The 56,469-nt window shown below is 73.2% G+C and carries 53 protein-coding genes and 3 pseudogenes (2 of these 56 only partly in view); 31 read left to right on the top strand and 25 right to left on the bottom strand.

The window, feature by feature from the left end:
• The 5 genes from AB0H75_RS06475 to AB0H75_RS06455 all read left to right on the top strand — a co-directional run.
• Nucleotides 1-1,675 carry the 3' portion of an urease subunit alpha gene (locus AB0H75_RS06475; protein ID WP_367791371.1) on the top strand. Its footprint begins 38 nt before the window's first position, so only the last 1,675 of its 1,713 coding nucleotides appear in the window; its start codon lies off the left edge, out of view; its stop codon occupies nucleotides 1,673-1,675.
• Entirely contained in the window at nucleotides 1,675-2,421 is a 747-nt protein-coding gene (locus AB0H75_RS06470; protein WP_367791367.1) for an urease accessory protein UreF, read from the top strand. Before AB0H75_RS06475 ends, AB0H75_RS06470 begins: the two co-directional genes overlap by 1 nt.
• A 37-nt stretch (nucleotides 2,422-2,458) precedes the next feature.
• Nucleotides 2,459-3,133: an urease accessory protein UreG gene (ureG, locus tag AB0H75_RS06465; RefSeq protein WP_367791364.1), complete on the top strand. Its 675-nt coding sequence runs from the start codon at nucleotides 2,459-2,461 to the stop codon at nucleotides 3,131-3,133.
• Between the two features lie 92 nt (nucleotides 3,134-3,225).
• Nucleotides 3,226-3,999, top strand: coding sequence for an urease accessory protein UreD (locus AB0H75_RS06460; RefSeq protein WP_367791361.1), 774 nt, complete (start codon nucleotides 3,226-3,228; stop codon nucleotides 3,997-3,999).
• Between the two features lie 4 nt (nucleotides 4,000-4,003).
• Complete coding sequence (locus AB0H75_RS06455) at nucleotides 4,004-4,459, top strand: hypothetical protein (RefSeq protein WP_367791358.1); 456 nt, start codon at nucleotides 4,004-4,006, stop codon at nucleotides 4,457-4,459.
• Nucleotides 4,460-4,523: 64 nt separating this feature from the next.
• Here the strand turns inward: AB0H75_RS06455 and era are convergent, their stop codons facing one another.
• The 10 genes and pseudogenes from era to AB0H75_RS06405 all read right to left on the bottom strand — a co-directional run bounded on the left by era (nucleotide 4,524) and on the right by AB0H75_RS06405 (nucleotide 11,605).
• Nucleotides 4,524-5,432 (bottom strand): GTPase Era, encoded by a 909-nt coding sequence (gene era / locus AB0H75_RS06450; RefSeq protein ID WP_367791355.1) that lies wholly within the window; start codon nucleotides 5,430-5,432, stop codon nucleotides 4,524-4,526.
• A gap of 14 nt (nucleotides 5,433-5,446) precedes the next feature.
• Nucleotides 5,447-5,926 carry an NUDIX domain-containing protein gene (locus AB0H75_RS06445; protein WP_367791353.1) on the bottom strand — a complete coding sequence of 160 codons (480 nt, stop codon included), beginning with the start codon at nucleotides 5,924-5,926 and terminating at the stop codon, nucleotides 5,447-5,449.
• Between the two features lies 1 nt (nucleotide 5,927).
• Nucleotides 5,928-6,245 carry a cytidine deaminase gene (locus AB0H75_RS06440; protein ID WP_367791350.1) on the bottom strand — a complete coding sequence of 106 codons (318 nt, stop codon included), beginning with the start codon at nucleotides 6,243-6,245 and terminating at the stop codon, nucleotides 5,928-5,930.
• Between the two features lie 75 nt (nucleotides 6,246-6,320).
• On the bottom strand, nucleotides 6,321-6,938 hold the full coding sequence (locus AB0H75_RS06435) for a hypothetical protein (RefSeq protein ID WP_367791347.1): 618 nt from the start codon (nucleotides 6,936-6,938) through the stop codon (nucleotides 6,321-6,323).
• Nucleotides 6,939-7,246: 308 nt separating this feature from the next.
• The gene (locus tag AB0H75_RS06430; RefSeq protein ID WP_367791344.1) at nucleotides 7,247-8,551 is read right to left on the bottom strand and encodes a hemolysin family protein; all 1,305 of its coding nucleotides are present in this window, start codon (nucleotides 8,549-8,551) and stop codon (nucleotides 7,247-7,249) included.
• On the bottom strand, nucleotides 8,548-9,024 hold the full coding sequence (gene ybeY / locus AB0H75_RS06425; protein ID WP_367791341.1) for an rRNA maturation RNase YbeY: 477 nt from the start codon (nucleotides 9,022-9,024) through the stop codon (nucleotides 8,548-8,550). Before ybeY ends, AB0H75_RS06430 begins: the two co-directional genes overlap by 4 nt.
• Nucleotides 9,021-9,353 (bottom strand): annotated as a pseudogene (locus AB0H75_RS06420) (PhoH family protein); the annotation flags it as partial. The gene ybeY and the pseudogene AB0H75_RS06420, both read right to left, overlap by 4 nt.
• A gap of 261 nt (nucleotides 9,354-9,614) precedes the next feature.
• Nucleotides 9,615-9,863: pseudogene (locus AB0H75_RS06415) on the bottom strand (LAGLIDADG family homing endonuclease); the annotation flags it as partial.
• A 567-nt stretch (nucleotides 9,864-10,430) separates the two neighbouring features.
• Nucleotides 10,431-11,135, bottom strand: a pseudogene (locus AB0H75_RS06410) (PhoH family protein); the annotation flags it as partial.
• Between the two features lie 125 nt (nucleotides 11,136-11,260).
• Nucleotides 11,261-11,605 carry a histidine triad nucleotide-binding protein gene (locus AB0H75_RS06405; RefSeq protein WP_367791338.1) on the bottom strand — a complete coding sequence of 115 codons (345 nt, stop codon included), beginning with the start codon at nucleotides 11,603-11,605 and terminating at the stop codon, nucleotides 11,261-11,263.
• Nucleotides 11,606-11,883: 278 nt separating this feature from the next.
• Between AB0H75_RS06405 and AB0H75_RS06400 the strand changes: the two genes are divergently transcribed.
• Nucleotides 11,884-12,396, top strand: a complete 513-nt coding sequence (locus AB0H75_RS06400) for a SigE family RNA polymerase sigma factor (protein ID WP_367792366.1) — start codon at nucleotides 11,884-11,886, stop codon at nucleotides 12,394-12,396.
• On the top strand, nucleotides 12,393-13,049 hold the full coding sequence (locus AB0H75_RS06395; protein ID WP_367791335.1) for a hypothetical protein: 657 nt from the start codon (nucleotides 12,393-12,395) through the stop codon (nucleotides 13,047-13,049). Before AB0H75_RS06400 ends, AB0H75_RS06395 begins: the two co-directional genes overlap by 4 nt.
• Before the next feature lie 7 nt (nucleotides 13,050-13,056).
• On the opposite strand, the gene AB0H75_RS06390 is transcribed toward AB0H75_RS06395, so the two are convergent.
• From AB0H75_RS06390 to hrcA, 3 genes are read right to left on the bottom strand one after another with little or no spacing between them, the layout of a single operon-like run.
• A complete protein-coding gene (locus tag AB0H75_RS06390) occupies nucleotides 13,057-13,785 on the bottom strand; it encodes a 16S rRNA (uracil(1498)-N(3))-methyltransferase (RefSeq protein WP_367791332.1) in 729 nt (242 codons plus the stop codon).
• Nucleotide 13,786: 1 nt separating this feature from the next.
• Nucleotides 13,787-14,929 (bottom strand): molecular chaperone DnaJ, encoded by a 1,143-nt coding sequence (dnaJ, locus tag AB0H75_RS06385; protein ID WP_367791329.1) that lies wholly within the window; start codon nucleotides 14,927-14,929, stop codon nucleotides 13,787-13,789.
• A gap of 11 nt (nucleotides 14,930-14,940) precedes the next feature.
• On the bottom strand, nucleotides 14,941-15,954 hold the full coding sequence (hrcA, locus tag AB0H75_RS06380; RefSeq protein WP_367791326.1) for a heat-inducible transcriptional repressor HrcA: 1,014 nt from the start codon (nucleotides 15,952-15,954) through the stop codon (nucleotides 14,941-14,943).
• Between the two features lie 386 nt (nucleotides 15,955-16,340).
• Between hrcA and AB0H75_RS06375 the strand changes: the two genes are divergently transcribed.
• The 3 genes from AB0H75_RS06375 to AB0H75_RS06365 are packed head-to-tail and all read left to right on the top strand — an operon-like array spanning nucleotide 16,341 to nucleotide 18,478.
• Nucleotides 16,341-16,841: a hypothetical protein gene (locus AB0H75_RS06375; protein WP_367791323.1), complete on the top strand. Its 501-nt coding sequence runs from the start codon at nucleotides 16,341-16,343 to the stop codon at nucleotides 16,839-16,841.
• A gap of 18 nt (nucleotides 16,842-16,859) precedes the next feature.
• Nucleotides 16,860-17,669, top strand: coding sequence for a DUF3097 domain-containing protein (locus AB0H75_RS06370; RefSeq protein ID WP_367791320.1), 810 nt, complete (start codon nucleotides 16,860-16,862; stop codon nucleotides 17,667-17,669).
• Nucleotides 17,666-18,478 carry a DUF4870 domain-containing protein gene (locus AB0H75_RS06365; protein WP_367791317.1) on the top strand — a complete coding sequence of 271 codons (813 nt, stop codon included), beginning with the start codon at nucleotides 17,666-17,668 and terminating at the stop codon, nucleotides 18,476-18,478. Before AB0H75_RS06370 ends, AB0H75_RS06365 begins: the two co-directional genes overlap by 4 nt.
• A gap of 22 nt (nucleotides 18,479-18,500) precedes the next feature.
• Here AB0H75_RS06365 and hemW read toward each other — a convergent pair whose 3' ends face one another.
• Nucleotides 18,501-19,721: a radical SAM family heme chaperone HemW gene (hemW, locus tag AB0H75_RS06360; protein ID WP_367791314.1), complete on the bottom strand. Its 1,221-nt coding sequence runs from the start codon at nucleotides 19,719-19,721 to the stop codon at nucleotides 18,501-18,503.
• Between the two features lie 141 nt (nucleotides 19,722-19,862).
• Here hemW and AB0H75_RS06355 point away from each other — a divergent pair, with 141 nt between their 5' ends.
• Complete coding sequence (locus AB0H75_RS06355; RefSeq protein WP_367791311.1) at nucleotides 19,863-21,122, top strand: glycoside hydrolase family 18 protein; 1,260 nt, start codon at nucleotides 19,863-19,865, stop codon at nucleotides 21,120-21,122.
• Nucleotides 21,123-21,212: 90 nt separating this feature from the next.
• Here the strand turns inward: AB0H75_RS06355 and AB0H75_RS06350 are convergent, their stop codons facing one another.
• Together AB0H75_RS06350 and AB0H75_RS06345 are read right to left on the bottom strand one after the other, a co-directional pair.
• Nucleotides 21,213-21,851 carry an MOSC domain-containing protein gene (locus AB0H75_RS06350; RefSeq protein WP_367791308.1) on the bottom strand — a complete coding sequence of 213 codons (639 nt, stop codon included), beginning with the start codon at nucleotides 21,849-21,851 and terminating at the stop codon, nucleotides 21,213-21,215.
• A 55-nt stretch (nucleotides 21,852-21,906) separates the two neighbouring features.
• Nucleotides 21,907-22,251: a hypothetical protein gene (locus AB0H75_RS06345; RefSeq protein ID WP_367791305.1), complete on the bottom strand. Its 345-nt coding sequence runs from the start codon at nucleotides 22,249-22,251 to the stop codon at nucleotides 21,907-21,909.
• Nucleotides 22,252-22,355: 104 nt separating this feature from the next.
• Between AB0H75_RS06345 and AB0H75_RS06340 the strand changes: the two genes are divergently transcribed.
• Complete coding sequence (locus AB0H75_RS06340; RefSeq protein WP_367792363.1) at nucleotides 22,356-22,970, top strand: ATP-binding cassette domain-containing protein; 615 nt, start codon at nucleotides 22,356-22,358, stop codon at nucleotides 22,968-22,970.
• On the top strand, nucleotides 22,967-24,622 hold the full coding sequence (locus tag AB0H75_RS06335; RefSeq protein WP_367791302.1) for a DUF6297 family protein: 1,656 nt from the start codon (nucleotides 22,967-22,969) through the stop codon (nucleotides 24,620-24,622). The genes AB0H75_RS06340 and AB0H75_RS06335 overlap by 4 nt, the downstream gene beginning before the upstream one ends.
• Here the strand turns inward: AB0H75_RS06335 and AB0H75_RS06330 are convergent.
• Entirely contained in the window at nucleotides 24,610-25,101 is a 492-nt protein-coding gene (locus tag AB0H75_RS06330; RefSeq protein WP_367791299.1) for a GNAT family N-acetyltransferase, read from the bottom strand. The genes AB0H75_RS06335 and AB0H75_RS06330 overlap by 13 nt on opposite strands.
• A gap of 59 nt (nucleotides 25,102-25,160) precedes the next feature.
• Between AB0H75_RS06330 and AB0H75_RS06325 the strand changes: the two genes are divergently transcribed.
• Complete coding sequence (locus AB0H75_RS06325) at nucleotides 25,161-25,472, top strand: hypothetical protein (protein WP_367791296.1); 312 nt, start codon at nucleotides 25,161-25,163, stop codon at nucleotides 25,470-25,472.
• A gap of 6 nt (nucleotides 25,473-25,478) precedes the next feature.
• Here the strand turns inward: AB0H75_RS06325 and lepA are convergent, their stop codons facing one another.
• Nucleotides 25,479-27,308, bottom strand: a complete 1,830-nt coding sequence (gene lepA / locus AB0H75_RS06320) for a translation elongation factor 4 (RefSeq protein WP_367791293.1) — start codon at nucleotides 27,306-27,308, stop codon at nucleotides 25,479-25,481.
• A gap of 56 nt (nucleotides 27,309-27,364) precedes the next feature.
• Between lepA and AB0H75_RS06315 the strand changes: the two genes are divergently transcribed.
• From AB0H75_RS06315 to AB0H75_RS06275, 9 genes are all read left to right on the top strand, one after another.
• Nucleotides 27,365-28,363 (top strand): hypothetical protein, encoded by a 999-nt coding sequence (locus tag AB0H75_RS06315; protein WP_367791290.1) that lies wholly within the window; start codon nucleotides 27,365-27,367, stop codon nucleotides 28,361-28,363.
• A gap of 134 nt (nucleotides 28,364-28,497) precedes the next feature.
• Nucleotides 28,498-28,767: a 30S ribosomal protein S20 gene (gene rpsT / locus AB0H75_RS06310; protein WP_367791287.1), complete on the top strand. Its 270-nt coding sequence runs from the start codon at nucleotides 28,498-28,500 to the stop codon at nucleotides 28,765-28,767.
• 181 nt (nucleotides 28,768-28,948) lie between these two features.
• On the top strand, nucleotides 28,949-32,167 hold the full coding sequence (locus AB0H75_RS06305) for an FtsX-like permease family protein (protein ID WP_367791284.1): 3,219 nt from the start codon (nucleotides 28,949-28,951) through the stop codon (nucleotides 32,165-32,167).
• Nucleotides 32,164-34,749 carry an FtsX-like permease family protein gene (locus AB0H75_RS06300; protein ID WP_367791281.1) on the top strand — a complete coding sequence of 862 codons (2,586 nt, stop codon included), beginning with the start codon at nucleotides 32,164-32,166 and terminating at the stop codon, nucleotides 34,747-34,749. The genes AB0H75_RS06305 and AB0H75_RS06300 overlap by 4 nt, the downstream gene beginning before the upstream one ends.
• A gap of 34 nt (nucleotides 34,750-34,783) precedes the next feature.
• Entirely contained in the window at nucleotides 34,784-35,716 is a 933-nt protein-coding gene (locus tag AB0H75_RS06295; protein WP_367791278.1) for an ABC transporter ATP-binding protein, read from the top strand.
• A gap of 101 nt (nucleotides 35,717-35,817) precedes the next feature.
• Complete coding sequence (locus AB0H75_RS06290; RefSeq protein WP_367791275.1) at nucleotides 35,818-36,519, top strand: ABC transporter ATP-binding protein; 702 nt, start codon at nucleotides 35,818-35,820, stop codon at nucleotides 36,517-36,519.
• 91 nt (nucleotides 36,520-36,610) lie between these two features.
• The gene (locus AB0H75_RS06285) at nucleotides 36,611-37,036 is read left to right on the top strand and encodes a pentapeptide repeat-containing protein (RefSeq protein ID WP_367791272.1); all 426 of its coding nucleotides are present in this window, start codon (nucleotides 36,611-36,613) and stop codon (nucleotides 37,034-37,036) included.
• Nucleotides 37,037-37,095: 59 nt separating this feature from the next.
• On the top strand, nucleotides 37,096-37,596 hold the full coding sequence (locus AB0H75_RS06280) for a SigE family RNA polymerase sigma factor (RefSeq protein WP_367791269.1): 501 nt from the start codon (nucleotides 37,096-37,098) through the stop codon (nucleotides 37,594-37,596).
• Nucleotides 37,593-38,384 carry a hypothetical protein gene (locus AB0H75_RS06275; protein ID WP_367791266.1) on the top strand — a complete coding sequence of 264 codons (792 nt, stop codon included), beginning with the start codon at nucleotides 37,593-37,595 and terminating at the stop codon, nucleotides 38,382-38,384. Before AB0H75_RS06280 ends, AB0H75_RS06275 begins: the two co-directional genes overlap by 4 nt.
• A gap of 62 nt (nucleotides 38,385-38,446) precedes the next feature.
• On the opposite strand, the gene holA is transcribed toward AB0H75_RS06275, so the two are convergent.
• The 7 genes from holA to AB0H75_RS06240 all read right to left on the bottom strand — a co-directional run bounded on the left by holA (nucleotide 38,447) and on the right by AB0H75_RS06240 (nucleotide 48,610).
• Entirely contained in the window at nucleotides 38,447-39,418 is a 972-nt protein-coding gene (gene holA, locus AB0H75_RS06270; protein ID WP_367791263.1) for a DNA polymerase III subunit delta, read from the bottom strand.
• Nucleotides 39,419-39,751: 333 nt separating this feature from the next.
• Nucleotides 39,752-42,544: a ComEC/Rec2 family competence protein gene (locus tag AB0H75_RS06265; RefSeq protein ID WP_367791260.1), complete on the bottom strand. Its 2,793-nt coding sequence runs from the start codon at nucleotides 42,542-42,544 to the stop codon at nucleotides 39,752-39,754.
• A gap of 1 nt (nucleotide 42,545) precedes the next feature.
• Nucleotides 42,546-43,562, bottom strand: coding sequence for a ComEA family DNA-binding protein (locus AB0H75_RS06260; protein ID WP_367791257.1), 1,017 nt, complete (start codon nucleotides 43,560-43,562; stop codon nucleotides 42,546-42,548).
• A 101-nt stretch (nucleotides 43,563-43,663) separates the two neighbouring features.
• A complete protein-coding gene (locus tag AB0H75_RS06255; RefSeq protein WP_367791253.1) occupies nucleotides 43,664-44,575 on the bottom strand; it encodes a DegV family protein in 912 nt (303 codons plus the stop codon).
• 29 nt (nucleotides 44,576-44,604) lie between these two features.
• The gene (gene hutI, locus AB0H75_RS06250) at nucleotides 44,605-45,813 is read right to left on the bottom strand and encodes an imidazolonepropionase (RefSeq protein WP_367791250.1); all 1,209 of its coding nucleotides are present in this window, start codon (nucleotides 45,811-45,813) and stop codon (nucleotides 44,605-44,607) included.
• A gap of 580 nt (nucleotides 45,814-46,393) precedes the next feature.
• Nucleotides 46,394-47,833 carry a GTPase HflX gene (hflX, locus tag AB0H75_RS06245; protein WP_367791247.1) on the bottom strand — a complete coding sequence of 480 codons (1,440 nt, stop codon included), beginning with the start codon at nucleotides 47,831-47,833 and terminating at the stop codon, nucleotides 46,394-46,396.
• 84 nt (nucleotides 47,834-47,917) lie between these two features.
• On the bottom strand, nucleotides 47,918-48,610 hold the full coding sequence (locus AB0H75_RS06240; RefSeq protein ID WP_367791245.1) for a DUF4097 family beta strand repeat-containing protein: 693 nt from the start codon (nucleotides 48,608-48,610) through the stop codon (nucleotides 47,918-47,920).
• Between the two features lie 166 nt (nucleotides 48,611-48,776).
• Here AB0H75_RS06240 and aceB point away from each other — a divergent pair, with 166 nt between their 5' ends.
• The 8 genes from aceB to AB0H75_RS06200 all read left to right on the top strand — a co-directional run.
• Nucleotides 48,777-50,354, top strand: a complete 1,578-nt coding sequence (gene aceB / locus AB0H75_RS06235) for a malate synthase A (RefSeq protein ID WP_367791242.1) — start codon at nucleotides 48,777-48,779, stop codon at nucleotides 50,352-50,354.
• 9 nt (nucleotides 50,355-50,363) lie between these two features.
• Nucleotides 50,364-51,800 (top strand): FAD-linked oxidase C-terminal domain-containing protein, encoded by a 1,437-nt coding sequence (locus AB0H75_RS06230; protein ID WP_367791239.1) that lies wholly within the window; start codon nucleotides 50,364-50,366, stop codon nucleotides 51,798-51,800.
• 8 nt (nucleotides 51,801-51,808) lie between these two features.
• A complete protein-coding gene (locus AB0H75_RS06225) occupies nucleotides 51,809-52,981 on the top strand; it encodes an FAD-binding oxidoreductase (protein ID WP_367791236.1) in 1,173 nt (390 codons plus the stop codon).
• Between the two features lies 1 nt (nucleotide 52,982).
• Nucleotides 52,983-54,185, top strand: a complete 1,203-nt coding sequence (locus AB0H75_RS06220; RefSeq protein WP_367791233.1) for a (Fe-S)-binding protein — start codon at nucleotides 52,983-52,985, stop codon at nucleotides 54,183-54,185.
• Complete coding sequence (locus AB0H75_RS06215; RefSeq protein WP_367791230.1) at nucleotides 54,182-54,940, top strand: IclR family transcriptional regulator; 759 nt, start codon at nucleotides 54,182-54,184, stop codon at nucleotides 54,938-54,940. The genes AB0H75_RS06220 and AB0H75_RS06215 overlap by 4 nt, the downstream gene beginning before the upstream one ends.
• 11 nt (nucleotides 54,941-54,951) lie before the next feature.
• Nucleotides 54,952-55,695, top strand: a complete 744-nt coding sequence (locus AB0H75_RS06210) for an IclR family transcriptional regulator (protein ID WP_367791227.1) — start codon at nucleotides 54,952-54,954, stop codon at nucleotides 55,693-55,695.
• A gap of 3 nt (nucleotides 55,696-55,698) precedes the next feature.
• Nucleotides 55,699-55,911, top strand: coding sequence for a DUF2277 domain-containing protein (locus AB0H75_RS06205; RefSeq protein ID WP_367791224.1), 213 nt, complete (start codon nucleotides 55,699-55,701; stop codon nucleotides 55,909-55,911).
• Between the two features lie 61 nt (nucleotides 55,912-55,972).
• Nucleotides 55,973-56,469, top strand: the beginning of a protein-coding gene (locus AB0H75_RS06200) for a hypothetical protein (RefSeq protein WP_367791221.1). Its footprint extends 1,417 nt past the window's final position; 497 of the gene's 1,914 nt are visible here — the first part of the coding sequence; its start codon is at nucleotides 55,973-55,975; its stop codon lies beyond the right edge, outside the window.

Raw genomic sequence — 56,469 nt, 5'->3', positions numbered from 1 at the left:
CGGCCCCACGACCGGCGACCGGGTCCGGCTGGCCGACACCGACCTGTTCATCGAGGTCACCGACGACCTGTCGATCGGCCCGGACGGAGCCGGCGACGAGGCGGTGTTCGGCGGCGGCAAGGTCATCCGCGAGTCCATGGGGCAGGCCCGCGCCACCCGCGCCGAGGGCGCCATGGACCTGGTCGTCACCGGCGCGGTCATCCTCGACCACTGGGGCGTGGTCAAGGCCGACGTCGGCATCCGCGACGGCCGGATCCACGGCATCGGCAAGGCCGGCAACCCCGACACCATGAACGGCGTGGACCTGGTCATCGGCCCGTCCACCGAGATCCTGGCCGGCAACGGCAAGATCCTCACCGCCGGGGCCGTCGACTCGCACGTCCACCTGATCTGCCCGCAGCTCCTCGACGAGGCCATCGGGTCCGGTGTCACCACGGTCGTCGGGGGCGGCACCGGGCCCGTCGAGGGCACCAAGGCCACCACCGTGACCGGAACCTGGTATCTCGGCCGCATGCTGGAGTCGCTCGACGCCTACCCGCTGAACTTCGCGCTGCTCGGCAAGGGCAACACGGTCAGCTCCGAGGGCCTGCTGGAGCAGCTCCGCGCCGGGGCCTCGGGCTTCAAGCTGCACGAGGACTGGGGGTCCACGCCGGCCGCCATCGACGCCTGCCTGGGCGTGGCCGACGCCTGCGGCGTGCAGGTGACGATCCACACCGACACGCTGAACGAGGCCGGGTTCGTCGAGTCGACGCTCAAGGCCGTCGGCGGGCGGATGATCCACGCGTACCACACCGAGGGGGCGGGCGGCGGCCACGCGCCGGACATCATCCGCGTCGCCGCCCACCCCAACGTGCTGCCCTCCTCCACCAACCCCACCCGGCCGCACACCGTCAACACGCTCGACGAGCACCTCGACATGCTGATGGTCTGCCACCACCTCAACCCGTCCATCCCGGAGGACCTCGCCTTCGCCGAGTCCCGCATCCGGCCCACGACGATGGCCGCCGAGGACGTCCTGCACGACCTGGGCGCCATCTCGATGATCGGCTCGGACTCGCAGGCCATGGGCCGCATCGGCGAGACGATCATCCGGACGTGGCAGACCGCGCACGTGATGAAGGCCCGGCGCGGCGCGCTCGGCGGCGACGGCCCGGCCGACAACCTGCGGGCCCGCCGCTACGTCGCGAAGTACACCATCTGCCCGGCCGTCGCGCACGGCCTGGACGGCGAGGTCGGCTCGGTCGAGCGCGGCAAGCTCGCCGACCTCGTCCTGTGGGACCCGGCGTTCTTCGGCGTCAAGCCGGACCTGGTGCTGAAGGGCGGCGTGGTGGCGTGGGCGCAGATGGGCGACGCCAACGCCTCCATCCCGACGCCGCAGCCGGTGCTGCCCCGGCCCATGTTCGGCGCCTCGCCGGTCACCGCGGCGGCCACCTCGCTGCACTTCGTCGCGCCGGCGGCGCTGGAGGCCGGCCTGGCCGACCGGCTGGCCGTGCGGCGGCGGCTGGCGCCGGTCGCGGACGTGCGGCGGCGCGGCAAGTCCGCCATGCCGCTCAACGACGCGCTGCCCAGGATCGAGGTGGCTCCCGACACGTTCGAGGTGCGGGTGGACGGCGAGGTGATCGAGCCGGCACCGGCGACCAGCCTGCCCATGGCCCAACGGTACTTCCTGTTCTGATGACACCCCCCGACCCGACGAGCCCCGGCCTGGGGAGTCCCGGGCTGCTGCTGCTCGCCGACTCCCGGCTGCCGGCCGGCGGGCACGCGCACTCGGGCGGTGCCGAGCGGGCGATCGCGTCGGGGGCGGTGCACGACGTGCCGTCCCTCGACCGGTTCCTGCGGGGACGCCTCCGCACGGCAGGCGCCCTCGCCGCCACCCTGACCGCCGCCGCCCATCACGCCGCCACCCACCATGCCACCGCTCACCACGCCGCCGGGGGCGGCGCCTCCTGGGCGGCCCTGGACGCGGAGGCCGACGCGCGCACCGCCTCCCCGGCCCAGCGGGAGGCGTCCAGGACGCAGGGCCGGCTCCTGCTCCGGGTCGCCCGCCGCGTGTGGCCGTCCCCGGTGCTGGACGGGCCGGCCCGGGAGACGCCGAGCCCGCATCACCCGATCGCGCTCGGCGCGGCGGCCCACGCCGCGGGGGCGACGGCCGGGGAGGCGGCGCTGGCGGCGGCCTACCACGCGGTCACCGGCCCCGCCACGGCGGCGGTCCGCCTGCTCGGCCTGGACCCGGTCGCCGTACACGCCCTCCTGGCCGCCCTCGCCCCCGACCTCGCCGCGGTGGCCGCCCGCGCCGCCGAGCAGGCCGCCCGCGCCGCCGAGGCGGGCGACTGGGCGGGGTTGCCGGCGTACTCGGCGCCGGCCCTGGACCTGCTCGCCGAGCAGCACGCCCGCGCCGGGACCCGGCTGTTCGTTTCCTGAGAGTTCCTGAAATTTCCCAAGGAGAAGGAGCACCATCATGGGCGCCGTCCACGACGACCACCACCACGCACCCGACGCCCACGGCCGGGCGCTGCGCCTCGGCGTGGGCGGCCCCGTGGGCAGCGGCAAGACGGCCCTGGTGGCCGCGCTGTGCCGCACCCTCGGCCCGGAGATGTCCCTGGGCGTGGTGACCAACGACATCTACACCACCGAGGACGCCGACTTCCTGCGCCGCGCGGGCGTGCTCGACCCCGAGCGCATCCTGGCCGTCGAGACCGGCTGCTGCCCGCACACCGCCATCCGCGACGACATCGCCGCCAACCTCGACGCCGTCGAGACCCTGGAGCACCGCTTCGGCCCGCTCGACCTGGTGATCGTGGAGAGCGGCGGCGACAACCTGACGGCCACGTTCAGCCGCGGCCTGGCCGACCGGCAGATCTTCGTCCTGGACGTGTCGGGCGGCGACAAGGTGCCGCGCAAGGGCGGTCCCGGCGTCACCACCGCCGATCTGCTGGTGATCAACAAGACCGACCTGGCTCCGCTGGTGGGCGCCGACCTCGGCGTGATGGACCGCGACGCGGCGGCGGTGCGCGGCGAGCGGCCGGTCCTGTTCACCTCGATCCGCGAGCAGCCCTCGGCCGCCGCCGTCGCGGCCTGGGTGGGCGAGCAGGTAACCGCCTGGTCGCGCGACCGCGCGACCTCCGTCTCGTGACACCGGCCCGCGACTCCGGGCGGGCGAGCACCGGGCGGGCAAGCACCGAACGGACGAGCACCGAACGGACGAGCACCGAACGGGCGAGCACCATGCAGGCGAGCACCATGCGGGCCAGCGCCGCCGTGGCGACGGCCCTCGGGCCGGACGGGCGCACGCTGCTGCGCCGCCTGGCCTCGGCGCCGCCGCTGACGCTGCGCCAGACCGGCCCGCACGCCGTCCACCTCGTCTCGACGGCGGCCGGCCCGCTCGGCGGCGACCGCCTGGCCCTGGACCTGGACCTGGCCCCCCGCACCACGCTGGAGCTGGGATCGGTGGCCGCCACGCTGGTCCTGCCCGGCGCGGGCGAGTCGGAGCTGCTGGTGACGGCCCGGGTCGGCGCGGGCGCGCGGCTGCGCTTCGTTCCCGGGCCGACCGTGCTCGCCGCCGGCTGCGCGCACCGGCTGACCGTGCGCCTGGCGCTGGAGCCGGGGGCGGAGGTGGTGTGGCGCGAGGAGATCGTGCTGGGCCGGCACGGCGAGCGGCCCGGCCGCTGCCACACCCGCTTCGACGCCACCCTCGCCGACCGCCCGCTGCTGCGGCAGGAGCTCACGATCGGCGATCCCGAGCTGGACGGCTCCCCCGCGGTCCTGGCCGGGGCGCGCTGCGTGGGCACCACGTTCCTGACGGCCACCGCCGGGGAGCCGCTGGTGGCCGACGGGGTCGCGGTGCTGCCGCTGGCGGCGTCCGGCACGCTGGTGTCGGCTCTCGCCGCGGACGCCGTGGAGCTGCGCGCCCGCCTGGAGTGGGGCGAGCGGGCGGTGTCCGGATACGGTGACGACACCGTCGCGAGCCGTGGCCGCGCGGCCGCTCCCGGCATACGCTGATCGGGTGGACCCGCAGCCCGTCCGTGCCGCCCGTGGCTACCCGCTGGCCGTGACCGCCGTCGCCGCGCTCCTGGTGTTCTGCGCGATCCTGCCCTGGTCGGGCGTCGAGGCCAGGGTCGGCCTGTTCGGCGCCGGGATCTCGGGCGACGTGCGCGGCATCGACGACGGGCTGGGCGTGTACGCGCTGCTGGCCGGGCTGGCGGCGCTGGCCTGTGGGCTGGCCGGGCTGCTGGCCCATCCGCGGCTGGCCGCCCTGGCCGTGCTGCCCGGCGGGGTGGCCGTGGCCGTCACGCTGATGTTCCAGCTCCAGGGGTCCGGCCTGCGCGACCGGGTCTCGGTGCATCTCGGCGTGCTGTCGGTCACGCCGGTGACCAGGGCCGGCTGGTTCGCGGCGCTGGCCTGCGCGCTCGTGCTGGTGATCCTCGGGCTGCTCGCGTTGTTCCGGCGCGCCCGGCCGTGACCGGCCCGCAGGGCCGCGCCGTGACCGGGACGCAGGGCCCGGCCGTGACCTGCCCGCGGGGCCGTCAGTCGTAGAAGCCGAGGCGGCGCAGCTGCTTGGGGTCGCGCTGCCAGTCCTTGGCGACGCTGATGCGCAGGTCGAGGTAGACGCGGGTGCCGAGCAGCGCCTCGATCTGCTTGCGGGCCTTGGTGCCCACCTCGCGCAGCCGCTCTCCCTTGTGCCCGATGACGATGGCCTTCTGCGAGGGCCGCTCGACGAACATGTGGGCGTAGATGTCGAGCAGGTCGTCGCGGCCCTCGCGGGGCACCATCTCGTCCACGACCACGGCGATCGAGTGCGGCAGCTCGTCGCGCACGCCCTCCAGCGCCGCCTCCCTGATCAGCTCGCCGACCAGCACCTGCTCGGGCTCGTCGGTGAGCTGACCGTCCTCGTACAGGGGCGGCGAGTCCGGCAGGTGCCCGATCAGCACGTCGGCCACCACGTCGAGCTGCTCGCCGGACTGCGCGGAGACCGGCACCACGTCGGCGAACTCCGCGATCCGCGACACCGCCAGCAGCTGCTCGGCGATCTGCTCGCGCGTGGCCAGGTCGCACTTGGTGACCACGGCCACCACCGGCGTCTTCTTCACCGCCGACAGCTTCTCGGCGATGAACCGGTCGCCCTTGCCGATCGGCTCGTTGGCCGGCACGCAGAAGCCGATCACGTCGACCTCGGTCAGCGTGGACAGCACCAGGCTGTCCAGCCGCTCGCCGAGGAGGGTGCGCGGGCGGTGCAGGCCGGGGGTGTCCACGATGACGAGCTGGGCGTCCGGGCGGTGCACGATGCCCCTGATGGCCCGGCGGGTGGTCTGCGGCTTGGACGAGGTGATCGCCACCTTCGCACCGACCAGGGCGTTCATCAGCGTGGACTTTCCGACGTTCGGCCTGCCCACGAAGCAGGCGAATCCGGCGCGATGGCTGTCTGGCGAAGTCACCACTGCATTGTGTCCTATCGGCGGGCGTGTTCACGCCACCAGGCGAACGCCTCCGGCGCCACCACCGGGGTCCAGCGCGTGACCTCCATCCCGGCCAGCTCCGCCTCGTCCACCCACCGGCAGTCGGTGATCTCGTCGCCGTCGGGCCGCGCCGTGCCGGAGACCAGCACGCAGGCGTAGCAGGCGACGACGTAGCCGACCTGGTGGCCGTTCGGGTAGAGGGTGCGGAACTCGGGGCCGCCGTAGACGCCGATCAGGCCGCGTACCTCGACCCCGACGCCCAGCTCCTCGCGCAGCTCCCTGACCACGGCGTCCTGCGGGCGCTCGTCGGGGTCGATGCCGCCGCCGGGCGCCGCCCACAGGCCCACGTCGCCGTGCCGGGCCACCAGCAGCCGTCCCGCCCCGTCGAAGACGAACCCGGCCGCCGAGGGCAGCATGAGCAGCTCGCCGCCCACCTTCTCCCGCAGCCTGGCCAGGAACGGGGACATCGGCATGTCAGCTCCGCAACGTGCCGTCGGGGCCGGCCACGAGCAGCGAGGCGACGCCCAGCTCCGCGGCCACGGCGACGTCGTCCGCGCCGGGCTCGCCCTCGGTGACCAGCGCCACCGCCTCCAGGGACGACGCGCCGCTGGAGATCGCCATGGCCACCGCCACCTGCACCGCCGAGAGCGTGAGCGCGGCCAGCTTCACGTTCGTCGCCGCGTACGTGCGGCCGGTCTCGTCGCGCACGGCGGCCCCCTCGGCCGAGCCGTTGCGCGCCCTGGCCGACCGCGCCAAAGTGATGATCTTGCTGTCTTCGGGATCGAGAGTCACGCGCTCTAGATTAGGCGGTGCCCGGATCGCGCGCCGGGCGGGCGGGGGCGGCGCGGCGGGCTCAGGGCTGCGGGGTCAGGGGGTGGCCATCGCGACGGCCGCCTCGACCAGTTGCCGGGTCCGCGCCGCGTCCACATCGTTCATGCCGGTGTGCACCACCGACACCAGGGTGTCCCCCACCCGGGAGAACACCACGTCCATCGCGTACGGATAGCCGTGCAGCCGCCCCCGCAGCCGGGCCCCCACGGCCCCCTCGGCGGCGGCCTCGGCCGGCAGCTCGCCCAGCCGCAGGTCCGTGCCCGACGAGGTCCGCACCGCCCGGCACTCCTCCCGCGCCCTGGCCAGCGCGTCGAGATGCTCCCCGGCCTCCTCGCCCGCGTAGCGCGCCAGCCCGACCCCGGCCTGCTCCCCCAGCTCGTCGCCCAGGTAGCTGACCGCCGCCTGCGCGGTGAGCGCCTGGCCGGGCGCGTGCCCGCCGGCCGGCTCCAGCAACGCCCGGCAGCTGGGCCGGGCCGAGCCGAACGGCATCCGCCACGCCTGGTCGGGCCGGGCGGTGAACCCGTCGGGCAGGCGCGGCTCCTTGCTGAGCACCTCGCGCAGCTGGGCCACGGCGCCCGGGTCGATGAAGCTCTCCGCACCCCGCCCACCGCATCCGATCGGCACGCCGGCCAGCAGCGCCAGAGCGATGATCATCCGTCTTCGTCTCATGATTACCCCGCCGCGGAGCCTCCCCCGGCGCGTCCCATGAAGATCCCGCCGACACGCAAAAAGGGTGCCCCCATCCGCTCTTCCTCCGGACGGGAACACCCTTTACGCCGACCAGCGCCTCAGCCGGTGAACCGGCCGGGACGCCGTCGTCCCCCCGGGGATCATCCTTCCGCCGCGAACCCCACCCGGCGTCGGGATGCCTCCCCCTCAGACACCCACCGCACTGGATGTCGTGCTTCGAGAGTGCCGGAACGTGCTTGCAGAAGACTTGTAGAACGCTTGCCGGCCGCCGGTCACTCCTGGCCGGCGCCCGCCGCGACCGACTCCTCGTCCTCCTCGGAAGGGGCGACGCGGCGGACCACGACCGTGCTGATGCGGTTGCGCCGGCCCGCCAGCGTCTCCGCCGTCAGCGACAGCCCGGCCACCTCCGCCTGCGAGCCGGCGATCGGCACCCGGCCGAGGGCGTGGGCCAGCAGCCCGCCCACGGTCTCCACGTCGTCGACCTCGATCTCGGTGTCGAACAGCTCGGCCAGCTCGTCCACCGGCATCCGCGCGGTCACCCGCAGCGCGCCGCCGGGGACGCGCTCCACGCGGGGGGCCTCCTGGTCGTACTCGTCGGTGATCTCGCCGACGATCTCCTCCAGGACGTCCTCGATGGTGACCAGGCCGGCCGTGCCGCCGTACTCGTCGATGACGATGGCGATGTGGATCTGCCGGGCCTGCATCTCCCGCATGAGCTGGTCGATGGGCTTGCTCTCGGGCACGTACGCGGCCGGCCGCATGATCGTCTCGACCGGCTCCTTGCCGCCGCCCTCGCCCGACTCGTGGATCTTGCGGGCGATGTCCTTGAGGTAGGCCATGCCGACGACGTCGTCCTCGTTCTCGCCCACCACCGGGATGCGGGAGAACCCGCTGCGCAGCGCCAGCGACAGCGCCTGGCTGATGGTCTTGCCGCGCTCGATGTAGACCATGTCGGTGCGCGGCACCATGACCTCGCGCACCAGCGTGTCACCCAGCTCGAAGACCGAGTGGATCATCTCGCGCTCGTCGGGCTCGATCACCCGGCGCTCCTCGGCCAGGTCGACCAGGTCACGCAGCTCGGCCTCGGAGGTGAACGGGCCGTCGCGGAAGCCCTTGCCGGGGGTCAGCGCGTTGCCGAGCAGGATGAGCAGCTTGGGCAGCGGGCCGAAGATGCGGGTGAGCCCGTAGACCACCGGGGCCCCCGCCAGCGCGACCGGCTCGGCGTGCTGGCGGCCCAGCGTGCGGGGCATGACCCCGACCACCACGTAGCTGATCACGATCATCACGACCGCGGCCCAGACGTAGGCCCAGCCCTGGTCGTGCATGAGGTCGATGAACAGCAGCGTGGCGATGACCGTGGCCACCAGCTCGCAGCTCAGCCGCAGCAGCAGGAGCAGGTTGAGGTAGCGCGGCGGGTCGGTCACGATCGCCTGCAACCGCGACGCCCCCCGCCGCCCCTCGCGGACGAACTCCTCGGCCCGCACCCGCGAGATGCGGGTCAGCGCGGTCTCCGCACTGGCGATCAGGCCACCGATGACCACGAGCGCGACGGCCGAGAGCAACCAGGGCACGTTCACCGCGGGTTGCGCACCTCCTGCCACGACTCAAGGAGCCGGGCCTGGAGCCCGAACATCTCCTTGTGCTCCTCCGGCTCGGCGTGGTCGTAGCCGAGCAGGTGGAGGATGCCGTGCGTGCACAGCAGCTCCAGCTCGTCCGCCGTGCCGTGGCCGGCCTCCTCGGCCTGCCGGGCGGCGACCTGCGGGCACAGCACGACGTCGCCGAGGAGCGCCGGGTCGGCCGGGCTCTCGGAGTCGCCGCGCGCGCCGCCGCCGGGGCGCAGCTCGTCCATCGGGAAGGCCAGCACGTCGGTCGGACCGGGCTCGCCCATCCACTTCTCGTGCAGCTCGGCCATCGCGTCCTCGTCCACCACGACGATGGACAGCTCGGCGAGCGGGTTGATGCCCATCTCGCCGAGCACGTGGGCGGCCAGCGCGACCAGGCTCTCCTCGTCGACGCCCACGCCGGACTCGTTGTTGATCTCGATGCTCATGACCGGCGCTTCCCCCGCTGGATGGCCTTGGGCTCCTGGGCGGCCCGCGAGGCGTCGTAACGCCCGTAGGCGTCGACGATCTCGCTCACCAGCTTGTGGCGGACGACGTCGGCGCTGGACAGGCGGGCGAAGTGGATGTCGGGGATGCCCTCCAGGATCTCCTGGACCACCCGCAGCCCGCTGACCGTGCCCGCGGGCAGGTCGACCTGCGTGACGTCACCGGTCACCACGATCTTGGAGTTGAACCCCAGCCGGGTGAGGAACATCTTCATCTGCTCGGCCGAGGAGTTCTGTGCCTCGTCGAGGATGATGAACGCGTCGTTGAGCGTGTTGTGGGTCAGCAGGAAGTCTTCGGTCACGTAGAGCGAGTCCTCCGCCGCCACCTGGATGCACACGCATTCGGCGGTGCCGCGCGGCTCGATCCGGTCCACGTAGCGCATCGGGCTCCCGCCGCCGTGAGCACGGTAGACCTCCGCCTTGCGTGACAGCCTGAACGGCTCGACGCCCTCGGGCAGCCGGATGTCCAGGACGTACGAGTCGTAGCGGTGACGGACCCGCCGCCCTCGTGCCGGCCCCGGCCCGCGCCCTCGCGCGGGGCGGGTACGCCAGGAGGCGACACCGCCGAAGGACTGCACCAGGGTGACCACGTCGTCACGCAACCGCGGTGACACGGTGGAGAACTGGACGCGGCACGAGCGGCCCTCCTGCACGACGAGCCCGCCGTCGGAGTCGAGCAGCCCCTGGAGCACCGCGAGCCTGATCTCCGGTGTGTTGCGGAGATAGACCTCAGGGACGAACTTGGCAGCCGGACCGCGGCCCGACAGGCCGAGCCGGCGCATCGCGTCGCTGACCGGGCCGGCCGTCCGCATGCTCTCACCGGGCTGCCGCACGCGGTCGAGCACGTGGTCGGGGCCGCCCCCCGACCGCGGCCGGACGCCGGGCAGCGCGTGCTCGAACCGCTCGGCGAGCTCGGCGTCGTCGGCCGCGAGGCCCGGCGTGGTCGTCCCGGTGACGCACCCGTCGCCCAGGAGCAGGCCGAGCGCGTACGGGTCGAGCGGGACGGGCCGTTCGGGGAAGCGGACCGGCGCGGTCAGCAGCGGCAGCTCCCACTTGTGGTGGTGAGCGGTCCGCAGGTCGCCGATCAGCTCTTTGGTCTCCAGCACCCGCCACGGCTTGCCCTGGCGGGCGTCGTCGCGGGAGCGGACGGTCCAGAGGTGATCCTCCGAGGCGAGCACGGAGGAACCGTCCTGGCCGAAGATCCGGTAGATCTTCTTCTCACCCTGCGGGTAGACGCCCAGCACCGGGGTCGGCTCGCCGTTGGAGCCGATGACGAGGTCACCGACCTCGAGGTCGCCGATGGAGCGCCAGCCGCCCGGGGTCAGCACGCCGGTGTCCACCGGCTGCGCCCGGCCACGCATGTAGGCCAGCGGGGCGACCTCGATGGTGCCGGCGGCCATCAGCTTCGGGATCGAGTCGGGGTCGACCATGTCGTGCAGCGCGTCGTAGAGCGGCCGCAGGTAGGGGTCGATCTTCTCGTAGAGCGTGCCGGGCAGGAAGCCCAGCCGCTCGCCCGCCTCGACCGCCGGGCGGGTCAGGATGATGCGGTTGACCCGCTTCTCCTGCAGCGCCCGCACGGCCTTGGCCATGGCCAGGTAGGTCTTGCCGGTGCCGGCCGGGCCGATGCCGAACACGACCGTGTGCTGGTCGATGGCGTCGACGTAGCGTTTCTGGTTGACGGTCTTCGGACGGATGGTGCGGCCGCGCGAGGACAGGATGTCGAGGGACAACACCTCGGCGGGGCGCTCGGAGGTCATGCGGAGCATGGCGATGCTGCGCTCGACCGCGTCGGGGGTGAGCTCGCCGCCGCTGCGCAGCACCTCGACGAGCTCTTCGAACAGGCGCACGACGGCGCCGCTCTCGTCGGGGCTGCCGGTGACGGTGATCTCGTTGCCCCGGACGTGGATGTCGGCCTTGAAGGCGCCCTCGATGACACGTAGCAGCTCGTCGCGGGAGCCGAGGAGGCTGACCATCGGGTATTCGTCCGGAATCAGCACCTTGGCTTGTGTGCGCGAGGGAGGTGCCGTTCTTCGGGATTCGTGTAGTTCGGACATGGGCAGGCCCGTGGCCTGATGCCTCCCGGTCTCTTTCGGTGTTCTTCTCCGTCCATCGTATCCGGGGCCAGGCGGATTGCTCGCGTCAATATCACCCCACAGGTCCCGCGCGCCACCGGAAGGGCCTATCCGGGCGGCCAGGTGAGGTCGCGGCCGCCCAGGACGTGGGCGTGCGTGTGGAACACGGTCTGCCCGGCGGCGGGGCCGGTGTTGAAGACCACCCGGTAGCCGCTCTCGGCCACCTGGTCGAGCACGGCCACGGCGTGCGCGGCCTTGAGCACCTCGTCAGCCAGCCCGTCGTCGGCCTCGGCCAGCGCCGCCGCGTCGGCGTGGTGCTCCTTGGGAATGACGAGGACGTGGGTCGGAGCCTTGGGATCGATGTCACGGAAGGCCAGGGTCCTGCCGGTTTCGTAGACGATCTCGGCGGGAATCTCCTTGGCGACGATTTTGCAGAAGAGGCAGTCCTTCACAGGATCACCCTACCGAGCCGCTTCCCGGCTGCCCGTCCGTTGCGAATCGGTAATCGGCGGTGTCGTGCGCGGGAAGATCAACTTGGTTAGGGTGAGTGTGCGACACTTCAACAAAAAAGACGATTCAGGGTCGGGCGAGCGCCACCTGGCGAGGACACGACTGGGTAATGCACCCTAAGGAACCGGGGAAACCTCAAGAACCGGAAGAGCGTAAACCCTCTGGGAAGGCCGCGCGTCCCACTGATGTGACCACCGAAACCCTTCTGGCCGACAGGTCGATGGGGGCGGTGCCGGTCGAGTGGGATGCCGACATGGCCGTTACCGCGCTCTACAGCGCGCACTTTCGGGCATTGGTGCGTCTCGCTGTGTTGCTGGTGCGCGACATCGCGACCGCCGAGGAGGTCGTGCAGGACGCGTTCGTCGCCATCCACGGCGCCTGGCGCAGGCTGCGCGACCCCGACAAAGCACTCGCCTACCTCCGCCAGTCCGTCGTCAACCGCTCGCGGTCCGTGCTGCGCCATCGCGCGGTCGTCGAGAAGTACGCACCCAAGGGCCTGCCCGACGCGCCCAGCGCCGAGAACGGCGCGATCGGCGAGCTGGAACGGTCCGCCGTCATCGAGGCGTTACGAGCTTTGCCGACTCGGCAGAGGGAGGCACTGGTCCTACGGTATTACGGTGATCTGTCCGAAGCCGAGATCGCCCACGCCATGGGCATCAGCAAGGGCGCGGTCAAGAGCCACACCGCCCGTGGCATGGCCGCGTTGCGATCCGTCCTGGAGAAAATGTCATGATCCATCCCCCCGACGAGCATGGCGACCTCCTGCGCCGTGCGCTCCGCGCGGAGGCGGACGCGGTCGTGCCCTCTCCGGACGGCCTGGAGATCATCCGCGCCCGGATCGAGCGGCGCGGCGTCCGTAACCTGTTCTGGTGGCGTGCCGGAGCGGCCGCCGCCAGCGCCGTGCTGGTGGCGGGCACGATCGTGATGGTCGTGCCCGAGCTGCGCTCGCAGGTCATCAACGAGGGCCCCGCCCAGGTGGTGGACGACGAGTCCACCCTGCGGGTGCCGTCCAACTCCTCCACCACCCGCTCCCAGCAGCCGCCACCGCCGGTGCCGACCACCGGCCCCACCTCCGGGCCCAATCCGGCCGTCGTGCCGCCCGAGACCCGCTCCCCCTCGCCGGGCAGGCCCGTCAGGACCGCCGACTCCACGAGCCGGCCGACGCCGGGCCGTCCGGTCGCCTCGACCAGCTGCCCGTCGGCGGCCGAGCAGGCCGAGGCGCGCGACGACTGCCCGACCCTCTCGCCCACGCCGACCTCCACGGAGACGGACCCGACCCTTCGGCCGTCAGGGTGCCCGGCCGAGGAGTGCCCGCCCGACGACGCCACCGTGGGCACGCCCGACATCGCCACCCCGCTCCTGGACACCGGCGGCACCACCCCCTGAGCCCGGCTCACCACCGGCCGGTACGCGCGAGCAGCACCGCGGCCGCCGCCACCCCCGCCGTGGACGTCCGCAGGACCGTCGGCCCCAGCAGCACCGGCAGCGCCCCGGCCGCCCGGAACCGGTCCAGCTCCTCCTCCGAGACGCCGCCCTCCGGCCCGACGACCATCACGATGTCGCCCGCCGCGGGCAGCCCGACGCCCGACAGCGGCTCGGCCGCCTCCTCGTGCAGCACCAGCGCCAACGCCGCTCCGGCCAGCAGTTTCTCCACCCGCGCGGTGGTGGCCGGCTCGGCGACCTCGGGCAGGTGGAAGCGGCGGGCCTGCTTGCCCGCCTCGCGGGCGGTCGAGCGCCAGCGGTGCAGCCCCTTGGCGACCTTGTCGCCCTTCCACTGGGTGATGCTGCGCGCGGCCTGCCAGGGCACGATCACGTCCACGCCGGCCTCGGTCATCATCTCGACGGCCAGCTCGCCCCGGTCGCCCTTGGGCAGGGCCTGGACGACGGTCAGGCGCGGCCGCGGCGCCGCCACCTCGTAGCGGCGCAGCACGTCCAGGCGGAGGGCGTCCTTGAACGCCTCGCGCACGACGCACTCGGCGACCCGGCCGGCGCCGTCGGTGAGATCGGCCCGCTCGCCGGCGCGCAGGCGGCGCACGGAGGCGGCGTGCCGCCCCTCGGGGCCGTCGAGCGTCAGCTCCGGACCGTCGCCCAGCTCGGGGGCGATGAACACCGGAACGCTCACGTCACCTGCCGTTGAAGGCGTCGCGCAGCCGGGAGAAGAAGCCCTGCTGCCCCGGCGCGAACTTGCCCGGCGGCCGCTCCTCGCCCCGCAGCCTGGCCAGCTCGCGCAGCAGCTCCTCCTGCTGGGCGTCGAGGCGGTGGGGGGTCTCGACGTTGACGTGGATGAGCAGGTCGCCCCGGCCGGACTCGTTGAGCCGCTGCACGCCCCGCCCGTACATGGTGATGACCTGGCCGGACTGCGTGCCGGGGCGGACGTCGATCTCCTCGGCGCCGTCGAGGGTCTCCACCGTGAGCACGGTGCCGAGCGCGGCGGCCGTCATCGGGATCTGGACGGTGCAGTGGAGGTCGTCGCCGCGCCGCTCGAAGATCTCGTGGGGCCGCTCGACGATCTCCAGGAACAGGTCTCCGGGCGGGCCGCCGCCGGGGCCGACCTCGCCCTCGCCGGCGAGCTGGATGTGGGTGCCGTCCTCGACGCCCGCGGGGATGCGGACCTTGATGGTGCGGCGGGTGCGGACCCGGCCGTCGCCGGAGCACTCCTGGCAGGGGTGGCGGATGATCGTGCCGAAGCCGCCGCACTGCGGGCACGGCCGCGAGGTCATGACCTGGCCCAGGAACGAGCGGGTGACCTGGGAGATCTCGCCGCGCCCGTTGCACATGTCGCAGGTGTCGGGGTGGGTGCCCGGCGCGGCGCCGGCGCCGTGGCAGACCTCGCACAGCACCGCGGTGTCGACGACCAGCTCGCGGGTGGTGCCGAACGCCGTCTCGCGCAGGTCGAGCTCGACCCGGATGGTGGCGTTGCGGCCGCGGCGGGCCCGCGAGCGGGGGCCCCGGGCGCCGGCGGCCGTGCCGAAGAAGGCGTCCATGATGTCGCTGAACGGGAAACCCGCGCCGAAGCCGCCGGCCCCCGCGCCCGCTCCCGCGCCGCCGCCGAAGGGGTCGCCGCCCAGGTCGTACATCTGGCGCTTGTTCGGGTCGGACAGCACCTCGTAGGCCTGCGTGATCTCCTTGAACCGCTCCTGGGTGGCAGGATCGGGGTTCACGTCGGGGTGCAGCTCGCGGGCGAGCCGGCGGTACGCCTTCTTGATCTCGTCCTGACTCGCGTCACGCCGCACCCCGAGGGTGGCGTAGTAGTCACTGTTTGCCACTTATCGACCTCTTATGATGCAGCCAGGATCTGGCTGACGTAGCGAGCCACCGCGCGCACGGCGCCCATCGTCACGGGATAGTCCATCCTGGTGGGGCCCAGCACACCGAGCCGGGCCAGTTGGTTGTCGCCAGAACCGTATCCGGTCGCGACCACGGATGTGCCCCGCAGGTAGGGGTTTTCCGAGCCGATTCGCACGGTGAGCGCCGACGGGGTGTCGGGTGAGGTGTCGCCGAGCAGCCGCATGAGCACCACCTGCTCCTCCAGGGCCTCCAGCACGTCGCGGAGGCCGACGGAGAAGTCGGCGCCGGCGAGGTTGGCGGCCCCGGCGAAGACGATCTTCTCGTCGTGCCGCTCCACCAGGGTCTCCAGCAGCACCGACAGGATCGTCGCGGCGACCGGCCGGTCTTCGGCGGGCAGCCGGCCGGGCAGGTCGGAGACCAGCTCGGGGACGCTGCTCAGACCGCAGCCGTCGAGACAGGAGTTGAGCACCGCGCGCAGGTGCGCGATGCGGGTGTCCTCCACCGCCTCGGGGAGTTCGATGACCCGCTGCTCGACGCGCCCGGTGTTGGTGATCAGCACCAGCATCACGCGGCGGTCGCTCAGCGGCACCAGCTCGACGTGCCGGACCGTCGAGCGGGTCAGTGTCGGGTATTGGACGACGGCCACCTGCCGGGTGAGCTGCGCGAGCAGCCGCACCGTGCGGGTGACGACGTCGTCCAGGTCGACGGCGCCGGCCAGGAACGTCTCGATCGCCCTGCGCTCGGCGCTCGACAGGGGCTTGATCTGCGAGAGCCGGTCGACGAACAGGCGGTAGCCCTTGTCGGTCGGCACGCGGCCCGCGCTGGTGTGGGGCTGGGTGATGTAGCCCTCCTCCTCCAGCGCGGCCATGTCGTTCCTGATCGTCGCCGGGGAGACCTTCAGATTGTGGCGCTCGGCCAGCGCCTTGGAGCCCACCGGTTCGTTGGTGGACACGTAGTCTTCGACAATGGCGCGGAGCACCGCCAGCTTACGATCGTCGAGCACGTGCTCACCTCCTGCCTCTGCCCTTACCGGGGAACGCGATGCCTAGCACTCTGTGTTCCCGAGTGCCAAGTGTACGGCTCTCGCCCACAAGGTGCGATAACACCGGCTCCCATCCTGCTGCTAGCGACTTACAAGCGGCAGGCTTCACACTTGCGGACATGTCGGACGAAGTTCAGCGCCCGCAGTACGGACCGCCACCCGGGCAGGTTCCGTACCACGGTCAACCCTCACACCCTCCTCAGCCCGGTTACGGCATGCCGCCGCAGCCGTACGAACCGCCGCCTCAGTACGGACAATACGGCCAACAGCCTCATTTCCCACCGCAAATCAATTCCAAAGCCATCAAACCCAGCCTCTGGTGGGTCACCCTGGCCTGGCTCGTCGCGGTGCTCTGCGGCATCGCCGGTGTCGTGCTCTTCGTCGGCGGCATCGTCGGCAGCGTGAACGACCTCGCGCCGACCAGGACGTTCGCGCCCGGCGAGAGCGTCACGGTCGCCGCCGACCCGGCCGACAAGCCGGCCGTCTACATCTCCACCGACACCCCGGTGAACTACACCTGCCAGATCTCCGGCGGCTCCGGCCAGGCCAAGCTGGCCAAGACCACCGGCACCCAGACGGTCACCGTCAACGGCGCGCGCTGGGAGCAGATCCTCGTCGTCAACGCCCCCGCCAAGGGCGACTACACGCTGACCTGCGCCAACCAGGAGTCGGCCACCGTGAGGTACGGCGTGGGCAAGCCGCTGTCCTCGGCCGCGGGCGGGATCGTCGGCGGGACCGCGGCGCTGCTCGGCATCCCCGGCGCGGGCGTCCTCGTCGCGATCGTCGTCACCGTCGTCGTCCTGATGCGCCGCAGCTCGGCACGCAGGCGCCTTGCGGTAGCCGGGTGATTTGCTACGGTCCCCCCTGTGTACGAGGGCGATGTTCTGGCGAGTAACTGGCGGCGGCCCGGCAAGGGCAAGATCCCCAAGGTGCCCGCCGAGCCGGATCTCGTCGTGGAGGACGCCGACAGCGGCTTCTGCGGCGCGGTGGTGGCCTGCGACAAGGAGGCCGTCACGCTGGAGGACCGGTTCGGCAAGCGGCGGCTGTTCCCGCTGGCGCCGGCCGCGTTCCTGCTGGAGGGCAAGCCGGTGACCCTGGTACGCCCCACGGCCCCCGCCCCGTCCGGCCCCCGGCGCAGCGCGTCGGGCTCCATCACCGTGGAGGGGCTGCGGGCCCGGGTGGCCCGGGAGAGCCGCATCTACGTCGAGGGCGTGCACGACGCCGCGCTCGTGGAGAAGATCTGGGGCCACGACCTGCGGGTCGAAGGGGTCGTCGTCGAATACCTGGAGGGCGTGGACCACCTGCCCGCCATCGTGGCGGAGTTCAGCCCCGAACCGGGGCGGCGGCTGGGAGTGCTGGTGGACCACCTCGTCCCGGGCTCGAAGGAGAGCCGGATCGCCGCCGGGATCACCTCGCCCGACGTGCTCGTGGTGGGCCATCCGTTCGTCGACATCTGGCAGGCGGTCAAGCCGTCCGCGCTGCGCATCCCCGCCTGGCCCGAGGTGCCGCGCGGGGTGCCGTGGAAGGAGGGCGTGATCGCCGCCCTGGGCTGGCGCGTGGAGCCGGCCGACGCCTGGCGGCGCATCCTCGGCGCCGTCACGACCTACACCGACCTGGAGCCGGAGCTGCTCGGCCGGGTCGAGCAACTGATCGACTTCGTTACGGAGACACCATGAGCCAGGATCCCCATCAGCCGCCGCCCGACGACGAGGCCACCCGGTACGTCCCGCCGTCGGACGTCCCCCGCAACCAGGGCAGCGGCCCCCAGCAGCCGAGCTACGGCCAGCAGCCCGGCTACGGGCAACAGCCCGGCTCCCAGCCCGGCTACGGCTACGCCCAGCAACCCCCGCCCCAGCCCGGCTACGGCCAGCAGCCCAGTTCCCAGCCCGGTTACGGCTACGGCCAGCAACCCGGCTCCCAGCCCGACTACGGCTACGGCCAGCAACCCCCGCCCCAGCAGGGCTACGGCTACGCCCAGCAGCCCGGCTCGCAGCCAGGTTACGGTTACGGCCAGCAGCCCGGCTCCCAGCCCGGCTACGGCTACGCCCAGCAGCCCGGCTCCCAGCCCGGTTACGGCTACGCCCAGCAGCCCCCGTCCGGTTACGGCCACGGCTACGCGCAGGCCCCCGGCCAGCCGTACGTCCCGGGCCAGTACGGCCCCCGCCCCGGCAGCGACGACACCACGATGGCGATGCTGGCGCACCTCCTCGGCCTGCTCGCCTCATGGATCGGCCCGCTGATCATCTACTTGATGAAGAAGGACCAGGCCCCCTACGTCCGCGACCAGGCGGCGGAGGCGCTCAACTTCCAGATCACGATGTTCATCGGCTACATCGTGGCGGGCGTCCTGACGATCGTGTTCATCGGCGTGCTCCTGCTGCCGGTGATCTGGGTGGTGTCCCTGGTCTTCCACATCCAGGCGGCCGTGGCCGCGAACAAGGGCCAGCGCTACCGCTACCCGCTCTCCATCCGCATGATCACCTGAGCCTGCCCGCCTGGCCGCCCGCCTAGACCAGCAGGTCCCTGACGAGGGCGTCGGCCAGCAGCCGGCCCCGCAGCGTGAGCACCATGCGCCCGGCCCTGAAGTGCTCGGGCTCCAGCAGCCCGCGCGCCAGCGCTCCCGCCACGGCCGGCCGCGCCGCCGGCGCCACCTCGCTCAGGGGGTAGCCGGTGACCAGGCGCAGCTCCAGCATGAGGCGTTCCGCCGCGCGGGCCTCGTCGTCCAGCACCTCGCGGGCGTGGGCGGGCGAGGCGCCGGCGGCCAGGCGCTGGGCGTAGGCGGCGGGGTGCTTGACGTTCCACCAGCGGGTGCCGCCGACGTGGCTGTGCGCGCCCGGGCCGGCGGCCCACCAGTCGCCGCCGGTCCAGTAGAGCAGGTTGTGGCGGCAGCGGGCCTGCTCGGAGACGGCCCAGTTGGAGACCTCGTACCAGCCGAGGCCGGCCTGGGTGAGCAGCTCCTCGGCGACGAGGTAGCGGTCGGCGGCCACGTCGTCGTCCGGCATGGGCAGCTCGCCGCGCCGGACCCTGGCCGCCAGCCGGGTGCCCTCCTCGACGATGAGCGAGTACGCCGACACGTGGTCGGGCCCGGCCTCGATCGCGGCGGCCAGCGAGGCCCGCCAGTCGTCGTCGGACTCGCCCGGCGTGCTGTAGATGAGGTCGAGGTTGACGTGCTCGAACCCGGCCGCCCTGGCCTCCCGTACGGCCGCCGCCGGGCGTCCGGGCGTGTGCTTGCGGTCGAGCACGCGCAGCACGTGCTCGCGCGCGCTCTGCATGCCGAAGCTGATGCGGTTGAAGCCGCCGTGGCGCAGCTTCTCCAGGGAGGAGGGGTCCACGGACTCGGGGTTGGCCTCGGTGGTGACCTCGGCCCCCGGCCGCAGCCCGAACTCGGAGCCGATCGCCGCCAGGATCCGTGCCAGGTCCTCCGGCGGCAGCAGGGTGGGCGTGCCCCCGCCGAAGAACACCGTCTCCACCGGCAGCTCGCGCTCGCCGAGCACGCGCCGGGCCAGGCGGATCTCCTCGACGACCGTGTCGGCGTAGTCGTGGTGCGAGGCGCCCGGGCCCAGCTCGGCGGCGGTGTAGGTGTTGAAGTCGCAGTAGCCGCAGCGGGTCACGCAGAACGGCACGTGGACGTAGAAGCCGAACGGCCGCTCGCCGAGACCGCGCAGGGCGCTGTCGGGCAGCTCGCCCGTGGTGGGCGCGGGGTCGCCGTCGGGCAGGGTGGATGGCACCCCTCCAGTGTGCCGGTCGTCCGGCAGTGCTCCGTCATCGCGGGGCGGCGGGCCGTTGACGCCCTGGGACGCGGGTTCTACCATCGCCTCAACCTACTTATAGGAAAGTTTCTTATAAGTTGAGGCTTCCGGGAGTCCTCGGTGAAGAAGAAGACCCTGATCTCGCTCTCCCTCGCGTTCTTACTCGGCCTCACGGCGCTGTCCGCACCCGCCCAGGCCCAGACCCGCCCCGGTTTCCAACGGGTCGCGTACTTCATCCAATGGGGTGTCTACGGGCGCGACTACCACGTCAAGGACGTGGACACCACGGGCGCCGCCGCCAAGCTCACCCACCTCAACTACGCCTTCGGCTTCGTCAATGCCGAGGGCTCCTGCTACTCCTCCGACCCGTGGGCCGACTGGCAGCGCCCGGTGCCCGCCGAGCAGAGCGTGGACGGCGTGGCCGACGCCCCCGGGCAGGCGCTGAACGGCAACCTCAACCAGCTCCGCAAGCTCAAGGCCAAGCATCCCGGGCTGAAGGTGCTGATCTCGCTGGGCGGCTGGACCGGCTCCGCGCACTTCTCCGACGCCGTCCTCACGGCCGAGTCGCGGGCCAGGCTCGCGCGCTCCTGCATCGACCTGTGGCTGCGCGGCGACCTGCCGGGGCTGGAGCCGGGCGCGGGCGCCGGCGTCTTCGACGGCATCGACCTGGACTGGGAGTGGCCGGGCTCGGCCGGCAACGACGGCAACGTCATCCGCCCCGAGGACAAGCAGAACTTCACGCTGTTCGTCGAGGAGCTGCGGGCGCAGCTCAAGGCGTACGCGGCCGACGCCCAGCTCACCGCCTTCCTGCCCGCCTCGGCCGCCAAGATCGACGCCGGGTTCGAGGTGCGGCGCGTCTTCAAGCAGCTCGACTTCGCCACCGTCCAGGGGTACGACCTGCACGGCACCTGGGAGCCCCGGACCGGCCACAACGGCAACCTCTTCACCGACCGCCGCGACCCCAACCCGGTCAGGTACAGCGTGGACCAGACCGTCCGCGACTACCTGTCGCGGGGCGCGCCCGGCCGCAAGCTCGTCATCGGCGTGCCCGCCTACGGCCAGGGCTGGACCGGCGTCACCGGCGGCGGCGACGGCCTCTACAAGCCCGCCACCGGCCCCGCGCCCGGCAAGTGGGCCCCGGGCAACGAGGACTACAAGGACCTGGTGAACAAGCCCGGCAAGCGTTACCGGGACCTGCTGACCGGCGCCATGTGGCTGTACGACGGCAACGAGTTCTGGTCGTACGACGACCCGGCCGTGCTGGTGCAGAAGGCGGCGTACATCCGGCTCAAGGGGCTGGGCGGCTCCATGATGTGGTCCATCGACCAGGACGACTCCCGGGCGTCCCTCACCTCGGCGCTGTACTCCGTCCTGCGCTGACCCACCCGCCACCCGGCCACGCCGCGCCGTCGCCGCCCGCCCCGGGCCCAGGGCGAGCGGCGGCGGCGTGGGCGTGGACGAGGGCGGGCGTCAGACGGTCAGGGGCTCGGTGGCCTCGCCGGGCTCCAGGAGCCTTTCCGCCAGCTCGTCCCACCGCGCGGCATGCCCGGGTACGGCCAGGATGCGACGCAACGCGTCCCGGTCGCCGTGCCTCGCCAGGAACGAGTCGGCCACCGTCACCCCGGGCCCGGGCCGCGAGACGACCGTCACGCCGTCGCCCGCCCCGAGCTCACCGACCTCGATCACCCGCAGGTACGCCCCGGGCCGCCCCGCCTCGGTGAACCGCTTGAGCCAGCCCGGCTCGTCCATCCAGTTGCGGAACACCACGCACGGCACCCGCGGCCCGGTCACCTCCAGCAGCGCGCTGCCGACCCGCCAGCGCTCCCCGATGACGGCTCCGCCGACGTCGACGCCGATGGTGGTGAGGTTCTCCCCGAACCTCCCGTCGGGCAGCTCCCGCCCGAGCCGGCCCTCCCACCAGTCGTAGTCCTCCCTGGCGTACGCGTACACGGCCTGGTCGGGCGAGCCGTGGTGCTTCTGGTCGGCCCGCTCGTCACCGGCGAGCCCGTTCGGGTGCACCGGCACCCGGTGCTCGACCGGCCGCTTGTGGATCGCGGTCCGCCCCAGCTTGCCGGCCCACTCCGCGACGGCCGTTTTGCCTACGTTCACAGAGGTAATGCGCACTTTTGAACGTTAGCTGACCCTCCTCCCACCCGGCGACCCCTTATCGCCGCTCCGGCATCGGTCGGGCGCCGGGGGTGTCACGGTCGTATCCGCCGGCGTTGAGCTGGGACTCCGCGTCGAAACCGGCAAGCTGTAACAACGACTCCAGCGCCGCCTGGCGGACCTCCTCGACCGAGTCGCCGCGCTCGCCGAAGCACTCGGCCGCCACGTCGAGCAGCGCCGTGACCACCGCGGCGTCGGGATGGGGCACGCGGACGAGCGCGGCCCCTCCGGACCCCTGCCCGCACGCCGCCGGGTCCAGGTGGCGGCTCAGCAGCCGCCTGGCCTCCTCCGCCACAGCGACCCCCAGCACCGCGGCACGCTCGAAACGCTCAGAAGCAATCACGCCACCCTCCCATCGCACACGCGTTCGAGAGAGACGGTAGACCACGCCACCGACAAGAACGCCGCGCCGCCGGAAGATGTGGCTAGGCTCGAACGGTGCCCGAGATGATCATCGATGTCGAGCGGCTCACGGTCGAGCTCGGCGGCAACCCCGTGCTGCGCGGGCTGAGCCTGGCGGTGGACGCCGGCGAGATCGTGGCGGTGGTGGGGCCGAACGGAGCCGGCAAGTCGACCCTGCTGCGCTGCCTGGCCGGGCTGCAACCGGTCACGGACGGCGAGGTGCGGGTGTTCGGCGGCCCGCCGGTCGACGACGCGGCCTTCTGGGGGCGGGTGGCGCTGCTCGGCGACGAACCCGCCTGGTACCCGGGGCTGACGGCACGCGAGCACCTGGAGCTGATGGCGGCCGTGCACGGGCGGCCGCGGCTGGACGTCGAGGCGACGTTGGAGGTGTTCGCCCTGGTGGAGCGGGGTGACGCGGCACCGCTCACCCTGTCCACGGGGCAGCGCCAGCGGCTGTCGCTGGCCGCCGCGCTGCTCAGGCCGAGCACACTGCTGCTGCTCGACGAGCCGGAGCGGGGTCTGGACGCCGGTTTCCGCGGCCGCCTGGCGGAGTTGCTGGGGGCGTACCGGGACGAGGGCGGCACGGTGGTGATGGCCACGCACGACCAGGCACTGGCCGCCTGCGGCCGGCCGGTGTCGCTGTCGGGGGTCACGACGTGAGCGGGGCCGGGAACGCGAGCGGGGCCGAGCACGCGGGCCGGGCCGAGAACGCGGGCCGGAGCGAGCACGCGGGCCGGAGCGAGCGCGCCGACCGGGCCGAGCACGCCGGCGGCGGGGGCGCGGGGAGCGTGCGGGAGGTCCGGGGGTTCCTGCGGGCGCGGAGCCGGGCGCGCTCGACGCCGTTCGACCGGTACGTCACCGGTTTCAGCCTGCTGGTGCTCGCCGCCGTCGCCGGCCAGCCGGTGTCCGAGGTGCTGGCGGGGCTGGCCACAAGCACCGATCCGGCGCGCGCGGGGGCGGGGCTGGCGCTGCTCGCGCTGGGGCTGGCCGCGTTCCTGGCCGCCGCGCGGGCCGCCGGGCCGGTGCTGCTGACGGCGCCGGACGCGTCCTGGCTGCTGCTGTCGCCGCTGGACCGGCGGCGGGTGCTCGGGCGTACCGGATGGGCGCTGCTGGCGGTCGCCGTGGGGGCGGGCGCGGTGCTCGGGCTGGGCCTGCTGGCCGCGCTGGGCGCGCCCGACCAGCTCGTGTGGCGGGCGCTCGGCGCGCTGGCGCTCGGGGTGTCGGCGAGCGTGGGCGCGACGGCGCTGGCGGTGCTGTCGAGGGCGTCCCAGACGTGGCAGGTGTGGCTGGCGGCGGCGGTCGTCACGCTGCTGGTGCTGGCCGTGGTGGCGGTCGGCGGGCAGGCCCGTACGGCGCTGGCCGTCGCCGCGAGCGCTCCCCTGGCCGCCGTGGCGGCCGCCGCCTCGGGCGCGGCGCTGGCCGCCGCCCTCCTGGTACGCCGGGCGTGGGCGGCGCTCGGCCGGATCCCCGCCCGCGAGATCGCCGCGGCCTCCACCCGGGGCGGGCACGTGGCGAACGCGGCCATGGGGGCCGACCCCGGAGTGCTCACCTGGATCGCCGAGGACAACCACTGGCGGGCCAGGAAGCTGCGCTCGCGGAGCTGGCCGTCGTTGCCGGCGCCGCTCGCGCTCGCCTGGCAGGACTGGCGGCGGCTGGCCCGGCGGCCGGGGCGCCTGGCGGTCACGCTGGCCACCGCCGCGCTGCCCGCGGTCCTGGCGGAGGCGGGCGGTACGCCCGGGGTGCTGGCGGCGGCCGTCCTGGCCGGCGGGCTGGCGGTGGCGGCGACCGCGGCGACCGGGGCGCGCCGCGACGCCGACAATCCGGCCCTGGCCCGGCTCGCCGGCGTCGGCCGCCGACCGGCCCTGGCGGCCCGCGCCCTGCTGCCCGCCCTGCTGGCCGCCGCTTGGACGACCGCGTCCCTGACCGGCCTGGCCACCACCTGGACGACCACAACCCTGACCGAACCGGCCGCCGGTGTCCATGTCGCGGCGGGTCCGGCCGTCTGGTGGCCGTTCGGGCTGGCGATGGCGCCGGCGCTGGCGGCCGGGGCGTTGCGGATGGCGCGGCGCAGCCCCGTCGATCACTCCCTGCCCGTCATCGACCTCGGCGCCGGGGGGATCCCCCTCGGCCCCCTGCTCTGGGCGGTCACCGGCCTGGACCTGGCGGTGGCCGGCTGCCTGCCCGCCCTCGTCGCGCTGGCCTCGGCGCCCGCGCACCCCGGTGGGCACCTGGCGGCCCAGGCCGTCGCGGGGGCCGCGGTGCTGGCGGGTTACGTCCTGCGCTCGGGCAGGGGCGCCGGTCAGGCGACGTAGACGTAGCTGGGCACGCCCCCGTACGGGATGGCCCGGTCCCTGCGCATGCCCGCGCGTTCGGCGACCCGCAGCGACGGCGCGTTGACGTCCCTGATCACCGCCACGACCGTGCCGATGCGGCGGCCGACCAGCAGCGCCGCCCTGGCCAGCTCGACGGCGTAGCCGTGGCCCCACGCGGAGGGGTGGAACCGGTAGTACAGGTTGAGGACCTCGGCGCCGTCCACGACGGCGTGGCGGAGGCCGCCGAAGCCGAGGACCTCCGGCCGCTCCAGCGGCCGGGCCGCCCAGTAGCCGAGCCCGCGTTCGTCCCAGTCGGCGAGCCACAGGTCCAGCATCGCCCGGCTGGACTCCAGGTCCGGGGAGGGGCCGGCGGGGTTGTACACGCTCGTACGCGGATCGGAGTGGAGCTCGTGCACGGCCGGCAGGTCGTCGGCTGTGACGCGAGATAGCACCATCCGCGCCGTTTGCACCACTTCCATGCTTTCAGCGTAGCCTCTACGATCGAAGGGCGATCGCTACCGATCGGAGGGCGATGACGATGGACATCCCGAGGCTCCAGAGCGCGTTGCGGACCATCGCGCGCGGCCTGGAGGAGCTGGCGGGCGCGCTCGGCGAGCAGCGGGAGGCGAGCGAGGACGAGCGCACCGCGAGCGTCGTCCGCGCGTGGGGGCGGCGCGGGCTCACCCAGAAGGAGGCGTCCGAGTTGTTCCAGCGGCACGGGTTCGCCCCGCAGACCACCGGCGGATGGGCGCGCGGCGAGTGGCTGGAGCTCGGCGACGACGGCCTGCGCTACCTCACCGCGAAGGCGCGGGCCTGGCTGGAGGGCCGGGCGCCGCGCTCTCCGGCCTGACGCGGCCTACTTCTTGGGCTTGTCGGAGCTGGAGTCGGTGGACAGCGCGGCGACGAAGGCCTCCTGCGGCACCTCGACGCGGCCGACCATCTTCATCCGCTTCTTGCCTTCCTTCTGCTTCTCCAGCAGCTTGCGCTTACGCGAGATGTCACCGCCGTAGCACTTGGCCAGGACGTCCTTGCGGATGGCGCGGATGTTCTCGCGGGCGATGACCCGCGCGCCGATGGCGGCCTGGATCGGCACCTCGAACTGCTGCCGCGGGATCAGCTCGCGCAGCTTCTTGGCCATGTCCACGCCGTAGGTGTAGGCCTTGTCCTTGTGGACGATCGCGCTGAAGGCGTCGACCGGCTCGCCCTGCAGCAGGATGTCGACCTTGACCAGGTCGGCCTCCTGCTCGCCGGCCGGCTCGTAGTCGAGCGAGGCGTAGCCGCGGGTGCGGGACTTGAGCTGGTCGAAGAAGTCGAAGATGATCTCGCCGAGCGGCAGCGTGTAGCGGATCTCGACGCGGTCCTCGGACAGGTAGTCCATGCCGAGGAGCTGGCCGCGCCGCCCCTGGCAGATCTCCATGATCGCGCCGATGAACTCGGACGGGGCCAGGATCGTGGACTTGGTGACCGGCTCGTGCACCGAGGCGATCTTGCCGCCGGACGGAAACTCCGACGGGTTGGTGACCGTGAGCTCCTTGCCGTCCTCCATGACCACCCGGTAGACCACGTTGGGGGCGGTGGAGATGAGCGACAGGCCGAACTCGCGCTCCAGCCGCTCGCGCACGATCTCCATGTGCAGCAGCCCGAGGAAGCCGACGCGGAAGCCGAACCCGAGCGCGGCCGAGGTCTCCGGCTCGTAGACCAGCGCGGCGTCGTTGAGCTGGAGCTTGTCCAGCGCCTCGCGCAGCTCAGGGTACTCGTCGCCGTCGATGGGGTAGAGGCCGGAGAACACCATCGGCTTGGGGTGCTCGTAGCCGGCCAGCATCTCCTGGGCGGGCTTGGCGGCGGAGGTGACGGTGTCGCCGACGCGCGACTGGCGGACGTCCTTGACGCCGGTGATGAGGTAGCCCACCTCGCCGACGCCGAGACCCAGGTCGGCGGGCTTGGGCTCGGGCGAGATGACGCCGATCTCCAGCGTCTCGTGGGTGGCGCTGGTGGACATCATGAGGATGCGCTCGCGCTTGCCGAGGTGGCCGTCCACGACGCGGACGTAGGTGACCACGCCCCGGTACGTGTCGTACACGGAGTCGAAGATCAGCGCCCGCGCGGCGGAGTCGGCCACGCCCACCGGCGCTGGGACCGTCTCGACCACGTGGTCGAGCAGCTCGCGTACGCCCTCGCCGGTCTTGCCGGAGACCTTGAGCACGTCGGACGGGTCGCAGCCGATCAGCCCCGCCAGCTCCTCGGCGAACTTCTCCGGCTGCGCGGCGGGCAGGTCGATCTTGTTGAGGACCGGGATGATGTGCAGGTCGGCGTTCATGGCCAGGTAGAGGTTGGCCAGCGTCTGCGCCTCGATGCCCTGGGCGGCGTCGACCAGCAGGATCGCGCCCTCGCACGCCTGGAGCGACCGCGAGACCTCGTAGGTGAAGTCGACGTGGCCCGGCGTGTCGATCATGTTGAGCACGTGGCCGTTCCACGGCAGGCGGACGGCCTGCGACTTGATGGTGATGCCGCGCTCGCGCTCGATGTCCATCCGGTCGAGGTATTGGGCGCGCATGGAGCGGTCGTCGACCACGCCGGTGATCTGCAGCATCCGGTCGGCAAGGGTCGACTTGCCGTGGTCGATGTGCGCGATGATGCAGAAGTTGCGGATCAACGCGGGGTCGGTCTGGCCAGGCTGAGTGCGCACCGAAGTCCGTTTCAACAGGGTTGAGGTCAAGCAGTCTTCTATGGTGACATGCCCAGGTGATTGCCCGGGCCGTCATCCGCCGTGGCCTGCGCCTGCTCGCGCTGGCCCTGGCCGTCGTCGTCGCGCTGGTCGGCCTGCTCGCCGCCGCGCTCCGACTCCAGTTTACCGGTGCCCCGAAGGCGTGGGCGAAGAGCACGGGAAACGACGCCCTGTGGCTGGGCCATATGTGGGTGGACGGCCGCCGTACCGAGAAGGACGTCGAGCGGCTGGCGGACCGGCTGCGCGCGACGGGGATCAAGGACGTGTACGTCCATTCCGGTCCTTTCGACGAGGACGGCCGCCTCGACCCCGCCAAATACCCCAACGCCCGAAATTTCGTGCAATGGATGCATAAGAAGCTGCCGGCCGTCCGCGTCTCCGCCTGGCTCGGCCAGTCCGTCGAGAACGCCCTCGACCTCGACGACCCGGCCTCCCGCGCCAACGTCCTGGCCGGCGTCGCCGCCGTCATGGAGCAGGGCTATGACGGCGTCCACTACAACTTCGAGCCCGTCGGCGACGGCGACGGCCAATTCCTCGACCTGCTGGAACGCACCCGCCGGCACACCCGCCTGCTGTCCACCTCGACGCCCCAGATCGAGCCGTACCCGGGCCTGCGCCTGCTCGCCCGGGGCGCCCTCGGCCACGACAAGTACTGGTCGCCGGGGTACTTCCGGCAGGTCGCCGCCCGCGTGGACCAGGTCGCCGTCATGACCTACGACTCCGGGACCCCCACCGGCTCCCTCTACGGCGGCCACGCGGCCCGCCAGGCCGGGCTGGCCCTGGACCTGGTCCCGGAGGGCAAGTTCCTGCTCATCGGCGCCCCCGCGTACCACGACCACGGGCTGCCCTGGCTGGACGCGGCCGAGAGCGTGGCGACGGCCGCCGAGGGCGCCCGCCTGGCGGTGTCCGGCCACGGCCCGCGCGAGCGCTTCGGCCTCGCCCTGTACGTGGACTTCGCCGCCACCGAGGAGGACTGGCGCGAGTACATGACCGGCTGGGTGGACGTACACTCATAGAAGTCCATTCGCCCAGGCTGTTGATTTGAGCAGCCGCCTGGGTTATTGGTAATCTGTTCAACTGCGTGTGTGGCGCGCCCTCTCTCGAGCCCGCGCGCCCCATCCATCACTCAGACTTTCACCGAGGCTTCTTCGTGGCGAACATCAAGTCCCAGGTCAAGCGCAACAAGCAGAACGAGAAGGCTCGTCTGCGCAACAAGGCGGTCAAGTCCTCCCTGAAGACGGCCGTCCGCAAGTTCCGCGAGGCCGCCGAGCAGGGCGACGTCGAGCAGGCGGCCGCGCTGCAGCGGGTGGCCGCCCGCCAGCTGGACAAGGCCGTCAGCAAGGGCGTCATCCACAAGAACCAGGCCGCCAACCGCAAGTCGGCGATCGCCAAGCAGGCCGCCGCCCTGGCCGCCAAGTAACGCGCCAGGCGACACCCGGCATCACGGACGCCGCTCCCTCAGGGGGCGGCGTTCTTTTTTTGTGGTTTTGTCACGATTTCGATATCACACGCCCGTATCGGGTCCGTCACCGTTGCCGTGATCACCTTGCTTGCGTTCGTCCCTCTCCCGGAAAGTGCACTCAACGAGCGAAGGGGGACGGATGCGGGGGCCGTTGGTCGTCAAGAGGGCGTTCAGCGAGCCGTTGCTCCTGCTGGCCGCGTTCGGGGCGATCCTGCTGGCCACCACCACGCTGGTGGCGCTGACCATGTACGCCTTCTCCATCGCCGACGCGGGCGTGCGCCGGACGATGGAGACCGCCTCCTTCCGCCAGACCGCCGCGACCATCAGCACCCCCGTCACCGCCGAGACCTTCCCCCGCTACGACCGGGCGGTCCGCGACGAGCTGGCCCGCGCCTACACCGCGCCGCCGGCGATCACCACGAGCTTCCGCTCCGACTCCTACGTCATGCCCGGCCAGGACGGCGAGCCGCAGCCCGAGCTGCTCAGGTTCGGCAGCCACGACGGGCTCGAACGGCATGCCAGGCTCGTGTCGGGAAGCTGGCCGCGCCCCGGCGAGTCCCCGGTCGAGGCGGCGGTCTCGCTGCCCGCGGCCTCGGCGGGCGGGTTCGAGGTCGGCCGCGAGTTCACCACGAAAGGCCGCCTCGACCCGCGGCCGGTCACCGTGCGCGTCGTCGGCGTCTTCCAGCTCAACGACCCCTCCGGCGAGCGCTGGGCGAACGAGCAGCTCCTCAGCCGGGGCGTCGAGCGCGGCGAGTTCACCACGTACGGGCCGCTCATGATCCCCCGGGAGACCTTCCTCTCCCGCTTCGCCACCAGCGTCAACGCCACCTGGACCGCCGAGCCCGACCTCGGCGCGCTCACCCCGGAGCGGCTGCGCCCGCTCGCGGCGGCCGTCGGCGGGGTCGGCGAGCGGCTCAAGGAGGGCGGCTGCGCCACCTGCGAGGCGGCGAGCGGGCTGCCGGAGATCCTGGTCCAGCTCGACACCGCGTCGCTGGTGGCGCGCTCCACCATGCTCATCCCGGTGCTGCAACTGCTGCTGCTGGCCGCCTACGCGCTGATGCTCACCGCCCGGCTGCTGGCCGAGCACCGCCGCATGGAGGTGGCGCTGCTGCGCTCGCGCGGCGCGGGCACCGCCCGGCTGGCCGCGCCGGCCGCCGGCGAGGCGCTGCTGGTCGCCCTCCCGTGCGCGCTGGTCGCGCCGTTCCTCGGGCCGCCGCTGCTGGCACTGGTCGGCGAGCTGCCGTGGATCCGCTCCACCGGCGTGCGCCTGGCCCCGGTGGCCGACCTGGGAGCGTTCCTGGTCTCCTCCGGCGTGGCGCTGGCCGCCGCCGTGCTGCTGGCCCTGCCGTCACTGGCCGGAGCGCGGCGCACCTACGTCGAAGAGCAGGCGGCGCGCGGGCGCGGCGGCGGACGCGGGCTGATGGAGCGGGCCGGCGCCGACCTGGCGCTGCTCGTGGTGGCCGGCCTGGCGATCTGGCAGCTACGCCGCTACGGCGCGCCGGTCACCGCGACGGCCGGTGGCGGGCTCGGCGTCGATCCGCTCATCGTCTCCGGGCCCGCGCTGGCCCTGCTCACCGGCGGCCTGCTGGGGCTGCGGCTGGTGCCGCGCGTGTCGCGGCTGGCCGAGCGGATCACCTCGGGACGGCGCGCGCTGGCCCCCGCGCTCGGCGCCTGGCAGGTGAGCCGGCGGCCGCTCCGGTACGCGGGCCCCGCGCTGCTGCTCACGATGGCGGTCGCGATCGGCGTCCTGTCCATGTCCACCGCGGCCACCTGGCGGGCCTCGCAGCTCGACCAGGCCCGCCACCAGGCCGGGGCGGACCTGAGGCTGTCCGGGCCGCCCGACGGGCCGGAGCTGGGCGCGCTCGGGCGGGGCACGGCGTTCACCGCGCTGCCCGGCGTCACCGCGTACTCCCCCGCCTTCCGGGGGCAGGTCGATGTCAGCGGCGAGAGCGCGTTGCTGCTCGCCCTGGACGCGGCCCGCCTCGGCGAGCTGTTCCACCTGCGCCCCGACCTGTCGGAGCAGCCGGTCGCGGAGCTGTCCAGAGCACTGTCCGCCTCCCGCCCGGACGGGACGGCGGGGTCCGGGACGGCGGGAACCGGGACGGCGGGAACCGAGGGGCGCCGGAGCGGCGTGGTGCTGCCCGGCGAGCCGGGCACGCTGACCGTCCGGGCCGAGGCGGAGGGGGCGGTGCCGGCCCGGCTGGTGTTGTCCGACGCGCTCGGCGTGTGGCGGGACCTGCCGCTCGGCACGTTGCGCGCCGGCGCCAACCGGGTGGACCTCGACCTGCGGGCCCTGGCCGGGCGGTCCGGGAAGATCACCTATCCGCTGACGCTGCGCGGGCTGATCGCGGGCGCGTCGCGCGAGGACGCGGCGGTGAGGGTGACCGGGGTGAGCGCGGACGGCCGCGACGTGCCCGTCCCCGCGCTGTCGCTGACCGCGACCGACCGACCGGCCGCCGCGACGTTCGCCCCGGCCCCCGGCACAGGCCCCGGTGCGGGGGGCGGCACGGGAACCGGCACGGCATCCGGGGCGGCATCCGGGGCGGCATCCGGGGCGGCGTCCGGGGCGGCGTCAAGGGCGGGATCCGCGCTGGGGCCGTTGCCCGTCGTGCTCACCGCCGACCTCGCCGCCACCCTCAAGCTCGCCCCCGGGCAGACCGGGCCGGCCGGCATCGACCGGCGGGTGCTCCAGGTCAAGGTGGTAGGCGTGGTGGACGGCATGCCGACGGCCGCCGCCGGGCAGCAGGCGCTGCTGGCGGACTGGGGGACGCTGCAGGCGTACGAGCTGGCCGCCGCCCAGCCGCCCCGGCCCGCCACCGAGTGGTGGCTGGCCGCCGCCGACCCCGCGCCCGCCCGCGCCGCGCTGCGCGAGCGGCCCGCCTGGGACGTCACCGTGGTGGACCAGCGGGAGCTGACCGCGACCCTGCGCGACGACCCGCTCGCCAGCGGCCTGCAGGGCGCGCTGATGCTGGGCTTCGGGGCGGCGCTGGTGTTCGCGACGCTCGGGTTCCTGGTGAACGCGGCCGTCGCGGCGCGCGAGCGCAGGGCCGAGTTCGCCGTGCTGCGGGCGCTCGGCACCAGCTCGCGGCAGGTGCTCGGGCTGCTGCTGGTGGAGCAGGCGTTCGTGGTCGGGCTGTCGCTGGCGGCCGGGACCGGGCTCGCCGTGGCGGTCGGCGCGCTGGTGGTACCGCACATCGTGCTGACCGGGCAGGCCTCGGCCGTGACGCCCGGCGTGCTGCTGGAGATCCCGTGGGCGGCCACGGCCCTGATGCTGGCGCTGGTGGCCGCCGTGCTGTTCGCGATCGTCGCCGGGCTGGCGCGGAACCTGCGGCGCGGGCAGATCTTGGAGGACCGGTGAGGATCCCGCTGCCGGCCCGGGTGCACGCGGGCACCCTGGCCGTGCTCTTCGTACTGACCGCGCTGGCCTGCCTGCTGGTCTCCGGGCTGCCGCGGGCCACGCAGGCGTCCTTCGACCGCGCGTTGCAACGGGCGCTGGACTCGGCGCCCGCCGTGCAGTCCGACCTGACCGTGGCGGGCGAGACCCGCTCCCCCCGCGAGGACCTGCACGACCGGGCCGCCTTCGAGGAGCGCGAGCGGCGCTGGCGGGCGCTGCTGCCCGCCGCGCTGCGCCCCCTGGTCACCGGCGCCGGGCACATGAGCGCCAAGACCAGCCTCACGCCCGTGACCGGGACCGGCGGGCAGACCTACATCAACCTCGGCTGGCTCTCCGACGCCGGGCGGCGCGTGGAATGGGTGGCGGGCCGCGAGCCGGGCGCGCCGTCCGCCATGCGCTTCCGCGGGCAGACGATCCCGCTGTTCGAGGTGGGCGTCGTCGAGGAGGCCCTGGGCGAGATGAGCCTGCGCGTCGGCCAGGTCAGGATGCTGGGCGAGAGCGACTTCGCCGCCGTCAGGATCACCGGCGTCTTCCGCGCCAAGGACCCCACTGACCGCGCCTGGGCCCACGACCAGGACATCCTGCACGTCACCCGGCTGCTGCCGCCCGGCAAGCTGGACTTCGAGTTCCACACCACGACCCTCATGTCGGACGCGGGCCTGGCCGCGCTCAGCGGCGGGGCCCGCAACCTGACCTACCGCTGGGTGCTGCCCCTGGACGGGCGGGCCGCGAGCGCGCTGGCGCTGCCCGGCGTGAACGCCGGGATCGCCGAGTTCAGCCGCCTGCTCACGCTCCAGGCCACCACCTCCGCCCCCTACCGGCTGGAGACCGGGCTGCCCAAGCTGCTCGGCGACTTCGACGCGGCGCTGGCCACCGCGCGGACCGTCATGTACCTGGTGCTCGCCGGGCTGCTCGCGGTCGCGCTCGGCGTGATCGTGCTCGGCGTGCGGCTGCTGACCGACCGTACCGACCAGGCACTCGCGCTGGCCCGGGCGCGCGGCGGTTCGTTGTGGCAGGTGGCCGGGGCGGGGGCGGCGCTCACCGCGGCGGCGATCGGCCCGGCCGCGCTGGCCGGGTACGCGCTGGCCTGGCTCGTCCCCGGGCCCGCGCTGCCGGTCGCGCACCTCGGGCCGGCGTTCGTCCTGGTCGCGGGGGTCGGGTTCGCGGCGGCGCGGGTCGCGCTCGCGCACCGGGCGCCGCTGCGCGAGCGGCGCGACGACGTGGCCGCCGCCCGGCCCTCCGCCCGGCGGATCACGGTGGAGGTGCTGGTCGTGGTGCTCGCGCTGGCGGGGGCGTACCTGCTGCGGGCCCGCGGGTTGTCGGCGGGGGCCGGGCAGGACCCGTTCCTGCTGCTGGTGCCGATCGCGCTGACCCTGGCGGCGGCGCTGGTCACGATGCGCTGCTACCCGTACCCGCTGCGGCTGCTCGTGCGGCTGACCGCGCGCGGCCGGGCCGCCGTGCCGTTCCTGGGGCTCACCCGGGCGGCGCGGGCCCGCGCGGCGGGCGGGCTGCCGGTGCTGATCCTGCTGCCCGCGCTGAGCGTGTCCGTCTTCGCGGCGGTGATCTCGGACGGGATCGCCGGGACGCAGCGGCTCGCGTCCTGGCAGCGGGTGGGCGCGCCCATCAAGATCACTTCAACCGTCGAGATCCCGGCCGCGACGATCGACCGGGTACGCGCCACGCCCGGGGTCGAGCAGGTGGTGACCGCCCAGACCGGACGGGTGCAGCTCGGCTACGCCAGCGAGAGCGCCGAGGCCGTCGCCGTGGACGTCGCGCAGTGGCGGCGGCTGCTCGACGGGGCGCCCGTCGGCCTGCCCGCGCTGCCCGGCGGCACGTCGGCGCTGGTCTCGCCCGAGCTGCGGGGCCGGGGGACGCTCGACATCGGCTGGCAGTCGCGGGTCAAGGTGACCGTCCGGGGAGTGATCGACTCGGTGCCCGGGTTCCGCTCCGGCGGGAAGTTCCTCGTCCTGCCGCTGAGCGTGCTGACCCGGCCCGCCGTCAACACGCTGCTGGTCAAGGGCGACGTCGCGCCCGCCGTGCTGGCCCGGCTGGTCCCGTCGGCCACCGTCGAGACCCAGGAGGGGGCGCTGGCCGCCATCCGGGACGATCCGCTCACCGGCGCGGTACGCGCGACGCTGGTCGTGGTGACCGTGGCGCTGGGGTTCTACGCGCTGGTGGCGGTGGTCCTGTCGCTGGTCGTGGGGGCCGCCGACCGGGCCGCGGCGGTGTCGTTCCTGCGTACGCTGGGGCTGTCGGACCGGCAGGCGCGGCGGCTCACCGTGCTGGAGGTGCTGCCGATGGTGCTGGTGACGGCGCTGGCCGGGTTCGGGCTGGGGCTCGGGCTGCCGGCCGCGCTCGGGCCCGGCGTCGACCTGTCCTCGTACGCCGGCGATCTGCCCGTCGGCGACTACTCGCCCGACCTGCTCACGCCGGCGGCGCTGGCGGCCGGGCTGGCCGTGGTCGCGGTGCTCGGCGCGTACGCGCACACCGCGCTCAACCGGCGGCGCAGCCTGAGCGCCGCGCTGCGTGCCGGGGAGCTGTCATGAGGAGCCCCGCCCGTCCCCTGCCCGAGGAGTCCGGATGAATCCCACCCTGTCCGAGCTGGAGGCCAAGGCCACGCGCGAGAAGGCGGCCTTCGGCGGTGACGCGCACATCGTCTGCGACAATCTCGTCCGCATCTACAAGACCGAGGGCGTCGAGGTCGTCGCCCTGCAGGGGCTCGACCTCGTGATCGACAAGGGCGAGCTGGTCGCCATCGTCGGCGCCTCGGGGTCGGGCAAGTCCACGCTGCTCAACGTGCTGTCCGGCCTGGACGTGCCCACCGCCGGGGTGGCCCGGGTGGCGGGCATGGACCTGCTGTCCATGAGCCCCAAGGACCGGCTGCGCTACCGGCGGTCGGTGGTCGGGTTCATCTGGCAACAGACGGCGCGCAACCTGCTGCCCTACCTGAACGCGCGCGAGAACGTCGAGCTGCCCATGAAGCTGGCCGGCGCGCCGCGCAAGGAGCGCGGGCGGGCTCTGGAGCTGCTGGAGCTGCTGGGCGTGGCCGATTGCGCCGACCGCAAGATTCCCGAAATGTCGGGCGGCGAGCAGCAGCGCGTCGCCATCGCGGTCGCCCTGGCCAACTCCCCCCAGCTCATCCTGGCCGACGAGCCGACCGGCGAGCTCGACAGCGAGACCTCGGAACAGGTCTTCGAGGCGCTGCGCACCGCCAACCGGCAGCTCGGCGTGACCGTCGTCATCGTCACCCACGACCCGCTGGTGGCGCAGCAGGTGGACCGCACGGTCGGCATCCGCGACGGGCGGACCAGCAGCGAGACGCTGCGCCGCGAGGGCGCCGAGGGCGAGATCGTCGCCGAGGAGTACGCCGTGCTCGACCGCGTGGGGCGCCTGCAACTTCCGCGTGACTTCATGAACGCCCTGAACATGGAGCGCCGGGTACGGCTGGAGCTCGAATCCGACCACATCGGCGTATGGCCCGCCCGGGAGGAGCCCTCCGATGAGCAACCCTGACCACTGCCCGGCCCCCCGACCCGGCGACGACGACGGCGACCGGCTGTCATCGCCGGCCGGTGTCAGCAGCCGGACAGCCGCACGAGGAGAGGAGCCCGGCGATGAGCGATGAGCCCCTGGTCGTGGTGGAGGGCCTGCGCAAGGTCTACCGGACCGGCCCGAAGGAGGTCGTCGCGCTGCGGGACGTGTCGTTCTCCGTCCGCCCCGGCGAGCTGGTCGCCGTCCGTGGCCGCTCCGGCTCCGGCAAGACCACCCTCCTCAACCAGATCGGCGGCCTGGACCGGCCGGACGCGGGCCGCGTGCTGGTGTCCGGCCAGGACGTCACGGCGATGTCCGAGGACGCGCTGCTGGAGCTGCGCCGGGACGTGATCGGCTTCGTGTTCCAGTCGTTCGGCCTGATCCCCGTCCTGTCGGCCGCCGAGAACGTCGGGGTGCCGATGCGGCTGGTCCGCATGCCGGCCGACGAGCGCGAGGCCCGCGTCCGGATGCTGCTCGCGCTGGTGGGCCTGGAGCAGCACGCCAACCAGCGCCCGTTCGAGCTGTCCGGCGGCCAGCGCCAGCGCGTGGCGATCGCCCGCTCCCTGGCCAACCGGCCGCGCCTCCTGGTGGCCGACGAGCCGACGGGCCAGCTCGACTCGCAGACGGGCCGCCAGATCATGGAACTGCTGCGGGCCCTCGTCCGCAGCGAGGGCGTCACGGCCCTGGTCGCCACCCACGACCCCAGCCTGATCACGCTCGCCGACCGCGTCCTGGAGATCAGCGACGGCGCCGTCCACGACGCCACCCTGCCCTCCCCGACCTGACCCAGCCCACCCCCACCGACCTCACGTCGGCTGGGACGGCCTGAGGCCGGGCCACGAGACCCACACCCGGGTGTTGTCCCAAGAGGTGGACATGACCGGGCCGGCGACCGTGGATCCACGTTCGAGGAATGCACCCTCAGGGGCGCGCGCTTCGACGTCTCCACCCATACGGACGTCCGTTTCCCTCAACTGCACCTTCCGCCGGTGCACGTTCTCCGGCGCCACGTTCACCGGCTGCGAGCTGACGGGCGGCATGTTCGGCGGCTGCGGCTGCCGCCCTCCGAAGGTCGAGGGCGGCGACCGATCCTTCGTCGGCCAGCCGGGCGCCGACCTGCGGGACAGCGCCTTCACCGGGGTCCGGATGCCACCTGCGCGGCAGGGACCTGAGCGCGCTCGACTCGCATGTGACCACCTTCACCCACGAACAGCCGCCGTTCCGGCGCTTCATCCCACGGGCGACCACCGCTCCCGATCCTCGCTCGGCCAGGCGCCGTGGTTTTCCGCGGACCTTCGGTAAACCGTTCGCCGCTCCCAGGTTGTAGTCATCGTCAGGGACGATCGAGACGGAGATGGTGGATGGACGACGGTTTCGCCGAATATGTGGCGCAACGCCATTTGCGGCTGTGCCGGATGGCGTACCTCCTCGCCCGGGACTGGGGCACGGCCGAGGATCTGGTGCAGTCCGCGCTGGCCAAGGCATGGGTCGCCTGGCGGCGGATCGAGGGCAACCCCGATCCGTACGTCTACCGGATCATCGTGAACACCCATGCGTCCTGGTGGCGCAGGCGCTGGCGCGGGGAGGTTCCGGCGGAAAGCCTGCCCGACAGGGCCGATCCGCGCGACCGGGCCGGCGAGGTGGACGAGCAGGACGCTTTGTGGAGCGCGATCGGCACGCTGTCCTCACGCCAGCGCGCGGTGATCGTTCTGCACTACTTCGAGGGACGGACGCTCACCCAGGTCGCCGACATCGTCGGCTGCTCGTTGGGCGCGGTGAAGAGCCAGCTCAGCCGGGCTCTCACCCGCCTTCGGGTCGACCCGGACATTCAGACGATGCAGGTAGAAAGGGCTCAGCGATGACGTACAGCACGAGCGACCTGGAACGGCTGCTGAACGAACGTGGCGAGGCACGGGCGGGCGGCGGGCCCACCGCTCATCTCGACATCATCATCCGGCGGGGGCGCCGCATCCGCCGTACGCGGCGGGCGATGGTGGCCGGGGGCGCGCTGGCCGTCGCCGTCGTCGCCGCCGGGCTGGTGAACGCCCTGCCGGCCGGAGCGCCCCGGCTGGACAGGTCGGCGGTGGCCCAGTCTCCCGCGGACTCGGCCCAGATCAAGCCCGCCGCGAAGCTTCCCGGAAGCTTCCACGTGGTGATGGGGAACAAGAACTTCTCCCTGCCCCTCCTGCACTCCGAGCGCTTCACGACCACGGGCGCCGTCAGGACGGTGACGTTCACCCCGGCCAGCTACTACACCGGGTACATGGTGGTCTGTGATGATCCCCGGGCGTGGGTGGTCATACAGGGCAAGCTCAAGGGCGGCGAAGCGGGGGGAACCTCCGGGCGGTGCGCCCCCCTGGGCGGCGGGCATCACGACAAGTCGTCCGCGCCCGCCGACTGGCTGAAGCGCCCGCAGTCGGTGAAGGTCTGGGTCTTCCCCGCCGACGCCCCCGTCCGGGAGGTGGCGCAAGCCGTCGCCGGCTGCCCTCTCACTCGGAAGTCCAAGGAGTGTGACGACGAAGCCGCCGCCCACGCTCTCATGCGTCCCGAAGTGCGCGAACGCCTTTCCTCCGAGGTCGGCGAACGGCCGGGCGGCTGGACCGTCGGGGTCTACGACCGCCCGTCCCCGGCTTCCTCGGCGGGTTCATGAGGGTTTCGGCCGCGAGCACGCCTCGGCCATGATCTCCGGCAGGGCAGCGAAGCCGATGACGGTCACCTGCCCGTGCGGCTCGCCACGACGACCTGGACCGTGTGCTCCAGCGCGTACGCCGGGTCGGCCCCGCCGCCCTTGACCTGCTCGTCGGCCTCGGCGACCGCCTGGATCGCTCGCGAGAGCCCCTCCGGCCCCCACCCGTTGAGCTGCCGCTTCACGCGGTCCACCTTCCAGGGCGGCATGCCGAGCTGACCGGCCAGCTGCCCGCCCCGTACGTTACGCGGCGCACCGGCCACCTTGGCCAGCGAACGCAAGCCACCCGCGAGCGCGCTCACCAGCAGCACCGGCGCCACTCCGGTGGCGAGCGCCCACCGCAGTTGCTCCAGGGCCTCGGCCAGCCGCCCCTCGATGGCGGAGTCGGCGACGTTGAACCCGCTGACCTCCGCCCGCCCCTTGTGATAGCGCGCCACGGAGGCCACGCCGATGGTCCTGTCGTCGGTGTCGAACACGAGCTGACTGCACGCGGCCGCCAGCTCCCGCAGATCGTTGCCCACGGCGTCGAGCAGCGCCTGCGCCGCGTCCGGTGCGATCCCCCGCCCGGCCCGCTTGAACTCCCTCTTGATGAAGTCGAGCCGCTCGCCCGCCTTGGTGATCTTGTCGATGGTGATCACTGCGGCCTTGGCCTTCTTCACCCCGTCGACCAGGGCCTTCCCCTTGACCCCGCCCGGATGCGCCAGCACCAGCACGGTGTCGTCGGACGGCTTCTTGGCGTACGTCACGATCTCGGTGATGACGTCCTTGGCCAGATCCTGCGCCGACCTGATCACCACCACCGAACGGTCGCCGAACAACGACGGCGAGGTCAGCTGGGTCAGCTCCCCGGTCGTCACCTTGCTCCCGACGAGATCGTGCACCTCGACGCTCGGGTCGGCGTCCCGAGCCGCCGCGACGACGCCGCTCACGGCCCGCTCGGCCAGCAGCTCCTCGTCGCCGAGGACCAGGGTCACAGGTGCTGGATCGGTTCCCGCCATGCCTGGCAGCATGCCATGCGCCACCGGCAAGGTGGTACTCGGACTCCCCCGCCACCGAGGACGGTCAACGCGGATGAGCGGACGATCCGCAGGCATCGGCCGTCAACGGGACCGAGGCGAAGCCAAGGCAGGGTCAAGGCGGGTCAAGGCGGGGTCCCCTCCGGCCTGCTCGCGCGGACGAACGGCGGGACGAACACGCCACGACAGGGCTGGGCCACCGGTAGCCGCCTTCGTCGCCCTGTCGCCCCATCACCCCGTCACCCATCACCCCGTCACCCATCACCCCGTCACCCATCACCCCGTCACCCGTCGCCCCGTCACCCCATCGTCCTGTCACTCCGTGCCATCACCATCGCCCTCGGTATCGGCGCCCATGCCAACCTCTGCGCTCGCGCCCGCGTCAACGCCGGAGTCGGAGTCGGAGTCGGAGTCGGAGCCGGAACCGGAACCGCGAGCCACCACCGCCAGTCCCCCGTCGTGCTCCACCACGGCCAGATCCCCCGACCGGTCGGTGCGGTAGGACGTCACGCCAAGACTCCTCAGGAGAGCGAGCGTGGACGGCGCCGGATGGCCGTAGTCGTTGCCGGCACCCACGCTGATCAGTGCGGCCCGTGCCCGGAGCGAGGCCAGGAAGGCCGGCGACTGCCGAGGCGATCCGTGATGCGGTGTCTTGATGATGTCGGCCTGAACGGGAAAGCGCCGCAGCAGCTCGTCCTGTGCCTCGATCTCCAGGTCGCCGCCGAAGAGCATCGATCCCGCCCGCCATCGCACGTACAGGACCACGCTCGAATTGTTGATCACGCTGCCCTCCCCCTGCCCGCGCATCCCGGTCCCGCCCGGTTCGGGTGCGATCACGGTCACCTCCGACGGCCCGAACCGCCACCGGCTTCCCGGCACCGCGCCCCACTCCGGTACGCGGCGCCGCGCCAGGTCGGCCGAGAGGTACGCGCTCATCCGCGGGTTCGTCCGCTGAGGGCTGACGAGTACCGCGCCGACCCGCCGCTCCCTGAGGACTCCTGGCAGGCCGTTCACGTGGTCGGCATGGGGATGGGTGAGAACGAGCAGCGGTATGTCGTCGATGCCGAGCCTTCGCAGGCATTTGTCCATGACGAGGGGATCGGGTCCGGCGTCCACCACGACGCCCCTCCGCGCGCCGGCCGCGATGACCATGCCGTCCCCTTGTCCCACGTCACACATGACCATGAGCCAGCCCTTCGGCGGCCACGGCCCCACCAGAGGCCGGACGATCAGCACGGACACCAGCGCCGCCGCCGCGACCGTCAACGCCCACGCCCGCCAGGCCCGGCGCCTGGAGACGGCCACCGCGACCACCGCAGTGACCGCCAGGAGGGCGAGCCCCGCGAGCCCGCCCGGCCACGGCACCGTGGCGAAGGGCAGATCGACGGCCCAGCCCGCGACCACGATGATCCAGCCCACGGCGTACCCGGCCGGGACGACCAGCAGCGCGGCGGCATCCGGCCAGAGCGGCGCGATGAGCGCCGCCCCGAACCCCAGCAGGGTCGCCGGGGCCACGGCGGGAGCGACGAGCAGGTTGGCGAGCAGCGCCACGGGCGTCACCTGGCCCGACATCAGCACGAGGACAGGCGTCACGGCCACCTGTGCCGCCGCCGGCACCGCCACCGCCTCGGCCAGCCAGCGAGGCAGGAGAAGACGGCGACCGCGCGCGATCGGCCGCCCACGCGCTCCCGCCTCTCCTCCAAGGCACGTTCCGCCGCCCCTGCCGCCATCGCCCCTCCCTACGGCGTCTCTGCCACCATCGCCCCTCCCCGCGCCGCCCCTCCCCTCGTCCTCCTTGGCGTCGTGGTCGGCGGCGTCGTCCTGGGCGGGGTTCCTGCTGCCGTTCCGGGTGGTGTCCTTGTCTTTCGCGTTCGACCAGCGGTCGCACCAGCGTGGGGCGAGGAGGAGGATTCCGGCCGTGGCCGCGACCGAAAGAGCGAACCCGTAGGAGCGGGCCAGCTGGGGAGCGAACAGCGTCAGCAGCAGCACAGTCGCCGAAAGCGCCGCCAGGCCGTCCTTCGCACGCCCCGTGGCCAGGGCGACGCAGGCCGCCAGGCCCATGAGCAACGCGCGCAGGACACTCGGCGACGGGCGGGCCACCACGGCGAAGCCGAGCATCGCGAGGGCGGCGAACCCGGCCCTCATGGGGAGGGACAGGCCGACCAGCCGGGAGAGGGCGAGCGCCGCGCCGGCGACGATGGCGAGGTTGGCGCCGCTGACCGCGTTCAGGTGGCTCAGGCCGGTCTCTTTGAGGTCGGATGACACCTGAGGGTCCATGCGGGAGACGTCACCCACCACCAGTCCGGGGAGGAGACCCCGTTGGTCGGGAGGCAGAGTGGCGGCGGCGCTCCGCAGGCCGGAACGCAGGCTGCCCGCCACCGTCTGGAGGGGCGATGGGCGGGTCAGGACGCGCGGTGGGCCGCGGACGAGGAGGACGGCCGCCACGAGGTCGCCCGGGGTCGGTCGCGCGAGGCGGCCGGTGACCTCCACCTGCTGGCTGGGGAGCAGCGTGCTCCAGTCACCCCCGTCGGCGAAGACGGTGACGGGGACGTCAACGGCCAGCCTGCCGCTCGGGGCCGAGGGTGTCTGGAGGATGCTCAGTGTGGCCGGTACGACATAGCTGTCCTGGCGGTGCTGCTGGGCTCTGCGTCTCGGGTCGTCGTCGATCGTCATCCGGGCCGTGACGGAGGCGTTGCGGGACGCCAGGCCGGCCACCGGCCCCGTGGTGAGCGCGTGTACCCGGAGAGCGACCGAGGCCGAGGCCGCTGCTACGGAGATCAGGGTGGCGATGACGGTGTTGCGCCATGCGCAGGCTCCGGCAGGGGTGCCGGTGCGGGGGGAGGAAGCGGGGAGGCGGGTGTGCCAGGCGAATCCGGAGGCGGCCAGGAGGGCGCCTGCTGTGATGATCATGCCGAGGGTGGCGGAGCAGGTCAGGAGGGTCAAGGTGCCGGCCCAGGTGGCCAGGGCGGGCAGCATGAGGGGCCAGGCGTGCCGCGGTTCGAGCCCGCTGTCCGCCTCGTGCGCGCCACCGGATTCGTGCGCGCCACCGGGCTCGTGGGCGGCGGTGGAGGCGTACGTGCCGGTGGAAGCGGCTGTGTTCGTGGGCATGTCAGATGCGGACCTTCGGCTTGATCTCCTCGTACTTGCGAGGGCCGATGCCGGAGACCTCGCGTAGCTGCTCGACGCTGGTGAAGCCGCCGTGGGTGTCGCGGAACTCGGCGATGCGGGCGGCCAGGACCTCTCCGACGCCGGGGAGTTGTTCGAGCTGGCCGGTGGTGGCGGTGTTCAGGTCGAGGACGGTGTCGGCCGGGCCCGGGGCGGGGACGCCGAGGGCGGTGCGGGGAGCGCCGACGACGATCTGCTCGCCGTCGATCAGGCGCCTGGCGAGGTTGAGGGACTGCGTGGCGGCGCTGCGGGAGGCACCGCCGGCCGCGGTCACCGCGTCCGCCACCCTGCTTCCTGCCGGGAGGAGGTAGACGCCTGGTTCGTGGACCTTGCCCGTGACGTGCACGGTGACCTTCGCGGTGGCGGTGGCCGCGGTGACGGGCGCCGAAGGTGCGGTCGGAGCGGGTGGCGGCAGGGGTTGCGGGGTGGGCTGTGATCGCCAGACGAGACAGGCGGCGACAGCGACCGCGAGGGCCCCGACCGCGAGCAGCACGCGCAGGCCCGGCCTTCCGGGGTCGAGCGCGGGCGCTTGCGCGGCCAGTGCGGCGCGGAACGCCTGGAAGGAAGGCGGGACCGGAATCGGGGTGACCTGTCGGCGCGGTGCCGGAGAGAGCCTGCGGTCATCCGCGGACGGGCCCTCGTCCGGCGAGAACGGGAGCAAGGGCGGCAGCGGGAGATCGTCGTCCTCGTACGGCGGTGGCACGAGGACGGCTGTCGGATCGGGTGGCGGGGAAGGGGCGAGGCCGTCGCCGTGGTGGAGGTGGGCGGAGGGCGTGCGGTGCTCGGCGATTTCCTGGCCTTGCGAGGTCAGGGCTGCGATGTGCCGCAGGGCGTGGCGCCTGCTCTCGCCCGATGGACGCCGGTAGGGGAAGAGACGGCGGGCGTGGCGGGGAGGGCTGATGATCGACCGTAGCCGGGACTCGGCTATGGCGCGTTCGGCGGCCGGATCGGAGGTTCGCACCCGAGAGAAGGTAGGGCCGTGACGGGCGCGGCGCGGGGCCGAGCGGCGTTCTGTGGATAACGGCGGGCAGGCGTGGCAAGCAGAGCAGGCGCGCGGGCAGGTCAGGAACGGCGCGTAGGTCCGGACTCGGGATCGGCTCCGGACTCGGGATCGGGTTCAGACTCGGAATCGGGTTCGGACTCGGAATCGGGTTCGGGGGTGTGCGGGGTGATGGTGAGACCCAGTGCTCCCGGGCCGACGTGTACGCCGATCACCGCGCCGACCTCCACCACCCGCAGGTCCGCCAGGGCGGGAAGCCGTTTCTCCAGGCGTTCCGCGAGGGCTTCTGCGCGAGGGCGGGCCGACAGGTGCTGGACGGCGAGGCTCACGGGCCGGTCGCCGGCCGCTTCCACGGCCAGGTCCTCCAGGCGGGCTATCGCGCGGGTGGCGGTGCGGACCTTCTCCAGGAGCGAGATCCGGCCGTCCACGATGTGGAGGAGGGGCTTGACCATGAGGGCGGTGCCGAGGAGGCGGGCGGCGGCGCCTATCCGGCCGCTGCGGCGCAGGTGGTCGAGGGTGTCGACGGAGAAGAACGTACGCGTGGACGTGGCGCACCGGCGGGCGGCCGACGCCACGGCCTCCGGAGGGGCGCCGGCCGTGGCGGCGCGGGCGGCGGCCAGGACCGGGTAGCCGAGTCCCATCGCTATCGAGCGGCTGTCGATCACCTCGACGGGAATGGGGGCGTCGCGGGCGGCGGCTCGGGCGGAGTCGATGGTGCCCGACATCTCGGCTGACAGGTGGATCGAGACCACGGCGGACGCACCGGACTCGGCGAGGGAGGCATAACAGGCGGCGAAACGGGCCGGGGAAGGCCGGGAGGTGGTGGCCGCCAGCGAGGGACCGGCGGGAGGTGGAGGTTCCTCGTACGGCGTGCCGTCCACGATCACCGTCACCGGCACCACCGTCACCCTCTCAACCCCGGCCAGGCAGGCGGTCGAATCCGTGACGACGGCGACGCGCGGCGGGGTTGGCATGGCCCGAGGGTAACCGACGGGGGGAGGGGCTACTGGACGGGTGTCCCGCCCCGCCACACCCGGCGCGGCTTGAGGCCGAAGGACCAGGCGAAGGCGCCCTCGTGGTCGGCGTCCCACTGGACGATGTCGGCCAGCCGCCCGGGAGCGAGGACCCCGCGGTCGGGAGCGCCGAGGACGGTGGCGCCGCCCAGCGTGGCGGCCCGCAGCGCGTCGTTGACGCTCATCCCGAACGCCGACACCGCCATGGCGATGACCAGCGACATCGAGGTGATGCCGCAGTAACCGGGGTTGTGGTCGCTGCCGAGCGCGATCTGCACGCCGTGCTTGATCATCTGGCGGACCGGCGGGAGGTGGCCGCGCTGGAGGGCGGTGGCCGGGCAGACGACGGCGGGCACGCCGTAGCGGGACATAATGGCGATGTCCTCGTCGGACATGTGGTGCAGGCCGTCGGCGGAGGCGCAGCCGAGCTCGGCGGCGAGCTGGACGGCGCCGCGGCGGCTGTACTGGCCGGCGTGGATGCGCGGCAGCAGGCCGACGTTGCGGCCGGAGGCGAGGACCCAGCGGGATTCCTCGGTGGTGAAGTGGCCCTCGTCGCAGTAGACGTCGACGCTGTCGGCGCCGGCCGCGGCCGCGTCGGCGCACCAGGCGCCCACGGCCTCGACGTACTCGCGCTGGCGGCCGAAGTATTCGGGAGGCACGACGTGCGCCGCGAGGAACGTGACGTGCACGCGCGGCATCATCGGCTCCTTCTCCAGCTCGCGCAGGAGCCGCACGTCGGCCAGCTCGCCGTCGCGCGTGAGGTGGTAGCCGGTCTTGGCCTCGACGGTGGTGGTGCCGCTGAGCAGCCAGCCGCGCAGCCGCTCGCGCACGCCGTTGCAGAGGGTCCAGGGGTCGGTGCCGCGGGTCACGGTGACGGTGGAGCCGACGCCGCCGCCCGCCGCGGTGATCGAGGCGGCGCTGGAGCCGCCGGTGCGGATGGCCAGCTCCGCGTAGCGGTTGCCGGCGTAGACCGGGTGGGTGTGGGCGTCGATGAGGCCGGGCGTGACCAGCGCGCCGCCGAGGTTTTCGACATGGTCGACATCGACGATGTCGTCGACGACTCCGGGCACGCTCTGCGGCAGGTCGGGCGCCCGCCCGACCCACGCGATGCGGTCGTTGTGCACGAGGATGGCCGCGTTGCTCAGGACTTCGTTGCCGGTCCAGAGGCGGCCGATGTTGGTCAGGAGTCGAACGGTCACCGCATCACCGCCCTGCGCGAGCCCCCGCGCGAGCGCATCGCCCAGCGCACGGCCTGCGCCGCGCCCACTGAGTCCGCTCCGGGTCCGGACGACATGGGGGGTCTCCTGCTCTCATCCGCGTATGTTGTGCGGTGACCGTACCGCCGGAGTCATGATCCGGCGATTTCAGTTCAGTTACGTTATTTCACATATCGGGGCGGTGTACAGGGTTATTCGGAAGAAAGACCAGACATCCCAACCGTCACCCAGCCCCAACTCGTTCACGCGGCCCCCACTGACGACTCCGACACCATCAGTCATCATCCGAAACCCAAGAGCCGTACCCTAAGCCAAGACAGCCAGACCTACGTCAGGTCTGGCTAATCGTAGCAATACCCGGGCTACGGGGACCACTGCCGCTTTTGGGCAGCTCTGCACGCTTTGCGGCAAGACCTCCCGAACCATGCCGTGACGTGCCACCGACTGCCCGCCCATCCCGGGCGCCCGCCGGGCCGCCCGACAGGCCCACCGTACCGCAGCACGGCGGGCCGTCCAGGGTGAATCGCGGAAGAGCCCTGAGCTCCCTGAGCCCCCTGAGCCCTTAGGAGACCCGCTCGACCGGCTTGCCCACCCGCTCCAGCTCCTGGAACAGGCTGGGCAGCACGCGGGCGTGCAGGATCGTGCCGTCCTCGACGTGGTCCACGGAGAGCACCTCGCCCTCCTTGTGGGCCCGCGAGACGAGGTCGCCCCGCTCGTACGGCACCAGCAGGTGGATCTCGTGGTCCAGCCGCGGCAGCTCCTGCTCGATGAGCCGCATGAGCTCGGGGATGCCCTTGCCGGTGCGCGCCGAGACCACGATGCTGTGCCGCTCGCGCCGCGTGATGCGGTCGAGGACCTCCTGGTCGGCCGCGTCGGCCTTGTTGACCACGACGATCTCGGGGATGCCGGAGGCGCCCTCGATGTCGGCGAGCACCTCGCGCACCGCCGCGAGCTGGCCCTCGGGGTCGGGGTGCGAGCCGTCGACCACGTGCAGGATCAGGTCAGCGTCGGCGACCTCCTCCAGGGTGGAGCGGAACGCCTCGACGAGCTGGTGCGGCAGGTGGCGCACGAAGCCGACGGTGTCGGCGATCGTGAACAGCCGGCCCTCCGGCGTGCGCGCCCTGCGCACGGTCGGGTCGAGGGTGGCGAACAGCGCGTCCTCCACCAGCACCCCCGCGCCGGTGACGCGGTTGAGCAGCGAGGACTTGCCGGCGTTGGTGTAGCCCGCGATGGCCACGGCGGGGACCTCGCGCTGCTGGCGGGCGTGCCGCTTGGTGTCGCGGGCGGTGGACATGCCGCCGATCTGCCGGCGCAGCTTGGCCATCCGCTCGCGGATGCGGCGGCGGTCCAGCTCGATCTTGGTCTCACCGGGGCCGCGGCCGCCGATGCCGACGCCGCCGGCCGCCCGGCCGCCGACCTGCCGGGACAGGTTGCCACCCCAGCCTCGCAGGCGCGGCAGCAGGTATTGGAGCTGCGCCAGCTCGACCTGGGCCTTGCCCTCGCGGCTCTTGGCGTGCTGGGCGAAGATGTCGAGGATCAGCGCGGTGCGGTCGATCACCTTGACCTTGACGACGTCTTCGAGCTGGCGGAGCTGGCCGGGGGTCAGCTCGCCGTCGCAGATCACGGTGTCGGCGCCGCTGGACTCGACGACGTCACGCAGCTCCAGGGCCTTGCCCGAGCCGATGTACGTCGCCGGGTCGGGCTTCTGGCGCCGCTGGATAAGGCCGTCGAGCACCTGGGAGCCGGCTGTCTCCGCGAGGAGCTTGAGCTCCAGCAGGGAGTTGTCGGCGTCCTCCGCGGTGCCCGAGGTCCAGACGCCGACGAGGACGACCCGCTCCAGCCGCAGCTGCCGGTACTCGACCTCGGAGACATCCTCGAGCTCGGTGGAGAGGCCCGCCACGCGTCGTAGCGCCTGGCGCTCCTCGAGGTCGAACTCTCCGGTGTCGTAGCCGGTGTCGTAGCCGATGGTCTCGAACTCGTCGAGTGCGGTGTTTTCGTGCATTCGTGTCATCTCTATGAGGGAAACGTCTGGACACCTCGGTGTCTTCCCCGATGGTGGCATGACATCCCCCGGGTAAGCACCTGGTTATCCCGCCGCCACCTTGACGTCGCCGGACCCGGCCTTGAGCGAGATCTTGTTCGGCGAGGAGTGGTCGTTGTCGACCGAGACGGTGGCGTCGCCCGAGCCGACGTCGGTCGACACGTCGTAGGGGCCGTCGGGGACGTTCAGCGTGATGTCGCCCGAGCCGGCCTTGAGCTGGGCGCTGGCGGGGGCGCTGGCGTACTTGAGCTCGACGTTGCCCGAGCCGGCGTCGGCCACGACGCTCTTGCCCGCCAGGTCGCTGCCGTCCACGTCGCCGGAGCCCACGTGGACGTCGAGGTCGCCGCTCAGCGCCCGCAGCGTGACGTCGCCGGAGCCGGCGTCGAGGTCGGCGGCCAGCCCCTTGGGGATCTCGATCTTGTAGTCGACGGCGCAGGTGCCCATGTTCGACGGACAGTCGTAACTGATCGCCAGCACGCCGCCCTCGACCTTGTGCTCGGGCTTGGGCTTGGCGTCGCCGCGCCAGCGCAGCGTCTCGGTGACGCGCACGGCGGTGCCGCCGGTCTCGGTGACCACGACGTCGCCGGAGCCGCTGTTCACCTGCAGCTTGGTGAGCTTGTCGGTCACCTGGTAGGACGCGGTGTCCTGGTTCGTGGGGCCGGCGAGGCTCCCCAGCCCGCAGCCGGTCAGCAGCGCTGCGGCGGCCAGCAGGCCGCCTGCGATCGCGATCGTCCTCATGCTCAGATCCTCGCGCCCGCGGGCGCCCCTTCCTATCCGGGATGCCCCCCAGGACGCCCCGAGTGACCCCCGACCTTTGACCGCGCGACCCCGACCAGAGTAGCTTCACTTCCACAATCCAGAACTTCATTTCCATCAGGTGGAAAACAGAGCGGAAAGAGGTCCCATGGAGATCACCGGCCCGATGCTCGACCGGTTCGACGAGATCCTCACCCCGGAGGCGCTCGCGTTCGTGGCGGCTCTCCAGCGGGAGTTCGGCGCCAGGCGGCTGGAGCTGCTGGAGGCCCGGCAGGCGCGGCAGGCGGAGCTGTCGGCGGGCGGCACGCTCGACTTCCTGCCCGCGACCAAGGAGATCAGGGAGGGCGACTGGCGGGTCGCGCCCCCGGCGCCGGGCCTGGAGGACCGGCGGGTGGAGATCACCGGCCCCGTCGACAGGAAGATGACCGTCAACGCGCTCAACTCCGGCGCGAAGGTGTGGCTGGCCGACTTCGAGGACGCCAACTCCCCGCTCTGGGAGAACTGCGTGAACGGCCAGCTCAACCTGCGTGACGCCCTCGACCGCACGATCGACTTCGAGACCGGCGGCAAGGCGTACGCGCTGCGCCCCGACGGCGAGCTGGCCACGATCGTGGTCCGCCCGCGCGGCTGGCACCTGGACGAGAAGCACGCGAGCGTGGACGGCGCGCCGGTGTCGGGCTCGCTGTTCGACTTCGGGCTCTACTTCTTCCACTGCGCCCAGCGCCAGCTCGCCAAGGGCAAGGGCCCCTACTTCTACCTGCCGAAGCTGGAGTCGCACCTGGAGGCGCGGCTCTGGAACGACGTCTTCACCCGGGCGCAGCAGCTCCTCGGGATCCCGCACGGCACCATCAGGGCCACCGTGCTCATCGAGACCTACCCGGCCGCGTTCGAGATGGAGGAGATCCTCTACGAGCTGCGCGAGCACTCGGCGGGCCTGAACGCGGGACGCTGGGACTACCTGTTCAGCGTGATCAAGAAGTTCCGCACCCGGGGCCGGGAGTTCCTGCTGCCGGAGCGGAACGCGGTGACGATGACGGCGCCGTTCATGCGGGCGTACACGGAGCTGCTGGTGCGCACCTGCCACAAGCGCGGCGCGCACGCGATCGGCGGGATGGCGGCCTTCATCCCCTCGCGCAGGGACCCCGAGGTCAACGCGGTCGCGCTGGAGAAGGTGCGGGCGGACAAGACGCGCGAGTCGGGCGACGGGTTCGACGGGTCGTGGGTGGCGCACCCCGACCTGGTGCCGGTCTGCCGTGAGGTGTTCGACGGGGTGCTGGGCTCGCGGCCCAACCAGCTCGACCGGCTGCGCGAGGACGTCCACGTCACCGCCGCCGACCTGCTGGCCGTCTCCGAGACGCCGGGCGACATCACCGACGCCGGGCTGCGCAACAACGTGGACGTGGCGCTGCGCTACCTGGCCGCGTGGATGGGCGGCTCGGGCGCGGCGGCCATCCACAACCTCATGGAGGACGCCGCCACGGCCGAGATCTCGCGCTCGCAAATCTGGCAGTGGATCCACAACGACATCACGCTCGCCGACACGGGGCACCAGGTGACGAAGGAGCTGGTCGAGCAGATCATCACCGAGGAGCTGGCCAAGATCGCGATGGAGCCGGGCTACGACGAGAAGCTGTACGCCCAGGCCACGGCCCTGTTCAAGGAAGTGGCGCTGGACGACGACTTCGCGGAGTTCCTGACTCTTCCGGCCTATGCCCAGATGCCGTAGAAAAGCGAGATGGAGACCCTGACGGCGGCCCTGCGCTCGTTCCTGCCGGGCGACTCGGTGATCACCGATCCGGTACGCCTGCGCACGTACGAGTGCGACGGCCTCACCCACCACCGGGCGACCCCCGGCGTGGTCGTGCTGCCCGCCACGGCCGAGCAGGTCGCCCGGGTGGTCCGGCTGTGCAACGAGCACGGCGTGCCCTTCGTGGCCAGGGGCGCGGGCACCGGCCTGTCGGGAGGCGCGCTCCCCCGCGAGGACGGCGTGCTCATCGTCACCTCCAGGATGCGCGCCGTCCTGGAGATCGACCTGCCCGACCGCCGGGCGGTGGTGGAGCCGGGCGTGACGAACCTGGCCATCACCGAGGCCGTGCGCGACCAGGGCTACTACTACGCGCCCGACCCCTCCAGCCAGCAGGTCTGCTCGATCGGCGGCAACGTGGCGGAGAACTCCGGCGGCGCCCACTGCCTCAAGTACGGCTTCACCGTCAACCACGTCGAGGCCTGCGAGATCGTCACCCCCGACGGCGACCTGGTCACGCTCGACCGCATGGACCCCGGCTACGACCTGCTGGGCGCCTTCGTCGGCTCGGAGGGCACGCTCGGCATCGCCACCAAGGTCACGGTGCGGCTCAGCCGGGCGCCGGAGGCCGTCACCACGGTGCTGGCGGCGTTCGAGAGCATCGAGCAGGGCGGCCGGGCGGTCTCGGCGATCATCGGTGCGGGCATCGTGCCGGCCGCGATCGAGATGATGGACGCGCTGGCCATCGAGGCGGCCGAGGCCGCGGTCGCCTGCTCCTACCCGGCGGGCGCAGGGGCGGTGCTGATCGTGGAGCTGGACGGGCCCGCGGCGGCGGTGGAGCGGGAGTTCGCGCGGCTCAGGGAGATCTGCTCGGGCGCGTTCGAGCTGCGGGTGGCGGCGGACGCGGCCGAGCGGGCGGCGATCTGGAGGGGCCGCAAGTCGGCGTTCGCGGCCGTGGGGCGCATCAGCCCGGCCTACATCGTCCAGGACGGCGTGGTGCCGCGCACCTCGCTGCCGGGCGTGCTGGCCGCCATCGACCGGCTCTCGGCCGAGCACGGCATCAGGGTGGCCAACGTCTTCCACGCCGGCGACGGCAACCTGCACCCGCTGGTGCTGTTCGACGACGCCGAGCCGGGCGCGGGCGAGCGGGCCGAGGTGGTCTCCGGCGCGATCCTGGACCTGTGCGTCGAGCACGGCGGCTCGATCACCGGCGAGCACGGCGTCGGCGTGGACAAGGCGCGCTACCTGCCGCGCATGTTCACCGAGGCCGACCTGGACACGATGCAGCTCGTCCGGTGCGCCTTCGACCCCCGGGGGCTGTCCAACCCGGGCAAGGTGTTCCCCACGCCGCGCCTGTGCGGCGAGGTGCCGGGCGTGCGCAAGGGCGCGCACCCGCTGGTGGAGTCGGGGAGGGCGGAGCAGTTTTGATCGATGGGGTGACCGTCAGGGAGGGCGGTGACGGGGACGCCGTCGGCGGCGTGCTCCCCCGCTGGGTCGCGCTGCCGGAGAGCGTCGAGGAGATCGCGGCGGTGCTGCGGGCCTGCGCGGCCCGGGACCTCGCGGTGGTGCCCGCGGGCGGCGGCACGAAGCTGCACTGGGGCCCGCCGCCGGAGCGCTGCGACGTGCTGCTCGACCTGTGCTGCCTGAACGAGGTCCTGGAGCACGCGGCCGGCGACCTGGTGGTCCGCGCCCAGGCCGGGGTGACCACGGACGCCCTGGCCGCCGTGCTCGCCGCCGAAGGGCAGGAGCTGGCCCTCGACGTGCCCTTCAGCGAGGGCGCGACGGTCGGCGGCACGCTGGCCACCGCGACCGCGGGGCCGCGCGCCTTCCGCTACGGCACCGCCCGCGACCTGCTCATCGGCATCACGGTCGTGCTGGCCGACGGCACGGTCGCCCGCTCCGGCGGCAAGGTCGTCAAGAACGTCGCGGGCTACGACCTCGGCAAGCTCTTCACCGGCTCCTACGGCACGCTGGGCGTCATCGCCGAGGCCACGTTCCGGCTGCACCCGCTGCCCGCCGAGCGCCGCTGGGTGCGTGCCCCGATCGCCGCCGCCGACCTGCCGCGGATCGCCGCGGCGCTGGCCGCCTCCCAGGCCGAGCCGAGCGCCGCCGAGGTGGACCGGCCGGCGCCGGGCGGGCCCCTCGACCTGGCGGTGCTGGTCGAGGGCACGGCGGCGGAGAGCCGGGCCGGCGCGCTGCGGCGGCTGGTCGGCGGGGGCGAGGTCACCGGGACGGCCCCGCCCTGGTGGGGGCTGGCCCCGGAGGCCGAGGTGCTGGCCGAGGCGCGCTTCCCCGCCACCGGCCTGGCGGCCGTGCTGGACGCGGCGGCCGGGGCCGGGCTGGCGGTGCGCGGCTCCGTACTGGCCGGGCGGATGTGGCTGCGGCCCGTGGAGGAGCCCTGGGGCGGGACGGAACCCGCCGGGGCCGTGGACGGGCTGCGGCGGCGGGTGGAGGACGCGGGCGGGCGGGTGGTCGTGCTGGCCGCGCCCCCGTCCGCGCGGCTCGACCGGTGGGGGCGGGTGGGCGCGCTGCCGCTGATGCGGCGGGTCAAGGAACGGTTCGATCCCGGGCGCAGGATGTCTCCCGGCCGGTTCGTGGGAGGGATCTGAGATGGACCCGAAGCTGATCAACGACTGCGTGCACTGCGGGTTCTGCCTGCCGGCGTGCCCGACGTACGCGTTGTGGGGCGAGGAGATGGACTCCCCGCGCGGGCGCATCCACCTGATGAAGCAGCACGTCGAGGGCACGCCGGTGACGCCGGAGATGGCCGGCCACTTCGACGCCTGCCTGGGCTGCATGGCCTGCGTGACCGCCTGCCCGTCCGGGGTGCGCTACGACCGGCTGATCGAGCTGACCCGGGTGGAGGTGGAGCGGCGGCACGAGCGCGAGCCCCGGGAACGGGCGGTGCGCGGCATGGTGTTCAGCCTGTTCCCGTACCCGCGGCGGCTGCGGCTGACCCGGCCGGTGACCGGCCTGGCCCGGCGGATGGCGGGCTACCTCGGCCGGGCGGACGAGAGCCTCGGCGCGATGGCCGCGCTCGCGCCCCGGGTGGCGCGGCGGCAGCGGCTGCCGCGCCTGGTGCGGGCCAGGGGCGAGCGGCGGGCGGTGGTCGGCATGCTCACCGGCTGCGTGCAGCGTGAGTTCTTCCCCCAGGTCAACGCGGCCACGGCGCGGGTGCTCGCGCTGGAGGGCTGCGACGTGGTCGTCCCGCCCGCGCAGGGCTGCTGCGGCGCGCTCAGCGTGCACGCCGGGCGCGAGGAGCAGGCCAGGCGGCTGGCGCGGCGCACGGTGCGGGTCTTCGAGCGCGCCGGGGTGGACACGGTCGTGGTGAACGCCGCCGGCTGCGGCTCGTCGATGAAGGAGTACGGCGAGCTGCTGGGCCGCGAGCCGGGGTTCGAGGTGCGCGACCTGTCGGAGTTCCTGGCCGGGCTGGGGCCGGTCGCCGAGCGGCATCCGCTGCCGCTCACCGTGGCCTACCACGACGCCTGCCACCTGGCGCACGCCCAGGGCGTCCGGGCCCAGCCGCGCGAGCTGCTGGCCGGCATCCCCGGCCTGGAGCTGCGCGAGATCCCCGAGTCGTCGATCTGCTGCGGCTCGGCGGGCACCTACAACATCTTCCGGCCGCGCGCCGCCCGCGACCTCGGCGACCGCAAGGCGAAGGCGGTCGGCGCGACCGGCGCCGAGCTGCTGGTGTCGGCCAACCCGGGGTGCACGATGCAGATCGCCGCGGCGGTGCGGCGGGCGGGCGGCGAGATCCGGGTGGCGCACGTGGCCGAGGTCCTGGACGCCTCGCTGCGCGGAGTGGGCCTGTGAGCGTCCAGTCGGTCGAGCGGGCGCTGGACGTGCTGGAGGCGCTGGCCGAGCACGGCGGCGAGGCGGGCCTGTCGGAGATCGCGGCCCGCACCGGGCTGCCGTACGGCACCATCCACCGGCTGTTGCAGACCCTGCTGACCCGCGGGTACGTGCGCCAGGAGTCCGACCGGCGTTACGCGCTCGGCGGCGGCCTGGTACGGCTCGGCGGCGTCGCGGGGGGCATGGTCGGCGGGTGGGCGCGGCCGTACCTGGCCAAAATGGTCGAGCTGTCCGGCGAGACGGCGAACCTGGCCGTGCTCGAAGGCGACTTCGTCGTCTACGTGGCGCAGGTGCCCTCGCCGCGCAGGCTGCGCATGTTCGCCGAGGTCGGGCGGCGGGTGCTGCCGCACAGCACGGCGGTGGGCAAGGTGCTGCTGGCCGGGCGGCCGCCGGGCGAGGCGGTCGCGGTGCTGGAGCGGACCGGCATGCCGCGCCGCACCCCCAACACGATCACCGAGGTCTCCGCCATGCTCGCCGAGCTGGACGCGGTGCGCGGCCGCGGCTACGCCCTGGACCTCGGCGAGGAGGAGCTGGGCGTGCACTGCATGGCCGTGCCGGTACGCGACGGCGGGCGGGTGGTGGCGGCGATGTCGGTGTCGGGCCCCGCCGAGCGCATCGACGCGCGGGACCGCGACGAGCTGGCCGGCGGGCTGCGGCGCATCGCCGCCGACTTCGGCGCGGAGTTCGGCCCCCAGGGCGACCCGCGACCCGGGTAGTCTGTTGCGCCATGAGCAACAGCACGACGGTCCAGTCGGTGGACCGGGCCATCGCGATCCTGGAGATCCTCGCCCGCGAGGGCGACACCCGGGTGACCGATCTCGCGGCCGAGCTCGACGTGCACAAGTCCACGGCGTTCCGGCTGCTCGCGGCCCTGGAGCAGGGCGGGCTGGTGGAGCAGAGCGGCGACCGGGGGCGCTACCGGCTGGGGTTCGGGGTGATCAGGCTGGCGGGCGCGGCCACCGCCCAGCTCGACCTGGCCCGCGAGAGCCGGCCGGTGTGCCTGCGCCTGGCCGAGGCGATCGGCGAGACCGTCAACGTCGCCGTGGCGCGCGACGGCGCCGCCGTCAACATCAGCCAGGTCCGCGGCCCGGCCGCGATCAGCGGCCACAACTGGGTCGGCCAGCGCACCCCCTCGCACGCCACCTCCAGCGGCAAGGTGCTGCTGGCCTACGGCGCGCTGCGGCCGCCCGCCGGCGAGCTGGAGCGCTACACGCCGCGCACGGTGACCCGCGCCGACGAGCTGGACCTGGCGCGGGTCAGGGAGCGCGGCTGGGCGTGCACGGTGGAGGAGCTGGAGGTCGGGCTCAACGCCGTGGCCGCGCCGGTCCGCGGCGGCGACGGGTCGGTGGTGGCGGCGGTCAGCGCGTCCGGGCCGTCGTACCGGCTGACGCCCGAGCGGCTGCCGGAGGTGGCCGAGCTGCTGGTCCGGGGCGCTCGGGAGATAAGCCAGCGCATCGGCCATTACGGTTGAGCCATGTGTAGGAGCATCAAGACCCTGCGGCCGCCGTACGTCGAGAGCGTGAGCGAGCAGGACGTGCGGGCGGCGGCGCTGCAGTACGTCAGGAAGATCTCCGGGTTCCGGGCGCCGGCGGCGCACAACGCCGAGGCGTTCGAGCGGGCCGTCGAGGCGATCGCCAAGGCGTCGGAGGAGCTGCTCGGCGCGCTCGAAGTTCGCGGGAGTCGTTGACAGCCTCCCGCGGCGGGGGGAGTTTCGCGGATAGGCATCCGGCGACCTCCAGGAGCTCCCCATGATCAGCGGGCTGTACGAGGGACAGAGCGGCGACGCGCGGCTGACGCTCAGGATCGACGTGGACGGCGCCCGGCCCACCGGCCGGGTCAGCGGCGACCTGTTCAGCCTGTCCGGTGCCACGACCTCGTACGTCGGCTCGTTCGTCGTCAACGCCCCCGCCGTGCACGCGGAGGGGGCGCGGGCGCGGATCGAGGGGCGCGGGGCGTTCACGTTCGCCGCCCCGGCCGAGGGCGTGGGCGTGACGATCACCGACGGGGCGGGCACGGCGGAGCTGGCCGGGCTGACGTTCCAGGTGGCGTTCGCCTCACCGCACTTCCGGCGGGTGCTGCTGGAGGTGGACTCCGTGGTGGGGACGGTGCCGTTCGTGTCGTACCACACCGGGGCGCTGCGGGCGCCGGGCGGCTCGCCGCCGAGGGAGCTGAGCGTGGTCACCGCGTACGCGGAGGCGGGCGTCGAGCTGGCCCTCGCCGAGCCGGGCGTGATCCCCGTGGACGG

The organism is Nonomuraea sp. NPDC050783 (assembly GCF_040802095.1).
Taxonomy (GTDB): domain Bacteria; phylum Actinomycetota; class Actinomycetes; order Streptosporangiales; family Streptosporangiaceae; genus Nonomuraea.
This window is presented reverse-complemented; position numbering and strand designations above follow the sequence as displayed.

Coding starts and splice junctions, on each gene's coding strand:
- AB0H75_RS06470 (WP_367791367.1), top strand. CDS start 1,675: ATGACACCCCCCGACCCGACGAGCCCCGGCCTGGGGAGTCCCGGGCTG.
- ureG (WP_367791364.1), top strand. CDS start 2,459: ATGGGCGCCGTCCACGACGACCACCACCACGCACCCGACGCCCACGGC.
- AB0H75_RS06460 (WP_367791361.1), top strand. CDS start 3,226: ATGCAGGCGAGCACCATGCGGGCCAGCGCCGCCGTGGCGACGGCCCTC.
- AB0H75_RS06445 (WP_367791353.1), bottom strand. CDS start 5,926: ATGCCGATGTCCCCGTTCCTGGCCAGGCTGCGGGAGAAGGTGGGCGGC.
- AB0H75_RS06435 (WP_367791347.1), bottom strand. CDS start 6,938: ATGATCATCGCTCTGGCGCTGCTGGCCGGCGTGCCGATCGGATGCGGT.
- ybeY (WP_367791341.1), bottom strand. CDS start 9,024: ATGAGCATCGAGATCAACAACGAGTCCGGCGTGGGCGTCGACGAGGAG.
- AB0H75_RS06400 (WP_367792366.1), top strand. CDS start 11,884: ATGGGGGCGGTGCCGGTCGAGTGGGATGCCGACATGGCCGTTACCGCG.
- AB0H75_RS06395 (WP_367791335.1), top strand. CDS start 12,393: ATGATCCATCCCCCCGACGAGCATGGCGACCTCCTGCGCCGTGCGCTC.
- AB0H75_RS06365 (WP_367791317.1), top strand. CDS start 17,666: ATGAGCCAGGATCCCCATCAGCCGCCGCCCGACGACGAGGCCACCCGG.
- AB0H75_RS06340 (WP_367792363.1), top strand. CDS start 22,356: ATGATCATCGATGTCGAGCGGCTCACGGTCGAGCTCGGCGGCAACCCC.
- AB0H75_RS06330 (WP_367791299.1), bottom strand. CDS start 25,101: ATGGAAGTGGTGCAAACGGCGCGGATGGTGCTATCTCGCGTCACAGCC.
- AB0H75_RS06325 (WP_367791296.1), top strand. CDS start 25,161: ATGGACATCCCGAGGCTCCAGAGCGCGTTGCGGACCATCGCGCGCGGC.
- AB0H75_RS06305 (WP_367791284.1), top strand. CDS start 28,949: ATGCGGGGGCCGTTGGTCGTCAAGAGGGCGTTCAGCGAGCCGTTGCTC.
- AB0H75_RS06295 (WP_367791278.1), top strand. CDS start 34,784: ATGAATCCCACCCTGTCCGAGCTGGAGGCCAAGGCCACGCGCGAGAAG.
- AB0H75_RS06290 (WP_367791275.1), top strand. CDS start 35,818: ATGAGCGATGAGCCCCTGGTCGTGGTGGAGGGCCTGCGCAAGGTCTAC.
- AB0H75_RS06285 (WP_367791272.1), top strand. CDS start 36,611: ATGACCGGGCCGGCGACCGTGGATCCACGTTCGAGGAATGCACCCTCA.
- AB0H75_RS06280 (WP_367791269.1), top strand. CDS start 37,096: ATGGACGACGGTTTCGCCGAATATGTGGCGCAACGCCATTTGCGGCTG.
- AB0H75_RS06275 (WP_367791266.1), top strand. CDS start 37,593: ATGACGTACAGCACGAGCGACCTGGAACGGCTGCTGAACGAACGTGGC.
- holA (WP_367791263.1), bottom strand. CDS start 39,418: ATGGCGGGAACCGATCCAGCACCTGTGACCCTGGTCCTCGGCGACGAG.
- AB0H75_RS06265 (WP_367791260.1), bottom strand. CDS start 42,544: ATGCCCACGAACACAGCCGCTTCCACCGGCACGTACGCCTCCACCGCC.
- AB0H75_RS06255 (WP_367791253.1), bottom strand. CDS start 44,575: ATGCCAACCCCGCCGCGCGTCGCCGTCGTCACGGATTCGACCGCCTGC.
- hflX (WP_367791247.1), bottom strand. CDS start 47,833: ATGCACGAAAACACCGCACTCGACGAGTTCGAGACCATCGGCTACGAC.
- AB0H75_RS06240 (WP_367791245.1), bottom strand. CDS start 48,610: ATGAGGACGATCGCGATCGCAGGCGGCCTGCTGGCCGCCGCAGCGCTG.
- aceB (WP_367791242.1), top strand. CDS start 48,777: ATGGAGATCACCGGCCCGATGCTCGACCGGTTCGACGAGATCCTCACC.
- AB0H75_RS06230 (WP_367791239.1), top strand. CDS start 50,364: ATGGAGACCCTGACGGCGGCCCTGCGCTCGTTCCTGCCGGGCGACTCG.
- AB0H75_RS06220 (WP_367791233.1), top strand. CDS start 52,983: ATGGACCCGAAGCTGATCAACGACTGCGTGCACTGCGGGTTCTGCCTG.
- AB0H75_RS06210 (WP_367791227.1), top strand. CDS start 54,952: ATGAGCAACAGCACGACGGTCCAGTCGGTGGACCGGGCCATCGCGATC.
- AB0H75_RS06205 (WP_367791224.1), top strand. CDS start 55,699: ATGTGTAGGAGCATCAAGACCCTGCGGCCGCCGTACGTCGAGAGCGTG.